The 55,761-nt window shown below is 71.4% G+C and carries 55 protein-coding genes (2 of these 55 cut by a window edge); 33 read left to right on the top strand and 22 right to left on the bottom strand.

What is annotated here, in order from left to right; genetic code table 11:
- The 3 genes from ACGF8B_RS08885 to ACGF8B_RS08875 form a co-directional block, all read right to left on the bottom strand.
- Positions 1–1,866: the 5' portion of a dipeptide/oligopeptide/nickel ABC transporter permease/ATP-binding protein gene (locus ACGF8B_RS08885; protein WP_392736105.1), read on the bottom strand. 102 nt of this gene lie to the left of the window's left edge; the window shows 1,866 of its 1,968 coding nt (coding positions 1–1,866); its start codon is at positions 1,864–1,866; its stop codon lies beyond the left edge, outside the window.
- A 1-nt stretch (position 1,867) separates the two neighbouring features.
- Positions 1,868–2,818: an ABC transporter permease gene (locus tag ACGF8B_RS08880; RefSeq protein ID WP_124721262.1), complete on the bottom strand. Its 951-nt coding sequence runs from the start codon at positions 2,816–2,818 to the stop codon at positions 1,868–1,870.
- A gap of 362 nt (positions 2,819–3,180) precedes the next feature.
- Positions 3,181–4,776 (bottom strand): ABC transporter substrate-binding protein, encoded by a 1,596-nt coding sequence (locus tag ACGF8B_RS08875; RefSeq protein WP_392736102.1) that lies wholly within the window; start codon positions 4,774–4,776, stop codon positions 3,181–3,183.
- Positions 4,777–4,956: 180 nt separating this feature from the next.
- On the opposite strand from ACGF8B_RS08875, the gene ACGF8B_RS08870 reads away from it, so the two are divergent.
- The 5 genes from ACGF8B_RS08870 (at position 4,957) to ACGF8B_RS08850 (ending at position 11,065) form a co-directional block, all read left to right on the top strand.
- Entirely contained in the window at positions 4,957–5,688 is a 732-nt protein-coding gene (locus ACGF8B_RS08870; protein ID WP_392736099.1) for a FadR/GntR family transcriptional regulator, read from the top strand.
- Positions 5,689–5,849: 161 nt separating this feature from the next.
- Complete coding sequence (locus ACGF8B_RS08865; protein WP_392736098.1) at positions 5,850–6,854, top strand: acetylxylan esterase; 1,005 nt, start codon at positions 5,850–5,852, stop codon at positions 6,852–6,854.
- Positions 6,855–6,869: 15 nt separating this feature from the next.
- Positions 6,870–8,168, top strand: a complete 1,299-nt coding sequence (locus ACGF8B_RS08860) for a GDSL-type esterase/lipase family protein (protein WP_392736096.1) — start codon at positions 6,870–6,872, stop codon at positions 8,166–8,168.
- A 156-nt stretch (positions 8,169–8,324) separates the two neighbouring features.
- Entirely contained in the window at positions 8,325–9,764 is a 1,440-nt protein-coding gene (locus ACGF8B_RS08855; RefSeq protein WP_392736094.1) for an exo-alpha-sialidase, read from the top strand.
- Between the two features lie 113 nt (positions 9,765–9,877).
- Complete coding sequence (locus ACGF8B_RS08850) at positions 9,878–11,065, top strand: FAD-dependent monooxygenase (RefSeq protein ID WP_392736092.1); 1,188 nt, start codon at positions 9,878–9,880, stop codon at positions 11,063–11,065.
- A 51-nt stretch (positions 11,066–11,116) separates the two neighbouring features.
- Here ACGF8B_RS08850 and ACGF8B_RS08845 read toward each other — a convergent pair whose 3' ends face one another.
- Positions 11,117–11,809 (bottom strand): ABC transporter ATP-binding protein, encoded by a 693-nt coding sequence (locus tag ACGF8B_RS08845; RefSeq protein ID WP_392736089.1) that lies wholly within the window; start codon positions 11,807–11,809, stop codon positions 11,117–11,119.
- The gene (locus ACGF8B_RS08840) at positions 11,806–12,930 is read right to left on the bottom strand and encodes an ABC transporter permease (protein WP_392736086.1); all 1,125 of its coding nucleotides are present in this window, start codon (positions 12,928–12,930) and stop codon (positions 11,806–11,808) included. Before ACGF8B_RS08840 ends, ACGF8B_RS08845 begins: the two co-directional genes overlap by 4 nt.
- 115 nt (positions 12,931–13,045) lie before the next feature.
- On the opposite strand from ACGF8B_RS08840, the gene ACGF8B_RS08835 reads away from it, so the two are divergent.
- Positions 13,046–13,636: a TetR/AcrR family transcriptional regulator gene (locus tag ACGF8B_RS08835; RefSeq protein ID WP_392736084.1), complete on the top strand. Its 591-nt coding sequence runs from the start codon at positions 13,046–13,048 to the stop codon at positions 13,634–13,636.
- A gap of 71 nt (positions 13,637–13,707) precedes the next feature.
- Here ACGF8B_RS08835 and ACGF8B_RS08830 read toward each other — a convergent pair whose 3' ends face one another.
- Positions 13,708–14,406: a FadR/GntR family transcriptional regulator gene (locus ACGF8B_RS08830; protein ID WP_392736082.1), complete on the bottom strand. Its 699-nt coding sequence runs from the start codon at positions 14,404–14,406 to the stop codon at positions 13,708–13,710.
- Positions 14,407–14,593: 187 nt separating this feature from the next.
- Here ACGF8B_RS08830 and ACGF8B_RS08825 point away from each other — a divergent pair, with 187 nt between their 5' ends.
- The 4 genes from ACGF8B_RS08825 (at position 14,594) to ACGF8B_RS08810 (ending at position 18,731) form a co-directional block, all read left to right on the top strand.
- Positions 14,594–15,553, top strand: coding sequence for a dihydrodipicolinate synthase family protein (locus ACGF8B_RS08825; RefSeq protein ID WP_392736080.1), 960 nt, complete (start codon positions 14,594–14,596; stop codon positions 15,551–15,553).
- Complete coding sequence (locus tag ACGF8B_RS08820; RefSeq protein WP_392736078.1) at positions 15,550–16,524, top strand: ROK family protein; 975 nt, start codon at positions 15,550–15,552, stop codon at positions 16,522–16,524. The genes ACGF8B_RS08825 and ACGF8B_RS08820 overlap by 4 nt, the downstream gene beginning before the upstream one ends.
- A complete protein-coding gene (locus ACGF8B_RS08815) occupies positions 16,521–17,201 on the top strand; it encodes an N-acetylmannosamine-6-phosphate 2-epimerase (RefSeq protein WP_392736076.1) in 681 nt (226 codons plus the stop codon). The genes ACGF8B_RS08820 and ACGF8B_RS08815 overlap by 4 nt, the downstream gene beginning before the upstream one ends.
- Positions 17,202–17,264: 63 nt before the next feature.
- Positions 17,265–18,731, top strand: a complete 1,467-nt coding sequence (locus tag ACGF8B_RS08810; RefSeq protein WP_392736074.1) for a sialate:H+ symport family MFS transporter — start codon at positions 17,265–17,267, stop codon at positions 18,729–18,731.
- A gap of 194 nt (positions 18,732–18,925) precedes the next feature.
- Here the strand turns inward: ACGF8B_RS08810 and ACGF8B_RS08805 are convergent, their stop codons facing one another.
- The 4 genes from ACGF8B_RS08805 to ACGF8B_RS08790 form a co-directional block, all read right to left on the bottom strand.
- On the bottom strand, positions 18,926–19,384 hold the full coding sequence (locus tag ACGF8B_RS08805; protein ID WP_392736073.1) for a MaoC family dehydratase: 459 nt from the start codon (positions 19,382–19,384) through the stop codon (positions 18,926–18,928).
- Positions 19,385–19,493: 109 nt separating this feature from the next.
- Positions 19,494–20,837, bottom strand: a complete 1,344-nt coding sequence (locus ACGF8B_RS08800; protein WP_392736071.1) for an MFS transporter — start codon at positions 20,835–20,837, stop codon at positions 19,494–19,496.
- Between the two features lie 397 nt (positions 20,838–21,234).
- Positions 21,235–22,464: an acetyl-CoA C-acetyltransferase gene (locus tag ACGF8B_RS08795; protein ID WP_392736069.1), complete on the bottom strand. Its 1,230-nt coding sequence runs from the start codon at positions 22,462–22,464 to the stop codon at positions 21,235–21,237.
- 128 nt (positions 22,465–22,592) lie between these two features.
- A complete protein-coding gene (locus tag ACGF8B_RS08790) occupies positions 22,593–23,501 on the bottom strand; it encodes a LysR family transcriptional regulator (protein ID WP_342281366.1) in 909 nt (302 codons plus the stop codon).
- 289 nt (positions 23,502–23,790) lie between these two features.
- Between ACGF8B_RS08790 and ACGF8B_RS08785 the strand changes: the two genes are divergently transcribed.
- The 4 genes from ACGF8B_RS08785 to ACGF8B_RS08770 all read left to right on the top strand — a co-directional run bounded on the left by ACGF8B_RS08785 (position 23,791) and on the right by ACGF8B_RS08770 (position 27,749).
- Complete coding sequence (locus tag ACGF8B_RS08785; protein WP_259931275.1) at positions 23,791–24,708, top strand: CoA transferase subunit A; 918 nt, start codon at positions 23,791–23,793, stop codon at positions 24,706–24,708.
- A gap of 50 nt (positions 24,709–24,758) precedes the next feature.
- Positions 24,759–25,592, top strand: a complete 834-nt coding sequence (locus ACGF8B_RS08780) for a CoA-transferase subunit beta (protein WP_392736067.1) — start codon at positions 24,759–24,761, stop codon at positions 25,590–25,592.
- A 100-nt stretch (positions 25,593–25,692) separates the two neighbouring features.
- Complete coding sequence (locus ACGF8B_RS08775; RefSeq protein WP_392736065.1) at positions 25,693–27,246, top strand: 3-hydroxyacyl-CoA dehydrogenase; 1,554 nt, start codon at positions 25,693–25,695, stop codon at positions 27,244–27,246.
- Positions 27,247–27,356: 110 nt separating this feature from the next.
- On the top strand, positions 27,357–27,749 hold the full coding sequence (locus tag ACGF8B_RS08770) for a VOC family protein (RefSeq protein ID WP_392736063.1): 393 nt from the start codon (positions 27,357–27,359) through the stop codon (positions 27,747–27,749).
- Between the two features lie 67 nt (positions 27,750–27,816).
- Here the strand turns inward: ACGF8B_RS08770 and ACGF8B_RS08765 are convergent, their stop codons facing one another.
- Positions 27,817–28,512, bottom strand: coding sequence for a DUF6597 domain-containing transcriptional factor (locus ACGF8B_RS08765; RefSeq protein WP_392736062.1), 696 nt, complete (start codon positions 28,510–28,512; stop codon positions 27,817–27,819).
- Between the two features lie 52 nt (positions 28,513–28,564).
- Between ACGF8B_RS08765 and ACGF8B_RS08760 the strand changes: the two genes are divergently transcribed.
- Complete coding sequence (locus ACGF8B_RS08760) at positions 28,565–28,990, top strand: CU044_2847 family protein (RefSeq protein ID WP_392736481.1); 426 nt, start codon at positions 28,565–28,567, stop codon at positions 28,988–28,990.
- Positions 28,991–28,997: 7 nt separating this feature from the next.
- Here ACGF8B_RS08760 and ACGF8B_RS08755 read toward each other — a convergent pair whose 3' ends face one another.
- Positions 28,998–30,227, bottom strand: a complete 1,230-nt coding sequence (locus ACGF8B_RS08755; protein ID WP_392736060.1) for a YihY/virulence factor BrkB family protein — start codon at positions 30,225–30,227, stop codon at positions 28,998–29,000.
- Positions 30,228–30,244: 17 nt separating this feature from the next.
- Between ACGF8B_RS08755 and ACGF8B_RS08750 the strand changes: the two genes are divergently transcribed.
- The 14 genes from ACGF8B_RS08750 to ACGF8B_RS08685 all read left to right on the top strand — a co-directional run bounded on the left by ACGF8B_RS08750 (position 30,245) and on the right by ACGF8B_RS08685 (position 43,776).
- Complete coding sequence (locus ACGF8B_RS08750; RefSeq protein ID WP_392736058.1) at positions 30,245–31,882, top strand: acyl-CoA dehydrogenase family protein; 1,638 nt, start codon at positions 30,245–30,247, stop codon at positions 31,880–31,882.
- A 235-nt stretch (positions 31,883–32,117) separates the two neighbouring features.
- On the top strand, positions 32,118–33,416 hold the full coding sequence (locus ACGF8B_RS08745) for a GAF domain-containing protein (RefSeq protein WP_392736479.1): 1,299 nt from the start codon (positions 32,118–32,120) through the stop codon (positions 33,414–33,416).
- 101 nt (positions 33,417–33,517) lie between these two features.
- On the top strand, positions 33,518–34,111 hold the full coding sequence (locus tag ACGF8B_RS08740; protein WP_392736056.1) for a GNAT family N-acetyltransferase: 594 nt from the start codon (positions 33,518–33,520) through the stop codon (positions 34,109–34,111).
- 193 nt (positions 34,112–34,304) lie between these two features.
- A complete protein-coding gene (locus tag ACGF8B_RS08735; RefSeq protein WP_311203059.1) occupies positions 34,305–34,388 on the top strand; it encodes a putative leader peptide in 84 nt (27 codons plus the stop codon).
- A gap of 115 nt (positions 34,389–34,503) precedes the next feature.
- Complete coding sequence (locus ACGF8B_RS08730) at positions 34,504–36,201, top strand: nitrite/sulfite reductase (RefSeq protein WP_392736054.1); 1,698 nt, start codon at positions 34,504–34,506, stop codon at positions 36,199–36,201.
- Positions 36,198–36,377, top strand: a complete 180-nt coding sequence (locus ACGF8B_RS08725; protein WP_392736052.1) for a hypothetical protein — start codon at positions 36,198–36,200, stop codon at positions 36,375–36,377. Before ACGF8B_RS08730 ends, ACGF8B_RS08725 begins: the two co-directional genes overlap by 4 nt.
- Positions 36,374–37,075: a phosphoadenylyl-sulfate reductase gene (locus ACGF8B_RS08720; RefSeq protein WP_392736050.1), complete on the top strand. Its 702-nt coding sequence runs from the start codon at positions 36,374–36,376 to the stop codon at positions 37,073–37,075. Before ACGF8B_RS08725 ends, ACGF8B_RS08720 begins: the two co-directional genes overlap by 4 nt.
- Entirely contained in the window at positions 37,075–37,644 is a 570-nt protein-coding gene (gene cysC / locus ACGF8B_RS08715) for an adenylyl-sulfate kinase (protein ID WP_266728985.1), read from the top strand. The genes ACGF8B_RS08720 and cysC overlap by 1 nt, the downstream gene beginning before the upstream one ends.
- Positions 37,641–38,576, top strand: a complete 936-nt coding sequence (gene cysD / locus ACGF8B_RS08710) for a sulfate adenylyltransferase subunit CysD (RefSeq protein ID WP_392736048.1) — start codon at positions 37,641–37,643, stop codon at positions 38,574–38,576. Before cysC ends, cysD begins: the two co-directional genes overlap by 4 nt.
- Positions 38,577–39,926 (top strand): sulfate adenylyltransferase subunit 1, encoded by a 1,350-nt coding sequence (locus ACGF8B_RS08705; protein ID WP_392736046.1) that lies wholly within the window; start codon positions 38,577–38,579, stop codon positions 39,924–39,926.
- 235 nt (positions 39,927–40,161) lie between these two features.
- Entirely contained in the window at positions 40,162–41,277 is a 1,116-nt protein-coding gene (locus ACGF8B_RS08700; RefSeq protein ID WP_392736044.1) for an ABC transporter substrate-binding protein, read from the top strand.
- A gap of 42 nt (positions 41,278–41,319) precedes the next feature.
- Positions 41,320–42,111: an ABC transporter ATP-binding protein gene (locus ACGF8B_RS08695; protein ID WP_124721231.1), complete on the top strand. Its 792-nt coding sequence runs from the start codon at positions 41,320–41,322 to the stop codon at positions 42,109–42,111.
- Positions 42,098–42,988 (top strand): ABC transporter permease, encoded by an 891-nt coding sequence (locus ACGF8B_RS08690; protein ID WP_392736042.1) that lies wholly within the window; start codon positions 42,098–42,100, stop codon positions 42,986–42,988. Before ACGF8B_RS08695 ends, ACGF8B_RS08690 begins: the two co-directional genes overlap by 14 nt.
- Before the next feature lie 8 nt (positions 42,989–42,996).
- Positions 42,997–43,776: a sirohydrochlorin chelatase gene (locus ACGF8B_RS08685; protein WP_392736040.1), complete on the top strand. Its 780-nt coding sequence runs from the start codon at positions 42,997–42,999 to the stop codon at positions 43,774–43,776.
- 12 nt (positions 43,777–43,788) lie between these two features.
- Here ACGF8B_RS08685 and ACGF8B_RS08680 read toward each other — a convergent pair whose 3' ends face one another.
- The 4 genes from ACGF8B_RS08680 to ACGF8B_RS08665 all read right to left on the bottom strand — a co-directional run bounded on the left by ACGF8B_RS08680 (position 43,789) and on the right by ACGF8B_RS08665 (position 47,269).
- The gene (locus tag ACGF8B_RS08680) at positions 43,789–44,394 is read right to left on the bottom strand and encodes a DsbA family protein (RefSeq protein WP_392736038.1); all 606 of its coding nucleotides are present in this window, start codon (positions 44,392–44,394) and stop codon (positions 43,789–43,791) included.
- A gap of 128 nt (positions 44,395–44,522) precedes the next feature.
- Entirely contained in the window at positions 44,523–45,113 is a 591-nt protein-coding gene (locus ACGF8B_RS08675) for a TIGR03086 family metal-binding protein (protein WP_392736036.1), read from the bottom strand.
- Positions 45,114–45,304: 191 nt separating this feature from the next.
- Entirely contained in the window at positions 45,305–45,520 is a 216-nt protein-coding gene (locus tag ACGF8B_RS08670) for a hypothetical protein (RefSeq protein WP_392736034.1), read from the bottom strand.
- A gap of 624 nt (positions 45,521–46,144) precedes the next feature.
- Positions 46,145–47,269 (bottom strand): FAD-dependent oxidoreductase, encoded by a 1,125-nt coding sequence (locus ACGF8B_RS08665; protein WP_392736032.1) that lies wholly within the window; start codon positions 47,267–47,269, stop codon positions 46,145–46,147.
- Between the two features lie 214 nt (positions 47,270–47,483).
- Between ACGF8B_RS08665 and ACGF8B_RS08660 the strand changes: the two genes are divergently transcribed.
- The 4 genes from ACGF8B_RS08660 (at position 47,484) to ACGF8B_RS08645 (ending at position 50,694) form a co-directional block, all read left to right on the top strand.
- Complete coding sequence (locus tag ACGF8B_RS08660) at positions 47,484–48,077, top strand: TetR/AcrR family transcriptional regulator (protein WP_392736031.1); 594 nt, start codon at positions 47,484–47,486, stop codon at positions 48,075–48,077.
- A gap of 357 nt (positions 48,078–48,434) precedes the next feature.
- A complete protein-coding gene (locus ACGF8B_RS08655) occupies positions 48,435–48,857 on the top strand; it encodes a fibronectin type III domain-containing protein (RefSeq protein ID WP_392736030.1) in 423 nt (140 codons plus the stop codon).
- A 50-nt stretch (positions 48,858–48,907) separates the two neighbouring features.
- The gene (locus ACGF8B_RS08650; RefSeq protein ID WP_392736028.1) at positions 48,908–49,777 is read left to right on the top strand and encodes an aldo/keto reductase; all 870 of its coding nucleotides are present in this window, start codon (positions 48,908–48,910) and stop codon (positions 49,775–49,777) included.
- A 131-nt stretch (positions 49,778–49,908) separates the two neighbouring features.
- Positions 49,909–50,694 (top strand): ABC transporter ATP-binding protein, encoded by a 786-nt coding sequence (locus ACGF8B_RS08645; protein ID WP_392736477.1) that lies wholly within the window; start codon positions 49,909–49,911, stop codon positions 50,692–50,694.
- A gap of 45 nt (positions 50,695–50,739) precedes the next feature.
- On the opposite strand, the gene ACGF8B_RS08640 is transcribed toward ACGF8B_RS08645, so the two are convergent.
- The 6 genes from ACGF8B_RS08640 to ACGF8B_RS08615 all read right to left on the bottom strand — a co-directional run.
- Positions 50,740–51,153, bottom strand: coding sequence for a DUF4440 domain-containing protein (locus ACGF8B_RS08640; protein WP_392736026.1), 414 nt, complete (start codon positions 51,151–51,153; stop codon positions 50,740–50,742).
- Positions 51,150–51,755, bottom strand: a complete 606-nt coding sequence (locus ACGF8B_RS08635) for a DUF1697 domain-containing protein (RefSeq protein WP_392736023.1) — start codon at positions 51,753–51,755, stop codon at positions 51,150–51,152. Before ACGF8B_RS08635 ends, ACGF8B_RS08640 begins: the two co-directional genes overlap by 4 nt.
- A gap of 121 nt (positions 51,756–51,876) precedes the next feature.
- Positions 51,877–53,079, bottom strand: a complete 1,203-nt coding sequence (locus ACGF8B_RS08630) for a S8 family serine peptidase (protein ID WP_392736022.1) — start codon at positions 53,077–53,079, stop codon at positions 51,877–51,879.
- A 443-nt stretch (positions 53,080–53,522) separates the two neighbouring features.
- The gene (locus ACGF8B_RS08625; RefSeq protein WP_392736019.1) at positions 53,523–54,566 is read right to left on the bottom strand and encodes a cytochrome P450; all 1,044 of its coding nucleotides are present in this window, start codon (positions 54,564–54,566) and stop codon (positions 53,523–53,525) included.
- A 114-nt stretch (positions 54,567–54,680) separates the two neighbouring features.
- On the bottom strand, positions 54,681–54,761 hold the full coding sequence (locus tag ACGF8B_RS08620) for a tryptorubin family RiPP precursor (protein ID WP_350985409.1): 81 nt from the start codon (positions 54,759–54,761) through the stop codon (positions 54,681–54,683).
- A 563-nt stretch (positions 54,762–55,324) separates the two neighbouring features.
- A protein-coding gene (locus ACGF8B_RS08615) for an ABC transporter substrate-binding protein (RefSeq protein ID WP_392736017.1) crosses the window boundary here: on the bottom strand, positions 55,325–55,761 show its 3' portion. Its footprint extends 862 nt past the window's final position; only the last 437 of its 1,299 coding nucleotides appear in the window; its start codon lies beyond the right edge, outside the window; the stop codon is at positions 55,325–55,327.

Raw genomic sequence — 55,761 nt, 5'->3', positions numbered from 1 at the left:
GCGGCACAGGTCGGTGGCGGCGTCGCAGCGCGAGGCGAAGCGGCAGCCGGTGCCGAAGCCCTGGGGCGCGGGGACGATGCCGCGGATCTGGTGCAGCCGGTCGGCGCCGGCCTCCAGGGAGACGACCGAGCCGAGCAGGCCGCGGCTGTAGTGGTGGGTGGGGCCGGTGAGTACGGAGCGGGTGGCGCCGATCTCGGCGAGGCGCCCCGCGTACATCACGGCCACGCGGTGCGAGAGGTCACCGACGAGCGCGAGGTCGTGCGAGACGAGGACCATGGCGAAGCCGAGTTCGTCGCGCAGCTCCACGAGCAGTTCGACGACCTGGGCCTGGACGGTGACGTCGAGGGCGGTGGTCGGTTCGTCGGCGATGAGCAGGCGGGGGTCGCGGGAGAGCGCCATGGCGATCAGGACGCGCTGGCGCTGGCCGCCGGAGAGCTCGTGGGGGTAGCTGCGCAGGGTGCGTTCGGGGGCGAGGCCGACCAGTTCCAGGAGTTCGGCCGGGGTCTTCGTACCGCCGCGCGAGGTGAGCTGCTTGAGCTGTGTGCCGACGAGGACGGAGGGGTTGAGGGAGGAGAGCGCGTCCTGGTAGACCATCGCGATCTCCGGGCCCATCAGTGCGCGGCGTTCCTTGGGAGACAGTTCCAGGAGGTTCCGGCCGCGGTACAGGATCTCGCCGCCGACCTCGGCGTTGCGGGCGAGCAGGCCCATGACGGCGAGGCTGGTGATGGACTTGCCGCAGCCGGACTCGCCGACCAGACCGAGGGTCTCGCCCTCGTGGACGGTGAAGTTCAGCGAGTCGACGACGGGGATCTGCCCGTAGCGGTCGGGGAAGCGGATCGACAGGTCACGCACGACGAGCAGTTCGGCGGCGTCGTCCGGTACCGGGGTGATGGCCGGCCCGGTGGCGTTGATGCGGTCGGCGAGCCGGGTGAGGGCGGCGTCGATGTCCGCGGTGGCGGCGGCCTCGACCGGGTCGGGGGCGGTGGCCGCGGTGGGGTCGGCGGCGGCCTTGGCGCGGCCGGGCGCGGCGGAGGCGTCGGTGAGGCCCTCGGAGAGGATGTTGAGGGCGAGGACGGTGATCAGCAGGGCGAGACCGGGGAAGAAGGTGGCCCACCAGCCGCCGGCGAGGAGGATCTGCCGACCGTAGGCGAGGACGCTGCCCCAGCTGGGGTCGGGGTCCTGCACTCCGGCGCCGATGAAGGAGAGACTGGCCTCGAAGATGATCGCCTCGGCGACCATGACGGTGGCGAACACCATGACCGGGGCCATGCAGTTGACGGCGACGTGGCGGAGCACGATGTAGCTGCGCCGGGCGCCGATGACCTTCTCGGCGGCGACGTAGTCCTCGCCGTACTGGGCGAGGACATTGGCGCGGACCACGCGGGCCAGCGACGGGGTGTAGACGAAGGCGATGGTGAAGATGATCACCGGGACGCTGGTGCCGAAGACCGCGACGAGGACGGCGGCCAGCGCGATCGGCGGGAACGACATGACGACGTCGAGGGTCCGCATCACGGACTCGTCGCCGAGCTTGCGGGAGGTCGCGGCGACCGAGCCGAGCAGCGAACCGGCGATCAGCGCCACGGCGGTCGCGCCGAGGCCGATGACCAGCGAGTAGCGGGAGCCGTGCACGACGCGGGCGAACACGTCGCGCCCGGCCCGGTCGGTGCCGAACCAGTGGGCGCCGTCGGGTGCCTGCACCGGGGTGCCGGTGGTCAGCGGGTCCTGGGTGAACAGTGGGGCCAGTACGGCGCCGAGTACGACGACGATCAGTACGCCGAGGGCGATGCGGGAGGTGACCGGGAGGGAGCGGAACGCGATGCCCGGTCGGGACAGTTTGTTGGCCAGACGGCCGGTGGCGAACATGTCACACCGTCCTGATGCGCGGGTTGACCAGCAGATAGAGCAGGTCGACGATGACGTTGACCACCAGGAACGCGATGGCGATGGTCAGTACGGTGCCCTGGACCAGGGCGACATCGCCGCCGGTGACACCTTCGAGGATGAGCTTGCCCATGCCGGGCAGGTCGAAGATCGCTTCGATGACCACCGCGCCGCTGAGCATGTAGCCGACCTTGATGCCGAGCACGGTCAGCGGGGTGACGAGCGCGTTGCGCAGCACCGAGCGGATCACCAGCAGCGGTGGGAGGCCGTTGCCCCGGGCGGTGCGTACGTAGTCGCGGTCGAGCTCGGCGACCATCGAGGTCCGTACGAGGCGGGCGAGGGACGCGGAGACCGGGAGCGCGAGCGAGATCGCGGGCAGGGCCATGGTGGTGAGCCAGCCGCTGAAGGAGTCGGCCGGATTGGTGTAGCCGCCGGTCGGGAAGATCCGGGTGTTCAGGGCGAACTGCTGGATGAGGAGCACCCCGAGCCAGAAGGAGGGGATGGCGACCCCGGCCATGGAGACCACCCGGAACAGCTGGTCGGGCCAGCGGTCCCGGTACATCGCGCCGACCACTCCGAACAGCACCGCCAGGACGACCGCGAGGAGCAGTCCGAGCAGGGTGAGTTGGAGGGTGAGCGGGAATGCGGCCGTGATGCGGTCGGCGACGGGCTGGCTGGGCGGGACGGTCATCCCGAGGTCGAGGTGGAGCAGTTGGCCGAGGAAGTGGAAGTACCTGACCGGGAGGGGGTCGTTGAGGCCGTTGGCCTCGGCGAAGGCCGCTCGGGCCTCGGGGGTGGCGCTCTCCCCGAGCGCGTTGAAGGCCGGGTCGACCGGCGAGAACTGCAGCACCACGAAGACGAGCAGCGCGATGCCGAGGATCATCACCGGCATCATCGCGACGCGACGCAGCGCGAGCCGGAGAAAAGCAACCATCGTCGGGTTCCTTGCGGTTGGGCGGTCTGGCGGTCCTGGCACGGGGCGGGCGCCGGGCGGGGCGGGCGCCGGGGCGTGCGGGGCGCGGGGTGTCGGACCGGTCTGTCGGCCACCTGTGACGTGTCACGGGAGCGGTGTCCGCAGTGCGGGGGCTCGGTGACATGGCACCGGTGGCCTGTCACAGCTGGCCTGTCACCGGTGACCTGCTACCAGTGGCCTGTCACCGGTGACCTGCTACAGCGATGACATGTCACTGGTGACCTGCCACAGCGATGACATGTCACTGGTGGCCTGCTACCGGTGGCCTGTCACTGATGACTTGCCACAGCAATGACATGTCACCGGTGACCTGTGCGCTTCGGTCAGGCGCGGCTGACGTCCAGGAAGGAGAGGCCCGTGGTGGGCAGCGGCTTGAAGCCGGGCAGGGCCTTCTCGTTCCATGCCGTGGGCAGCTTGCGGTGGAGGATCGGGTAGAGCGCGGCCTCGTCGGCGACCAGGTCGGTGACCTCGCCCCACAGTTCCTTGCGCTTGGCCTCGTCGGCGGCCTGGGCGGCCTTGTCGAGGGTCTGCCTGACCTTCTTGTACGCCGCGTCCTTGCCCCAGCCGTACCGGCTCTCGGGCCAGAAACCGTAGTAGAACCAGCGCAGCAGGAGGTCGGCGTCGTTACCGAAGACGGACGGGTCGCCGGGGGCGACCAGCACCTCGAAGGCGCCCTTGTCGACCTTGGCGTACTGGGCCGGGGACTGGGCGATGTCGAGGGTGACCTTGACGCCGGCCGCCTCCCAGCTCTCCTTCAGCAGCGGGGCGATGTCCTTGACCCAGCCGGTGTCGGTGGTGAGGACGGTGAAGGAGAGGTTCTCGGCGCCCGCGTCGGCGAGCAGCTTCTTGGCCTTCGCCACGTCGTGGCTGTAGACCGTGGCGGCCTTGTGGTAGTCGGGGTGGGTGGCGGGAACGTACCCGGTGGCGGCTGCGGCGTTGCCCACCATCGCCGTCGAGATGATCTTCTCGGTGTCCAGTGCGTAGTGCAGTGCCTGGCGCACCCGCTTGTCCGCGAATCGCTTGTCGGCGGTGTTGAACATCAGGAAGAGCAGACCGAAGGACTGCACGGACTCGGTCTTCGAGGCACCGGCGAGGCGCTTGACGTCGATGTAGGGAACGTCCTCGATGGCCTGGACCCGGCCGGACTCCATGGCGCTGACGCGGGCGGACTGGTCGGACATCAGCCGCCAGACCATCTTCTTCGCCCTGGCCGGGTGGGGGCCGTTGTACTTGTCGTACGCCTCGAAGACGATCTTGTCCTCGCGGGTCGCCTCGATGAACCGGTACGGTCCCGAGCCGACCGGCTTGGCGTCGAAGGCCTTCGGGTCCGGCGCGACGATCTCCTTCGGGACGATCCGGGCCACGGCGATGCGGGACGGGAAGAGCGCGAACGGGTACTTCAGCTTGAACTCGACCGTGCCGGCGTCGACGGCCTTCACCGTGTCGATGAAGGGCACGAACTGCGCCATGAGCGAGGCGTTCTTCGGGTCCAGGATGCGCTCGAAGCTGAACACCACGTCGTCGGCGGTGACCGGCGATCCGTCGTGGAAGGTCGCGCCCGTGCGGAGCGTGGCCCGGTAGGTGGTGGGGTTGATCTTCTTCGGCAGCTCGGTGGCAAGCGCGGGACGGGCCACGAGTGTTGCCGGATCGAGATCCACGAGGCCCTCGAAGATGTGCATATTGGCGGCGTACGGGGTGGCGCCCGAGGTGATCATCGGGTCGAAACCCGTCGACAGGGGGTACGAGAGACCGGCCTCGATCAGGCCGCTGCCGCTGCCCTTGTCCGCCGTGCCGTCGGCGGTCGACGACGGGCCGCCGCAGGCGGAAAGGCTCGCCGTGATGGCGGCGGCGGCACCGACGGCGCCGGTGTAACGCAGGAAGGTGCGGCGCTCGACACCGGCTGGTCTCAGCTCGGGCACGGGTCCTCCAGGGACGTCGAAGGTGGAACGTGAGGGGGATCTGGCGGGGAAACGGGGGGTGGGACGCAGGATCACGAGGGATCAGGAACCCCAGGCATCGGACGTCAGATGTCTGATGCCTTGATAGCGTGGGAACGTAGCTGGACAATCGAGAGGGGTCAAGAGGTGGGGAGTTCACATATGTCCGGTGCGAAGCCCGGCCGGCAGCTGCTCCGGCAGGAAGTGGTCGAGGGCATCAAGCGCTACATCCTCGAAGAGCGCCTTCGCCCCGGGGATCCGCTGCCCACCGAGCCGGCCCTGTGCGAGGCGCTCGGCGCCAGCCGGTCCAGCGTCCGCGAGGCGGTCAAGATCCTCGCCGCGCTGGACATCGTGGAGGTGCGGCACGGGCACGGCACGTACGTGGGCAGGCTGAGCCTGTCGGCCCTGGTGGAGAGCCTGACCTTCCGCGGACTGCTCTCCCCCGACGACGACTTCCAGGTGATGGCCGACCTCGTCGACGTACGCGAGCTCTTCGAGCGCGGGATGGCCGACCGGATCGTCTCGCTGCTCAGCGCGGAGCAGCTCGACAAGCTCGACGGCCTGGTCACCACGATGCGCAGGACCGGCGCCCAGGACGGGCACGGCTTCGTCGAGGCGGACCGGGCGTTCCACGCGTTGCTGGTGGCACCGCTCGGCAATGAGCTGATCGGCCAGCTCTCGATGGCCTTCTGGGACGTGTACACGATCGTCGCGCCGCACCTCGACGGATTCACGCACGCCGACGAGATGGCGACGATCGCGGCCCACCAGAACATCGTGGACGCCGCACGGGCCGGGGACATCACCGGTTTCATGAAGGCGCTGGGCGAGCACTACGCCCCGGTCAGGCGCCGGATCTCCGAGGCCCGCGCCCGCGACAGCGCCCTGGACTGAGCGGCGGACCGGCACCACCGGCCCCGGACCGTGATCCGCCGGCCGGGCCCTTGACGGCCATCACGATGACTGCCTAGGGTCCGTGTGCCGCCAGGACATCTGACGTCTTCTGTCTCGATGCCCGGCGTTCACACCCCGGCGCTTCCCAGGAGGGCACCTCCATGCCGTTGACGGACCTCTCGCTCGCGGACTGCCGCGACTACCGGCCCGAACTGCCGGTTCCGGACGGCTTCGACGCCTTCTGGTCGAGCACCCTGAGCGAGGCGCCCGCCGGCGGTCCGGTGCCGGGCCCGGTGTTCGCGCCCGTGGACACCGGGCTCACCCGGATCGATACGTACGATGTGACACTGCCCGGTTTCGCCGGGCACCCGGTCCACGGCTGGCTGCACCTGCCGGCCGGGGCCACCGAACCGCTGGGCTGCGTGGTCGAGTTCCTCGGGTACGGGCGTGGGCGCGGCCTCGCGCACGAGAACACGCTCTGGGCGTCCGCCGGTCACGCACACCTGATCATGGACACCCGCGGCCAGGGCTGGTCGGCCGCGGGCGGCTCCACCGCCGATACGGACGCGGGGGCGGCCGGCACCGTACCCGGCTTCCTCACCCGCGGCATCGAGAGCCCCGGAACGTACTACTACCGGCGGGTGTTCACCGACGCGGTGCGCTGTGTCGAGGCGGTGCGCGAGCACCCGGCGGTCGATCCGGACCGGATCGTCGTGACCGGGGTCAGCCAGGGCGGCGGGATCGCCCTGGCGGTGTCGGGGCTGGTGCCGGGGCTGGCCGGGGTGATGCCGGATGTGCCGTTCCTCTGCAACTTCCGGCGCGGCGCGGAGATCTCGGGCCGGCCGCCGTACACCGAGATCGCCGAGTACCTGAAGCTCCACCGCGACCGCACCGGGACGGCGTTCACCACCCTGTCGTTCTTCGACGCGGCGCTCCTCGCCACCCGTGCCACCGCTCCCGCGCTGTTCTCGATCGCGATGATGGACGAGATCTGTCCGCCCTCCACCTGCTTCACCGCGTACAACCACTACGCGGGGCCCAAGGACGTACGCGTCTACGAGTTCAACGGGCACGAGGGCGGCACGGCGTATCAGCAGCGGGAGCAACTGGCCTGGGTGCGTTCCCTGTTCGCAGGCCCGCCGTCGGGGCGGGCCGGCCACTCCTGACCGGAGGCACCTTCCGTGCGCAGACGATCCATGCTTCTCGCCGCCTGCGCGGCGACCCTGAGCGCCCCGTTCGGCGGCCGCGCCTTCGCCGCCGCTCCGGGCGGCGATCCGCTCCTGGACCACGACACCCCCGTGGACCTGGACGGCGGCGAGTACGTCGACCTGTCGAACCGGGTCGGCGGACTCGCCCCGCTCACCGCGGGGACCATCCTCGTCACCTTCCGCACCACCAGCCACAACGAGGCGATGACCCTGCTCAGCGCCTCCGACCCGACCGGGTCCTCCTCCAACATCACGCTGAATCTGAGCGGCGGCGCCCTTCAGTTCTCCGTGCGCGAGAAGGGCGCGGTGCTGGTCAATGTCATGACCAGGACACGCTATGACGACGGTCTGCTCCACACCGTCGCCGTCACCGTCGACTCCTCCGGCACCCGGCTCCACGCCGGCGGACGCACCGTGTTCGAGACGGCGCGGCATCCCTTCTTCGCCGATGTCTCCGGGCTGGGCGCACTCGCGCTCGGCCGCAATCTCGACAGCGACCACCCCGGCGGCGAATGGTTCTGCACCGGCACCATCGAGCGGGCCACGGTCTGGGACCGGGTGCTGGGCGAGGCCGAACTGGTCGCGCACAGTCCCCGTCCCGACCTCGCCGATCTGGGCAGGATCTCCACGATCCTGAACAGCGACACACCCGCCACCTGGGTCGTCACCGGTGACAGCATCACCCATGGCGCCCTGCACACCAACGGTTGGCGCAGCTACCCGGAGCACTGGACGGAACGGGTCCGCTGGGAGCTGGGCAAGCCGAAGAACCGCGACTTCGTGATCGATTCCGGTGTGAGCGGCGCCACGAGCGCCGAACTCGTCGCCAGGTTCGGGGAGCGGGTCACCGCCTTCTCGCCCCGAGTGGTCTCGATCATGATCGGTACGAACGACATCGCGACGTCCGGCCTCGGCCCGGAGGCCTACCGGGCCAATCTCGTCTCGCTCGTCGGCTCGGTGCGGGCGCTGCCCGGCTCGCCGGTGCCGGTGCTCCAGTCGCCCAACCCGGTCGATCCGGCGAAGTGGCCCGGCCGGGTGGGGCTTTCGCGGTACGCGCAGGTGATGGGCGAGGTCGCGGCGGCGCAGAACGTGGTGTTCGTGGACCACTACGACGACTGGCTGAACGGCAACGGCGGCCAGGTCCCGCTGTCGCTGCTCAATGACGGGCTCCACCCCGACGAGCGGGGCCACCACCGCCTCGCACTGAAGATGATCAAGGACTTGCGGGTCTTCGACCCCGGCAGCCGGGTCTGCTCGCTGCGCGTCCCGTAGCGGCGCGCATCCGTAGCGGCGCGCATCCGTACCGGCCGGCACCGCGTCCCCGCTCCGCACCGCGTCCCCGGCCCGCACCACGTCCCCGCTCCGCCCTCGCGAGAAGCACCTTCCCTTCCAAGAAGCACATCCCCCTTCCGAGAAGAGAGATCGTCCATGCAGCGAAAAGTCTCCGTCGCCCTGCTCAGCGCCGCCATGCTGGTGGCCACCGCGACCGGCACCGCCCGGGCCGCCTCCCCCGCCCCCGGTCAGCTGACCTCGCAGGACCTGACCGTCGACGGGGTGGGCTCGCCCCACTACCGCATCCCGGCGCTCACCACCTCGGTCAAGGGCACGGTGCTCGCGGCCTACGACGCCCGCCCCACCCTCGGCGACCTGCCGGGCAACATCTCCGTCGTGCTGCGCCGCAGCACGGACAACGGTGTGACATGGCAGCCGCAGCAGGTGGTCCGCGCGGACGCCGCACCCAAGGGCTACGGCGACCCGAGCCTGCTCGTGGACCGCACCACCGGCCGGATCTTCCTGTTCTACGCGGCCTCGGTGAACCAGGGCTTCTTCGGCTCGGGCACCGGCAACGACGAGAGCGACCCCGATGTCCTCCAGGCCGACTACAGCTACTCCGACGACGACGGAGTGACCTGGACCCACCGTCGTATCACCAAGCAGATCAAGAACCCCGCCTGGGCGGGCATGTTCGCGGCCTCCGGCGAGGGAATCCAGCTGCGCCGGGGGCCGTACAAGGGCCGGCTGATCCAGCAGTACGCCGTCCGCATCAACGGCGCCAACCACGCGGCCAGCGCCTACAGCGACGACCACGGCGAGACGTGGAAGATGGGCAATCCGGTCGGGCCCGGCGGCGACGAGAACAAGACCGTCGAACTGTCCGACGGCAGGGTCATGCTCAACAACCGTTCGAAGCCGTACCGGACGATCGCGTACTCCACCGACGGCGGGGTCAACTACACCCCGTTCACCCAGGACACCGGGCTCACCGACCCGGCGAACAACGCCTCGGTGATGCGGTACGCCCCCGATGCCGCGCCGTCGGACCCGCAGTCGTCGTGGCTGCTGTTCAGCAACACGGAGGACGCCTCCGCGCGGCGCAACCTCACGGTGAAGATGTCCTGCGACAACGGGAGGACCTGGCCGATCCGGAAGGTCGTCGACCCCGGCGCCGCGGCCTACTCGACGCTCACCCGGCTCGCGGACGGCCGCCTCGGACTCCTTTACGAACGGGCCGACTACCAGCACATCACCTACGCGTCCTTCGACCTGAAGTGGCTCGGCGGCACCTGCGCCGACATCACGATCACCCCGCCCGCGACGCTCAAGGCAGGCGCGTCCGCCGAGGTGACGGTGCGGGTGGTCAACCGGATGGACGTGCGCCGTGACCGGGGCACCATGGATCTCACGGTGCCCGGCGGATGGACCACGAGCCAGGTCGTCGTCCCGGCGCTCAACCCGGGCCAGGGGGCCAATGTGAAGGTCCCGGTGACGGTCGCCGCGGGCGCCTCGGGCGGTGTCCCGCTCACCGCCACGTACCGGGCGAGCGGCAAGCAGGCGTCCGGCAGCGCGACGGTGACCGTGACCCCGTAGGGCGCCGGGCCTCCGGGAGGTGCCGCGTGTCCCCGTCCCGCGCCGGACCGGGTGCGACGATGAGGGCGTTCAGCACCTCCCGGAGCGTCAGAACAGGTGGTAGCGCGGTGGCAGTGACAGGCTTACGCATCGGGGTGGTCGGCGGCAGCATCGCCGGCTGCGCGATGGCGATCGCGGGGGCACGGGCGGGGGCGGAGGTCACCGTCCACGAGCGCAGCGACGGCGAGTTGCAGGACCGGGGGTTCGGCATCGTCATCCCGCCACCGCTCCACCGGGAACTGGTCGCGGGCGGGTATCTGGGCGCGGACATGCCCACGACCCCGGTCGCCACCCGGGTCTGGCTGGCACGGGCACCGGGGCGGCGGTCGGCGCGCGAACTGGCCCGGCAGCAGGCCCCGGTGGCACCGTGCAACTGGGGGCTGCTGTGGCGGGCGTTGCGCGCCGGCGCCGGGAGCGGCGCCTACCACCGCGGGCGGCCCGTCGCCTCCGTCGGGCGTACGGCCTCCGGCGGCGCCGTGATCCGTACCGCGGACGGCGAGCGGGAGTACGACCTCGTCGTCGGGGCGGACGGGCACCGGTCCGTCACCCGCGAGCTGGTCGCGCCCGAGGTGCGGCCGGTTCCCGCCGGGTATCTGGTCTGGCGGGGCACGATCCCGGCCGCCGCCCTCCGGGACCATCCGGCGCAGCTGGAGCTGCTGGAGAGCTCCTGGGTCACCCTGGGCTTCCCCGGCGGGCACGGTGTCTTCTATCTGATCCCGGGGGCGGCCACGGGTTCCCGGCTGCTGGCCTACGCCGTCTACGCCCCTCCCCCGCACGCCGGACCGGAGCCGTGCGCCCCGGTCTCCGCCGCGTACGTGCGGGACATCGCCGAGGAGCACTTCCCCGCCGAGTGGGCCGACATCGTCGCCCGGGGCGAGCACACCTCCCAGGCGCTCCACCCGGTGGCCGACTTCGTGGTGCCCCGGGCGGCGGAACCTCCCTTCCTGCTGGCCGGCGACGCGGCGAGCGTGACCCGGCCGCACACCGCGAGCGGCGCGGTCAAGGCGCTCCAGGACGCGCTGTGTCTGGAGCGGTCGCTGCGTGCCTCCGCCACGGCGGCCGAGGCCCTGCGACGGTACGCGGACGAGCGCTCCGCCGAGGGGGCCCGTCTGGTCGGCCTCGGCCGCAGGCTGGGGCGCGCGCTGGTCGAGAACGCGCCCGACTGGCCGGCGATGGGGCCCGCCGAGGTGGCGGCGCTGGGCCGAGCCGCGCTGGACGGCGACGACAGCTATCTGTTCGGCAGCGTCCAGCGGCAGCGGTAGGGGCGGGTCCAGCGGCAGCGGTAGGGGCGGGTCCAGCGGCAGCGGAAGGGGTCAGCGGCCGGGCGGTGCGGACCGGGTCGCGTCGGCGGTGAGCACGGCCATGTCCACGACCCGGTCGGCGGCCTCGGCCACGGCCGGGTCGTGTGTGGCGACGACCGTGACGCAGTCGTCCTGGCGGGTGCGTCCGGCGAGGAGCGCGGCCAGTTCACCGGCCTGCGAGCGGTCGACCGCCGCCGTCGGTTCGTCGATCAGCAGCAGCTTCGGGGAGAGGAAGAGCGCGCGGGCCAGGGCGACCCGCTGGCGTTCGCCGCCGGAGAGCTGTTCGGGGCGGTGGCGCAGGCGGTGGCCGAGGCCCACCCGGGTCAGGGCCTCCTCGGCGCGGGTCCGGTGCGCGCGGGGGCGTCGGCCGGCGATGTACACGGCGGCGAGCAGCTGGTCGACGGCGGTCAGTCCGGAGAGCAGGTTGCCGCTCTGGAACATGTAGCCGATCCGTTCCCGGCGGGCCCTGGCGCGCTGTGCGTCGCTGAGGCCGGCGAGGTTCTCGCCGTCCAGCAGGACCTGGCCGGCGGTGGGCCGCAGCAGCGCGCCCGCGACGGCGAGCAGCGTCGACTTGCCGGAGCCCGACGGGCCGACGAGGGCCGTCATGCGGCCCGGTCCGAAGGTGACGTCCAGGCCGTCCAGGACGGTGGTACGGGCGTCGGCGTTGCCGAACTCCACGGTGACACCGGTCAGTTCGAGGCTCATCGGTTGGCTCCCAGCATGGTCAGCGGGTCGGCTCGGGTGACCCGGCGCAGAGTCAGGACGGTGCCCGCGAGACCGACGGCCACGACGGTGCACATGGTGCCGGCGAGGGTGGCGGCGGGCAGGCTGAACGGCACCTGTTCGCCGACCAGCAGCCCGACCGCTCCGGCGAGCACGGCACCCGCCACGGTGCCGAGGACGACGACCAGGGCCGCCTGGAGCACGGTGTGGGCGAGGAGCCGGCGGCGGGAGGCGCCCAGTGCGCGCAGCAGGGCGAGTTCGGGCTGCCGCTGCACGGTCCACACGGCGAAGAATGCGCCGACCACGAGCGGGGCGATCAGGTAGAGGAAGACCTGGATCGAGGTCATGGTGACGCGCTCCCCGGTGTAGCCGGGGGCCGCCTCGTACGCCTTCTCCTTGGTGAGGGTGGTGGTGGAGTGCCGTGCGTCGAGGGTGGCGGCCGAGGTCTTGGCGGGCGGGGTGCGCAGGGCCAGGGCGCTGAACTGGTCGGGGATCGTGGCGGTGGCGGACGCCGGGGCGCCGGGGGTGGCGAAGCGGATGCGCTGCCAGGTCTTCAGCGGGACGTAGGCGACGGGCACATGGCCGTAGGCGGAGCGCTCGGTCAGCCCGACGACGCGCAGTTCGATGCCGAGCCGGTCGATGATCAGGGTGTCGCCGACGCGTACGCCCTCGTCGGCGAGTTCGGCGGACATCACGATGCTGTCCGGCTTCCCGTCCGTGAGGCCGTCGCCGTCGGTGGCCGAGGGGTTGAGGAAGGAGCCGGGCTCGACGCCGAAGGCGGCGAGGTCGACCTCGGCGCCGCGGTTCGTCGTGCCGCGGGTGATGGTGACGCCCAGCGGGGTCGTGTCGGTGTCCGCGTCCGCGCGCCAGGCGGCGGCGGTCTTCTCGTCGACGAGGCTGCGGGCGAACTGGTCGGACCGGGCGTCCGAGGAGAAGACCAGCTGCGAGGCCGGGAGGCGGCGCAGGGCGGAGATGGTGTCGTCGCCCAGGCCGGTGGTGAAGCCGGAGACGATGCCGACGAGTGCGGCGACGAGCACCACGACGGACCCCATGAGCAGGAAGCGCCCTCGGGCGGCGCGCAGCTCCAGCAGAGCGAGGAACACGGGTGGTTCCCTTCGATGGATCGATGTTAGGGACGGTGTGTCGCCAACATAGATGATGGGGACGCGGCGTCGCCAAGTGGGGTGGGAGATGTGCCGGGGCTTCTAGACTGGGCCGGTGCCCAGGATCAGAGCCGCCACCGTCGCCGAGCACCACGCCCAGCAGCGGCTGGCCCTGGTGCGGGCGGCGCGCGAACTGCTGGAGGGCGGCGACGCCGAGGCCGTGACCTTCACCGCGGTCGCCAGGGCGACGGGTCTCGCCCGCAACAGCCTGTACAAGTACTTCCCCGGCCGTCCCGAGCTGCTCGCCGCGGTCGTCGAGGACGCGATGCCCCGCTGGACGGACGCCATCCGCGCGGGCATGTCGGCGGCCGGCACTCCCGAGGAGAAGATCGCCGCCTATGTGTCGTCCCAGCTGGAGCTGGTGCGCGGCGGTGAGCACCGGATCGCCCGGGCACTGGCCGGCGTCCGGGACGCGGCAGTGGTGCGGGAGAGCGCGGTGCGGGCGCACCGCGAGCTGCTCACCCCGCTGATCGGCGCGCTGGGCGAGCTGGGCGAGGAGGACCCGCACCGCACGGCACTGCTCCTCCAGGGAATCGTCAACGCGGCGACAACGGCGATCGAGAACGGCGACGACGCCGCGGCGGTGACGGACCGGGCGGTACGGATGGCCGTCACGGCGATCACCGGGGCGATGCCGGGGCGGTAGGAGGGCGGGTGCCGCCCCGGGACCGGAAACGGTGGCGGATCCGGCGGCGGCTCCCGGGCGGGCGCGCCCGGCTACCGGACCGTGGACGGTTCCAGGCGGGTGCGGATGCCGTCGAAGTGGGTGCGCATGGCGCGGGCCGCTCGTTCACCGTCGGCCGCGGCGACCGCCTCGACGATCTCGCGGTGCTGGACGCAGGTGGCCACCGGGTCCTGATGGCCGTCGTCGAGGTCCTCGCGCACCCGGTCCATGGCCGCCCAGAACGCGTCGAGCACCTCGCTGAGCAGGTGGTTGTCGAGCGAGGCGTAGAGCGCGAGGTGGAAGGCGCGGTCGGTGGAGCGCGCGACCCGGCCGCCGCCGCGGGCCTCGGCCTCCATCCTCGCGACAAGTCCGCGCAGCACGTCGAGGTCCTCGTCGGGGATGCCGGCCGTGACGGCGCCGACCAGACCGGCCTCCAGCGCCTCCCGGACCTTCATCAGCTCGAAGAGGCCCGGTTCGCCCTGCCGGTGACGGACCGCGGCGCGGAAGGCGAGCCCCTCGGCGAAGGGGGACAGCGAGAGCGAGCCGACGAAGGTCCCGAAGCCCCGGCGGATCTCCACGACGTTGACGGCCTGGAGCGCCTTGAGGGCCTCGCGCACCGAGACCCGGCCGGCCCCGAAGAGCTCCATCAGCTCGGCCTCGGTGGGCAGCGCGTCGCCGGGGGCGAGCCTCCGCTCCAGGATCAGCTCCTTGACCCGGCGCTCTATGTCCTGAGCCATGGTGGGGCGCGCCACAACAACCTCCCGAGGTGCGATTGCCCCTTGACCGTTCGCAGGAGCATCTGTTTAAGGTGAGCCGGACATAGGACATCTTACGTCTCACGTCTCGGTCGGTGCAGCCTTTGCGGGCACGGACCGGCGCGTCGACCGAGCCTTCGCGCGAACCCCCGACCGAGCATCGACCCCACTGGAGCCCGTCACCATGTCCCTGACCTCACCGCTGCACGGCGTCGTCCCGCCGGTCTGCACCCCGCTCGACCCCCGGGGGGAGGTCGACACCGCGTCCCTCGCCCGCCTCGTCGGGCACCTCATCGACGGCGGTGTGCACGGGCTGTTCGCGCTCGGGTCCACCAGCGAGGTCGCCTACCTCACCGACGAGCAGCGCGCCACGGCGCTGGCGACCGTGGTCGAGGCGGCCGACGGCAGGGTTCCGGTGCTGGCCGGCGTCATCGACACCACCACCGCCCGGGTCGTCGAGCACGCCAGGTCCGCCGCCGGGCTGGGCGCCGACGCCCTGGTCGCGACCGCGCCCTTCTACACCCGCACCCACGGCAAGGAGATCGCCCAGCACTTCAGGCGGCTGCGCGCGGCGGTCGACCTTCCGCTGTTCGCGTACGACATCCCGGTCGCCGTGCACAGCAAGCTCTCCCCCGCGCTGGTGCGCGAGCTCGCCGAGGACGGCACGCTGGCCGGCCTCAAGGACAGCAGCGGCGACGAGGGCGGACTGCGCCGTCTGATCGTCGAGCTGGGTGGCCGCAACGGCCGCGCGGACGGCCCGGCGCCCCGGTTCAGCATCCTCACCGGATCCGAACTCACCGTGGACGCCGTCCTGCTGGCCGGGGCCGACGGCGTGGTGCCCGGCATCGGCAATGTCGACCCGGCCGGATACGTACGGCTCTACGACGCCGCGCGGGCCGGGAACTGGGAGCTGGCCGCCGAGGAGCAGGAGCGGCTGGTGGAGCTGTTCGCCATGGTCGACGTCGGCCCGGAGGCGGACATGGGCCGCAGCTCCTCGGCGCTCGGCTCGTTCAAGGCGGCGCTCCACCTGCTCGGCGTCATCGACTGCGGCGACACGGCGTTCCCCCAGATCCAGCTCGGCGCCGAGTCCGTCGCCCGGGTCGCCGAGCGCCTGCGCGCCGCCGGTCTGCCGCCGGTCCGATGAGCGACGACCGTTCCCGGCCGCCCGCCGGTGGCACCGGTGCCACGGTGATCGGGCTCGACCTCGGCGGTACGAAGATCGCCGCCGCGCTGTTCGGCCCGGACGGCACGGTACTGGCCCGGCACGCCCGGCCCACCCCGGCCCGGGACGGCGCGGCGGCCGTGCTGGACGCGCTCGCCGGGGCGGCCGCGGCCGTCGATCCCGGACGGCTGGCCACGGCGCTCGGCGTCGCGGCGGCCGGGGTCGTCGACCCGCGTACCGGCATGGTCACCAGCGCCACCGACTCCATCCTCGGCTGGGCCGGCACCGCACTGGGCGCCGGCCTGGCGGACCGGACCGGATACCCGGTGGCCTGCGACAACGACGTACGTGCCACGGCCGGACCGGAACTCGCGGCGCTGACCGCGCGGCACCCGGGGCGCGGCTCGCTGCTCTTCGTGGCCGTCGGTACGGGGGTGGGCGGCGCGGTCGCCGTGGACGGGCGGATGCTGCACGGCGCCTCCGGGCTCGCCGGGCACCTGGGCCACCTGTCCAGCCCCGAGGCCGCCGGACTGGCCTGCACCTGCGGCGCGACCGGGCATCTGGAGGTCATCGCCTCCGGGCCCGGTATCGCCGCCCACTACGAGCGGCTGACCGGTGCCCGCGCGGACCGGCTCGAAACCGTCGCCGTCCGCGCCGGGCAGGGCGACGCGGCGGCCGTCCGCGCCATCACCACCGGCGCCTCCGCCACCGGCAGGGCGCTCGGCGGGCTCGCCAACGCGCTGGGGCCCGACCGGGTCGTCGTCGGCGGCGGTGTGCCGCGGATCGGCCCGCTGTACGGGGACGCCCTGACCGCCGCCTTCACCGCGGAACTGATGCCGCCGCTGCGCGGGCTCCTGCCCCGGGCACCCCGGTACGGCGCCGACGCGGCGGTGCTCGGCGCCGCCGCCCTGACCACCACACTTCCCCTCCACCACCCGGGAGTCCTTCGATGACCGCTCAGGAACTGGCCGCCTCCCTCCGGGGCAAGCTGATCGTGTCCTGCCAGGCACCCCCCGGCGACCCGATGCGGGAGACCGGCACCCTCGTCCGGCTCGCCCGGTCGGCCGTCGCCGGCGGCGGCGCCGCGATCCGTGCCAATGAGCCGGAGGTCGTCGCCGCGATCGTCGAGGCCGTGGATCTGCCGGTCATCGGCCTGTGGAAGGACGGTGACGTCGGCGTCTACATCACCCCGACCGTCCGGCACGCCCTGGCACTGGTCGAGGCCGGCGCCGACGTCGTCGCCGCCGACGCCACCGACCGGCCCCGCCCGGACGGCTCCACCTTCGCCGAGCTGGTCACGGCGGTGCACGGCGCCGGTGCGCTGGTGATGGCCGATGTCGCCACGCTCGCCGAGGGCATCACCGCGGCCGGGCAGGGCGCCGACTTCGTCTCCACCACCCTCTCCGGCTACGTACCGGGCACGCCGGAGCAGTCCGGTCCCGATCTCGGCCTGGTCGCCGCGCTCGCCGCCGCGATCGACGTACCCGTGGTCGCCGAAGGCCGTATCAACACCCCCGAGGACGCCGCCCAGGCCCTGGTACGCGGCGCGCACAGCGTCGTCGTCGGCACCGCCATCACCGCACCCACCGCCCTGACCGCCCGCTTCGTGGCGGGCATCGCCCGGCCCTGACCCGCCCCCACCACGCGGACCGGCCGCCCGACGACGAGCGCCGTCCCGCATCCTGGAGTCACCGTGCAGACCACACCACCCGCCAAGCTCCGCTGGTACCGAGAAGTGAGCGGCACCCAGTGGAAGTCGTTCCTCGCCGCCTGGATCGGCTATGTCCTCGACGGCTTCGACTTCGTGCTGATCACTCTCGTGCTCACCGAGATCGGTGACGACTTCGGGCTGAGCACGGTGCAGGCCGCCAGCCTGATCTCCGGCGCGTTCATCACCCGCTGGCTGGGTGGTGCGGTGCTCGGCGCCATCGGCGACCGGTACGGCCGCAAGCTCTCCATGGTCCTGAGCATCCTGCTCTATTCGCTCGGCACCTTCGCCTGCGGATTCGCCTGGAACTACCAGAGCCTGTTCGCCGCCCGGCTGGCCATCGGCATGGGCATGGCCGGTGAGTACAGCGCCAGCGCCACGTACGTCATGGAGAGCTGGCCGGCCAGGCTCCGCAGCCGGGCCAGCGGCTTCCTGATCTCCGGTTTCTCGGTCGGTTCGGTGCTCGCCGCGCAGGTCTACAACTGGGTGGTGCCCTCGCTCGGCTGGCGGTGGATGTTCTACCTCGGCCTGATCCCGATCGCCATCGCGCTGTGGATGCGGCGGGCGCTGCCGGAGGCCGAGGAGTGGACGGAGAGCGTCGCGGACAAGGGTGCCAAGCCCAATCCGTTCCGGCCGCTGTTCTCGACCCGGGGCCGGGCCGTGGTCAATGCGGTCCTGGTGGTCGTCGCCACCGTCTCGCTCTTCCTGGTCTTCACCCCGGGCGGGGCCGGGACGGTTCCGGTGCTCTCGGTGGTCGCCGGGCTGACGCTCGCCGCGTTCGCCGTGCAGCTGGGCGGGAAGCGCGGCTGGGTGCTCTATCTGTCGATGATCGTGACGCTGTTCTTCGCGTTCCTGTACTCGTGGCCGATCCAGGCGCTGCTGCCCACGTATCTGAAGACCGAACTCGGCTACTCCACCGACCAGGTCACCGACGTCCTGTACTTCGCGGGCTTCGGGACCATGGTCGGCTGCTGGACCGCGGGCTTCCTCGGCGACCGGATCGGGGCGAAGAAGGCGTACGCGCTGACCCTGCTCGCGTCGCTGGCGTTCGTGTACCCGGTCTTCGCCGTGCACGACAACCTGCTGCTGCTCGGCATCCTGCTCTTCCTGCTCCAGGCGACCAGCTTCGGCATCTCCGGGCTGCTGCCCCGCTACATCGGCGGGCACTTCCCGACCGCGAGCAGGGGCGCGGCGCTCGGCTTCACGTACAACGTGGGGGCACTGGGCGGCGCGGTGGCTCCGGTGCTGGGGGCGCATCTGGCGTCCGGCATGGATCTGGGGCAGGCGCTGGCCGTGCTGACCTTCGCGGGCACGGTGATCGTGGTGCTGCTGGTCGGGTTCGACGTACCGGCCCGGCTGAACCGGCTCACCGACCCGGACGCCGAGCGGGACCATCTCGCGGTGACGGCCACGGAGCGGGACACGGCGCCGCGTACGACGGCCACCGGCTGAGACCGGGGCCGCACGGGCGGGGCGAGACCGTGGGGGAAGCGCGGCGTGGGGCGGGGGATGCGGGGCCGGGCGGGCAGTGACCCGGGGATGCGGGGCCGCGCGGCGCTCGGGGCGGTGTGAGGCGGGGCGGTGTGAGGCGGGGCAGCGCTCGGGGCGGTGTGGAGGACACTGTCCCGCCCCGGGCGTCGCCCGTCCTACGGGTAGAAATGAGTCAATGACCGGGCCACGCAGGCCGGCTTCGCGGACCCTTCGAGCTCGAAGGTGAACGCCCGCGCCATCTCCACACCGCCCCGCGCGACCTCCTTCACCCCGGCGACCGCGGCATGCAGCCGGACCCGGCTGCCGACCGGTACCGGCGCCGGGTGGCGAACCCGGTCGAGCCCGTAGTTGAGCGCGCGGCCCACCCCCTCGACCCGGAGCAGCTCGGCGAACATCGGGATGCCCCAGCTGAGCACCATGTACCCGTGGGCGATGGTGCGCCCGTACGGGCCGGACGCGGCGCGTCCGACGTCGGTGTGGATCCACTGGTGGTCCCCGGAGACGTCCGCGTAGGCGTCGATGAGTTCCTGGGTGACCTCCTTCCAGTCGGAGTGCCCGAGGTCGCGCCCGTTCAGCGCGAGGAGCTCCGGGATGCCTTCAACGGTCAGCGGCACGGCGGCCGTCCTCTCGTCTCTTCTCGTGGGGCGGGGCAGATCTTCTCGTGGGGCGGGAAGCAGATCCTTTTCGTGTGGCGTGGGTCGGATCCCTCTCGCGGGGCGGCGGTCAGACGGCAGCAGCCGCGGTGCGTGCCGCGACGACGGGCTCGGCGGCCTGCTCGTCGTGGTTGGGGCGCTTGAGCAGCAGGAGCATGCAGCCCAGCGTCAGCGCCACCTGGAAGATGGCATAGGCGATGACGGCGGTGATCGAGCCGGTGCGGTTGAGCAGGAACTGGCCGATGATCGGGGTCGTGCCGCCGAGCAGCGTCCCGCAGAGCTGGTAGCACAGCGAGATTCCGGTGTAGCGCAGGTGCGCCGGGAAACGGCTGGCGAGCATGCCGGCCAGGGCCGCGTAGTACAGGCAGTGCGGGATGGTGGCGACGGCGACGCCGAGCATCGCGAGGCCGTAGTTCTCGGTGCGGATCAGCAGGAACATCACCGGCATCAGGATCAGCTCGGGCACCAGCATCACGGTCACCGCGCGGGACCAGCTCTTCATGCGGGTGGCGATGAGGGCGCCGAAGGGCTGGACGATGATCTGGGTGATGTTGGCGACGAGGATGATCGTCAGGAACGAGCTGCGGTCGAAGCTGAGTGCCGAGGTGGCCCAGGACAGGGCGAACGTCGACTTGAAGTAGGTGGCCGACAGACCGATCGTGCAGGCACCGATCCCGAGGACGATCAGCATGGGCTGGGTGCGCAGGACCTCGGTCAGCGGAAGCTTGACGACCTCCTTCTTCTCGATGAGCTTCGCCATCGCCGGGGATTCGGCGACCTTCAGCCGGACGAAGAGCCCGACGATGACGAGGGCGGCCGAGAAGAGGAACGGCACCCGCCAGCCCCAGGAGACGAACGCGGAGTCGGGCAGCTGGCTGATGGCGAGGAAGCTCAGGGTGGAGAGGGTGTTGCCGACCGGCGAGCCCTGCTGGGCGAACGCCCCGTACAGCACCGACTTGCCCTTCGGAGCGTGCTCGGAGGCGATCAGTACGGAACCGCCCCACTCACCTCCCAGGCCGATGCCCTGCACCATGCGGATGGCGACCAGCAGGATCGGGGCGGCTATGCCGATGGAGGCGTAGCTCGGCAGCAGACCGATCGCGGTGGTCGAGATGCCCATCATCAGCAGGGTGATGACCAGGGTCTTCTTCCGGCCCAGGCGGTCGCCGTAGTGGCCGAAGATGATCCCGCCGATGGGCCGGGCGAGGAAGCCGACCCAGAAGGTCGCGAAGGCGACCAGGGTTCCCACCGGGCCGTCCAGCTCGGGGAAGAACACCTTGTCGAAGACGAGCGCGGCCGCCGTCCCGTAGATGTAGAAGTCGAACCATTCGATGGTCGAACCGATGAAAGCACCGAATCTGGCACGGTTCGCGGCTCTTGTGCGCTCTCGTGCGCTGGCGGTGGACGCACTCATGGTGGCTCCCGTGAACGTCATTGATCGAACGGATGGCAGGGGACGAGATGGCAGGGGACGGGATGGCACGGGCCGGGACGGCACAGGCCGGAAAGGGCGTCGCCCGAGACGCCCGTCGCCGCGCGGGACTGCGAGGCACTGCGAGGCACTGTGTGCCGCTGAGTGGCAGCGCGTGGGAATGCCTGATGGTGCTCGGGACACGTGGGGACGCATCGGTGAACCGGGGAGGGGCCGCGGCGTTGGGGGGTGATGGCGTTACGGTGCCAGCCGGGACCTAGAACGGTCCAATACCGAATTACTGGTGCAGTGAGACGTCATGCGTCTCACTGCACCTGTGACACCTCAGCGGCACCCAAGACACCTCAGCGGCACCTGTGACATTTCAGCGGCCGGATCCTCAGGCCGCGATCCGCTCGAAGATCGCGGCAAGGCCCTGCCCGCCGCCGATGCACATGGTCTCCAGGCCGTACCGCGCCTCGCGGCGGTGCAGCTCACGGGTGAGCGTGGCGAGGATGCGGGCGCCGGTGGCGCCGACCGGGTGGCCGAGGGAGACGCCGGAGCCGTTGACGTTGATCCGCTGCTCGTGGTCCTTCTCGCCGAGGCCCAGTTCGCGGGTGCAGGCCAGCACCTGGGCGGCGAAGGCCTCGTTGAGCTCGATCAGGTCGACATCGGCGAGGGAGAGTCCGGCACGGGCGAGGGCGGCCCGGGTCGCCGGGACGGGGCCGATGCCCATCGTGGCGGCGGGCACCCCGGCACGGGCGAAGGAGACCAGCCGGACCAGCGGGGTGAGGCCGAGCCGTTCGGCGGTGGCCGCGCTCGTGACCAGGCAGGCGGCGGCCGCGTCGTTCTGGCCGCTGGCGTTGCCCGCGGTGACGGTCGCCTCCGGGTCGGACTTCGCCATGATCGGGCGCAGCGCGGCGAGTTGTTCGGCGGTGGTGTCGGGGCGGGGGTGCTCGTCGGCGGTGACGACCGTCTCGCCCTTGCGAGTGCGTACGGTGACGGGGACGGTCTCGGCGTCGTACCGTCCCTCGGCCGCCGCCCGGCCGGCCCGCTGCTGGGAGCGCAGGGCGAGGGCGTCCTGGTCGGCGCGGCTGATGCCGTATGCGCGCCGGAGGTTCTCGGCGGTCTCGATCATGCCGCCCGGCACGGGGTGGTTGATGCCGCCCGCGGTGACCCTGCCCCGGGCCAGCGAGTCGTGGAGCTGCAGGCCGGGGCCTTTGATGCCCCAGCGGCCGTCGTGGGTGTAGTACGGGGCGGCGCTCATCACGTCGACTCCGCCGGCGATCACGACCTCACTGAAGCCGGCCCGGATCTGCATCGCCGCGTCGAGCACGGCCTGGAGGCCCGAGCCGCAGCGGCGGTCGACCTGGGAACCGGTGACGGTCTCGGGCAGCCCGGCGTCGAGAGCGGCGACCCGGCCGATGGCGGGGGCCTCGGCGGACGGGTAGGAGTGGCCGAGGATCACCTCGTCCACGGCACCGGGGTCGATACCGGTACGGGCCACGACCTCGGCGATGACACGTGCGGCGAGTACGGCCGGCGTCTGCTGTGCGAACACCCCGCCGAACCGGCCGATGGGGGTGCGCAGTGGTTCACAGATGACGACATCGAGCTGCTGGTCGGGCACGGCGTGACCTTTCGGTGGCAAGGGCGTTTGCCGCCGACCCTTGCACCCGGCGACTGAGTCGGTCCAATATCCAGTTCGCCCTGGTTCAAGACGTGGCGCGTCTCAATGCGGCGTCGGCTCCCGGCGGTTCACGCCCCCGCCGGCCCCGTCGGCGTGGGCAGGGCGTCCTCCGCCACGGCGAGGACCGCCCGCAGTGCGGCGGAAGGATTGTCGGCCCGCCAGGCCAGCGCCGCCTGGAGCCGGATCGGCGGGCCGGACAGCGGCCGGTAGACCAGTCCGTTCTGCTGGATGTGCTGGACGGAGGTGACGGTGAGCGTGACGCCGACACCTGCGGCGACCAGCGCCAGGATGGTGTACGAGTCGGGCGCTTCCTGGACGACCCGGGGGTTGAATCCGGCGGCCTCGCAGGCCCCGACCATCGCGTCGCGCACCGTGGAGCCGGTGTTGGCGGGGAAGGAGACGAAGGGCTCCTCGGCCAGGACGTCGATGGGAACGCTCTCCAGCCGGGCGAGCCGGTGATCGAAGGGCAGCGCACAGACCAGCTCCTCCTCGTCGATCACCCGGTACGCCACTCCCGGCTGGCTCACCGGCAGCCGGACGAAGCCCAGGTCGAGCGAGCCGTCGGCGACCCGGTCCAGGGCGACATTGGCGTAGGTCTGGCCCCGCATGACCAGTTCGAGGGCGGGGTGGGCGGCGCGCACGGCCCTGGTGAGGTGCGGCAGCGTCTCGTGGCTGGAGGCGCCCGCGAAGCCGATGGTGACCCGGCCGTACTCGCCGCGGCCCGCCGCCTTCGCGGCGCGCACCGCGGTGTCCAGGTCGTCCAGAACGGTGCGGACCGGCTGGAGGAAGGACTCCCCCGCGCTGGTGAGCCGCACCGACCGGGTGTTGCGTTCGAAGAGCTGGACGCCCAGCTCCTTCTCCAGCTGACGGATCTGCTGGCTCAGCGGGGGCTGGGCCATCTGCAGCCGCTTCGCGGCCCGTCCGAAATGCAGTTCCTCGGCCACGGCGACGAACGCGGACAGATGACGCAGCTCCATGCGCGCTCCCCTTCGGTTTCGATCACCGGTCGCCGCCGGCCGGATTCATCAGCTGGACGCGCCGGCCGGATGCATCGATCCGACACACCGACCCGGCTCGTCGGCACTCGCCGACACTCGTCGACCGGACCCACTGATCCGATTCATTAGTCAGGCGTCTTGATACGACCTTAATTTGGTATTGGACAGCAATCAATAGCCGCTGTCACGGTGGAGCGACGCGCATACCAGGACGCGCGAGCAGAGCCGGAGGAGCACCGTGGCCACGACGGACCGGAAAGACAAGACGATGTCGATGAAGGCGGCGATAGCCGCCTTCGTCCACGACGGCGGCACCGTCTGTCTCGAAGGGTTCACCCATCTCGTCCCGACCGCCGCGGGTCACGAGATCATCCGCCAGGGCCGCCGGGACCTCACCGTGGTCCGGATGACCGCGGACATCGTGGTGGACCAGATGATCGCCGCGGGCTGCGTCTCGCGGCTGGTCTCCTCCTTCGTCGGCAACTCCTCCGCCGGATCGCTCGGCGAGCTGCGCCGCCGCATCGAGACCGGAGAGCCCGCGCCGCTCGCCTTCGAGGAGTACAGCCACTACGGGATGATCTGCCGCTACCTGGCCGGTGCGCAGCGACTGCCGTTCCATCCGTTGCGCAGCTACGGCGGAAGCGATCTGCCGTCCGTCAACAGCGGTCTGCGCAAGGTCACTTCGCCCTATCCCGGTCCGGACGGCGAGCCCGAGCAGATCTACGTCGTACCGCCGGTCAACCCGGACGTGACGATCATCCACGCCCAGCGCGCCGACCGCAGCGGCAACACCCAGATGTGGGGCCTGACCGGCATCCAGGCCGAGGCGGTGTACGCGGCCGAGAAGGCGATCGTCGTCGTGGAGGAGATCGTCGACGACGAGGTGGTCCGCTCGGACCCGAACCGTACGCTCGTCCCCGCCCACGCGGTCGACGCGGTCGTCGTCTGCCCGCGCGGCGCCCACCCCTCCTTCGCGCAGGGGTACTACGACCGGGACAACGCCTTCTACCGCGCCTGGTCGCACATCAGCAAGGATCCGCAGCGGCTCCAGGACTGGCTGGCGGAATGGGTGCTGGGGACGGCCGACCACGCGGAGTACGTCGACAGGCTCGGCGAGGAGTTCTGGGCGGGCCTGGCGGTCGGCGAGGCGCTGAGCCTGCCCGTGAACTACGGGCGGCGGCTGTGAGCGGGCGGACCGCACGGCCCGCGGAACCGGAACAGGAGAGGGAACACGCCATGACGGCGCCCAATACGACCACAATTGCCACAACGGCCACGACCGCCACGACCGCCACGACCGCCACCGCACCGGACACCGTCACCTCCTCGGAGCTGCTCTCCGTCGTCGCCTCCCGCGAACTGGCCGCGCGCCGCACCGTGTTCGCCGGCATCGGCCTGCCGACGCTCGCCACCGAGCTGGCCCATCTGACGGTCGCCCCGGAGATCGAGGTCGTGTACGAGTCCGGGGTCTGCGGCGCGCACCCCTCGCACCTGCCGGAGACCATCGCCGACGCGGTCCTGATCACCGGTGCGGAAGCGGTGCTCGCGATGCCCACGCTCTTCGGCTGCGTCCTCCAGGGCGGCCATATCGACGTGGGGTTCCTGGGCGCCGCGCAGATCGACCGGTGGGGCAACCTCAACACCTCCGTGATCGGTGACTGGGACAGCCCCTCGGTCCGGCTGCCCGGCTCCGGCGGCGGCATCGAGGTGATGGCCAACTCCCGCGAGGTCTTCGTGGTGATGCGCCGCCACAACCCACGCTCCTTCACCGCAAACCTGGACTTCTGCACCACGCCCGGACCGGACCGGGCACTGGCCGAGGGCATCCGGCCGCTGGGCGCCGGAGTCACCCGGGTCATCACCGAACTGGGCATCCTGTCCCGCGCGGGCGTCGGCGAGGAGCTCCGTCTGGTCGCCGTCCACCCCGGCGTCACCGTCGAACAGGTGCGGGCTGCCACGGGCTGGGAGCTGAAGGTGGCCGACACGGTCGGCACTGTCCCGCCGCCGACCGCGGCCGAACTCCGGCTGCTGCGTGAGGACGTGGACCCGGGCCGCGTCTATCTTCGCTGAGACGGATCACATGTCACACCCGTTCGCTTGGACGGGTCGCATGTCACACCCGCCGACCCGGACGGATCACATGTCACACAGCGAGAGGAACGCAACCGCCATGCGTATCAGGATCGTCGGCGCCGGGGCCATGGGCCGCGGCATCGCCCAGTGGGCGGCGACCGCCGGACACACCGTCGAGCTGTGCGACGTACGTACGGAGGCCGTGACGGCCGCCGTGGACTTCGTACGGTCCATGCTGGAACGGGCAGTCCAGAAGGGCCGGATGTCCGCCGGGGAAGCCGCCGCCGCCCTGGACCGGCTGATCCCGCTCGACGACCCGTGGGCGCAGGGCCCGGGCGTGGAGCTGGTCGTAGAGGCCGTGCGGGAGGACCTCGACACCAAGACGGAGGTGTTCGGGCGGCTGGAGAAGGCGCTGCCCGCGACGACCGTCTTCGCGACCAACACCTCGTCCCTGTCGGTCACCCGGATCGCCTCGGCGCTGGAGGACCCGACACGCCTGGCCGGGCTGCACTTCTTCAACCCGGTGCCGCTGATGAAGATCGTCGAGATCGTGCCCGGCGCCGCCACCCGCCCGGAGATCCCGCCGGCCCTGACCGCACTCGTCGAGAGCTGCGGCCATCGCGCGGTCACCGTCGCCGACACGCCCGGCTTCCTCGTCAATCATGCCGGGCGCGGGCTGGTGACCGAGGCGCTCGCCCTGCTGGAGGAGACGGCCGGCGATCCGGCGGACATCGACCGGATCGCCCGTGACGTACTGGGCCTGCGGATGGGCCCGTTCGAGCTGATGGACCTCACCGGCCTGGATGTGACGGCCGCGGTGATCGACTCGGTCTGGCAGGGCTTCCGCCACGCGGACCGGCTCCGCCCCTCCTATCTCACCCCGAACCGGGTGGCGGCCGGGCTGCACGGCCGCAAGACCGGGCGCGGCTGGTACGCGTACGGCCCCGAGGCGCCCGCCCCCGCTCCGGAGCCGCCGGTCACCGGCGACGCGGACCGCCCGGTGTTCGTCCACGGCACCGAGGGCCAGGACCGGGACGCGGCCGCGCTGCGTACCGCGCTGGCCGCCGCGGGGGCCGTGGTCGAGACCGGCGACGGGCCGTCCGCCGACGCCCTGGTGCTGGTTCCGGTCTGGGGCACCACGGTGGCCGCCGCGGTCGCCGGACACGGGCTGCCCGCGGGGCGCACCTTCGGCGTGGACCCGCTGCCCGCGGCCGGCCGGCGGCGGGTGCTGGCAGTGACCCCGGCGGCGGATCCGGCCGCCGCACGCGACGCCCGCGCGGTGCTGGCCCGTGCGGCACAGGGCGAGGAGCCGTGGGCGGTCTCGGTGGTGCGGGACACCGCGGGCTCGGTCGCCCAGCGGCTGCTCGCCTCGATCGTGTCGGTCGCGGCGGGAATCGCGGAGCGCTCCATCGCCGCTCCCGCCGACATCGACCTGGCCGTCACCGCCGGGCTCGGGTACCCCGTCGGCCCGCTGGCCTGGGGCGACCGGATCGGCGCGGTCCGGATGCTGGAGCTGCACCTGGCCCTGCACCGCACGACGGGCGATCCGCGCCATCGTCCGAGCCGCTGGGTCACCGAACGCGCCCAGCTGGGTCTCGCGCTGACGGACCCGGGCACGTCGCCCGCCGACTGCACGGCCGACGCCTCGTAGGCGCGGTGGCGAACGGGTGCTGCCGGGTTCCCCCGGCGGCACCCGCCCCGTGTACCGGCCATGTCCGTTTCGTACAAGACCCGTGCCGGGGTCCGGCATACGGTCGGAGCATGACTCCACGCATGGACGCGATCGGCATCGTCACGGCGGATCTGGCCGCATCGCTCACCTTCTACCGCCGGCTCGGCCTCGACATCCCGGCCGGAGCGGAATCCGCACCCCATGTCGAAGTGACGCTCCCGGGCGGGCAGCGGCTGCTGTGGGACACCGAGGACGTCATCCGCTCGTTCGACCCCGGATGGACCGCGCCGACCGGCGGGGACCGTCTCTCACTGGCCTTCGTGTGCGACAGCCCGGCGGAGGTGGACGCGGTGTACGACGACCTGACGGGTGCGGGGTACCGGGGGCACCTGAAGCCGTGGGACGCGGTGTGGGGGCAGCGTTACGCGACGGTCCTCGACCCGGACGGCTGCTCGGTGTCGTTGTTCGCCGCCAACGGCTGAGGCGACGGACTCCGCTCCCCGACCCGGCCCGCCCCGGCCCGATCCGGCCCGATCCGGACGAAAGGCCCTACCGGGCCAGGTGGGCGGTCAGGGTGGTGCCGGCCAGGTCCCGCATCTCGCGGGCGAGATGGGCCTGGTCGGTGCAGCCCGCCTCGGCCGCCGCCTCGGCGTACGGCATCCCGGACCGGACGAGGGCCAGCGCGCGCTGCAGGCGCAGGATCCGGGCGAGCGTCTTCGGCCCGTAGCCGAAGGACGCGAGCGAACGGCGGTGCAGCTGGCGGGCGCCCAGACCGACCCGGTGTGCGGTGTCCGCGACGGACCATCCGGCGTCGAGCCGGCCGGCGACGTACCGCATCAGCGGGTCCGGCGGCGCCGTCCCGGCCGCCCGGCGCAGCGCGATGTCCTCCAGCGCGGCAGCCGGGTCGCGGGCCTCGGCGAGCTGCTCGGTGAGTACCCGCACCCGCTCTCCCGGCCACAGGTCCGAGAGTTCGACGCGGCGGTCGCGCAGCTCGTCCGCCGCCACCCCGAGCAGCGCGGGGGCCGTGCCGGGCGCGAACCGGATGCCGGCGCACCGTCCGCCGGCCGGGGCGGACGGCGTCGCGGCGCGGGTGTCGGGGCCCGCCACGAGCAGCCGTCCACCGATCCAGAGCAGGTCCATGCAGCCGTCGGGCAGCACCGGATGGGCGGATCCCTCCGGCACGCTCAGCGTCCAGACGATCGCACCCTCGAACCGCGACATCCGCTCTTCGTACCTGTCGCCCATGGCTCACACGCTAATCTCGTCGGCGAACGGAATCAGCTTCCCGGGGACGGTCATGACGGCACTGATGGAGTTCACCACCGAGAGCGGCGCGACGGTCACGGTCGAGGTCGACCGCCACACGCAGGGCGCGCAGCTGGTCGCACTGGGCGACGACAACACCCTGGCCAGAGCCGGGCGTACGTTCGACAGTGCGCTGACGGGAATCCGGTCGGCGGCCGAGTCCGCCCTGGCGGTGTTCCGGGACGGCGCCCTGAAGCCGGACGGGGTGGAGCTGGAATTCGGGGTGAAGATCACGGCGGAGGCAGGCGCGGTGATCGCCAAGAGCGCGGTCGAGGGGCATCTGACGGTCAAGCTGTCCTGGTCCCCCGGCGCGACGCCGACGGCGCCTGCGACCCCGCCGGTACCCGCAGCTCCTGCGGAGCCGGCCGTTCCGGCTCCCGCGCCCGCTCCGGTGCCCGCACCCGCGCCCGCGCCGTAGGAGCCACTCAGTCGCCGGACTCCTCGTCCCGCTTCCCCTCGTCCCGCTTCTCCGGGTCCTGTTTCTCCGGATCCGGTTTCTCCGGCTCCTTGTCGCGGCTCGGTTGCAGCCTGGACTTCACGTCGTCCGGCGGCAGGAACTTCGACCAGCGCTCCGGGAACTCGGAGGGCATGTAGGGGCTGTCGCCGACATCGCTCCCGTCGTCGTCATCGTCGTCATCGTCGTCGTCCCAGTCCTCCTGGTTCCCCGCCTGCGCCCGGGCGACCAGCTCCGCCGCCTGGGCCGCCCGTACCCGGTCGTTCGCCGCGCGGGCGGCGGCGGTCGCCAGTGAGGGCCAGACCCGGTCGATGGCCGCGTTCACCGCCGCGCCGACCAGGACCGCGAACGCGGAGATGCCGATCCACAGCAGTACGGCGATCGGGGCCGCCAACGAGCCGTAGATCGTGGGCCCCTCGACCGTACTGGTGAGGTAGATCCGGAGCAGGAAGCTGCCGAGCACCCACATCGCCAGTGCGACCAGCGCGCCCGGCATGTCCTCGATCCACGGCGAACGGACCGGCACCGACACGTGGTAGAGCGTCGTCAGGAACGCGATCGACAGAAGGATCACCAGCGGCCAGTACAGGACGCTTATGAGCTCGGTGCCCCAGGGGACGAACTCCACGACCCGGTCGGGGCCGACGACCAGCAGCGGGAGCACGACGGCGCCGAGCAGCAGCGCGACGACGTACAGCAGGAAGGCGAGCAGCCGCGTCTTGACGATGCCGCGCTGGCCGTCGAGGCCGTACATCACGGTGATCGTGTCGATGAAGACATTGACCGCGCGGGAGCCCGACCAGAGCGCGATCGCGAAGCCGAGCGAGATGACATCGGGCCGGGCGCCGGTGGAGACGTCCGCGAGCAGCGGTTTGGCGAAGTCGTTGACGCCGCGCTCGCTGAGCACGGTCTGCGCCGCGTTGAGGATGTTGCGCTCGATGGAGGCGACCGTGGTGGTGCTGGTCCACTCGTCGACGTATCCGAGCAGTCCGATCAGGCCGAGGAGCAGGGGCGGCAGGGACAGCAGGGTGAAGAACGCCGCCTCGGCGGCGAGCCCGAGAATGCGGTACTCCATGCACGAGTTGACGGTGTCCTTGAGCAACCGCCAGGCCATCTGCCGCTTGGATACGTTGCGGTAGAGGACTCGGGCCCGGTGGAGCCGGCCCGGTGGCCTGTCGGGTGTTTTGTTTGCTGCCTGCACGTCCTTACCGTATCGGCATGGCAGCCACCACCCACACCGTGTCCAACCAGGTACCGCCGCTGACCGGCTACGACGTCTTCGGCACCGACCGGGCACTGGCCGAGGCCGTACAACGTCACACCCCGCCCGAACTACTGGCCGAAGTCCGGGACGAACTCGGTGAGCTGGGCCGTGCCGCGGGCTCCGCCCAGGTACAGGAGTGGGGTGCGCAGGCGAACGCCAATCCGCCGGTGCTGCGTTCGCACGACCGGTACGGGCATCGGATCGACGAGGTCGAGTTCCATCCGGCCTGGCACCGGCTGCTCGGCCACGCGGTCGGCGCGGGCCTGACCGGTGCCTGGGGCCGGCCCGCCGGCCATCTGCGGCGGGCGGCCGGTTTCCTGGTGTGGACGCAGCCCGAGGCCGGACACGGCTGCCCGCTGTCGATGACGCACGCGGCGGTGCCCGCGCTGCGCACCGATCCGGAGCTGGCCGCCGAGTGGGAGCCGCTGCTCACCTCGTCGGTGTACGAGCAGGGGCTGCGGCCCGCCGCACGGAAGGCCGGTGCGCTGCTCGGGATGGGGATGACGGAGAAGCAGGGCGGCACGGACGTGCGGGCGAACACGACCCGGGCCGAGCCGCTGGCCGCGGCGGGCGAGTACCTGCTCACCGGGCACAAGTGGTTCTGTTCGGCGCCCATGTCCGACGGCTTCCTGGTGCTGGCGCGGGCGCCCGGCGGCCTGACGTGTTTCCTGCTGCCCCGGGTGCTGCCCGACGGCACCCGCAACCCGTTCGCGATCCAGCGGCTCAAGGACAAGCTGGGCAACCGGTCGAACGCCTCGGCCGAGGTCGAGTTCGACGGCAGCTGGGCGCGCCGGGTCGGGGAGGAGGGGCGCGGGGTGCCCACCATCATCGAGATGGTGGCGGCGACCCGGCTGGACTGTGTGGCCGGTTCGGCGGCGCTGATGCGGCAGGCGGTGGCGCAGGCGATCCACCACTGCACGTACCGCAGCGCGTTCGGCGGGGTGCTGATCGAGAAGCCGCTGATGCGCAATGTGCTGGCCGATCTGGCGCTGGAGTCGGAGGCCGCGACGGTGCTGGCGATGCGGCTGGCGGCGGCCTGCGACGACGGATCGGAGAGCGAACGGGCCTTTCTGCGGATCGCGGTGCCCGCGGCGAAGTACTGGGTGACCAAGCAGTGCGCGCCGGTGGTGGGCGAGGCGCTGGAGTGTCTGGGAGGCAACGGTTACGTCGAGGAGTCCGGGTTGCCCCGGCTGCTGCGCGAGGCGCCGCTCAACTCCATCTGGGAGGGCGCCGGGAACGTACAGGCACTGGATGTGCTCCGGGTGCTGCAGCGTGAGCCGGTGGCGCTGAACGCGTTCCTCCAGGAGGTCGGCAGGGCGCGCGGGGCCGATCACCGGCTGGACCGGGCGATCAGGGACATGCTGACGGAGCTGGCCGATCTGGACGGGATCGAGGCGCGGGCCCGTCGGCTGGCGGAGCGGATGGCGCTGGTGCTCCAGGGTTCGCTGCTGGTGCGGTGGGCACCGCCGGAGGTGGCCGACGCGTTCTGCGCGTCGCGGCTGGGCGGGGATCGGGGCGCGGCCTTCGGGACGCTGCCGCACACCCTCGATCTGGCGTCGGTCGTCGAACGGGCGAGGCCCGTCGCACACTGAGAGCCGCCCGTGGACGGCATCGGAGGGTGGTGCTGCGCCGACACGGCACCACCCTCCATGCTGTGCACACCGGACGATGGAACACGGGCTCCGCCGCGCGGTGTTCCACCACTCTCGTACGGACCCGCACCCTCTCGCCAGAGTTGCAAAGGGTTGCAACCATTGTGCGGAGTGGGCGGTACCGGGCCCCTCGCGGCGGCAGGATGGGGCCGTGGATCGTCGAGCCGGCCCTGGCATGTGGGGGGAAACGAGAGTGGAGACCAGCGCCTTTGGGGTGTCCCGGCCTGCTGTCCCGCAGACTGCGGCGGCCACCCGTGCGATCCACCGGGCCAGGGAGACCGCGCTGGCCGGTGGCCGCCCGGCGGTCGCCCCGCGGGCCGAGATCGGGGCTTCGTGGGACCGGGTGCTGCGCAGCGGCATCGACCCGGACCAGTCGACGGAGAGCCCGCTGCTCGATGTGGACGAGATCGAGCACCGGCGCCGGATCTCGACGCTGGGCGAGGTGATGCCGCTGCTGGACGACGGTCTGGTCGCCCTGGCGGACGCCGCCCAGCAGATCATGGTGGTCACCGACGTGGAGTGCCGGGTGCTGTGGCGCCGGGGCAACGCGGGGGTGCTGCGCCGGGCGGACGAGGTCTGTCTGGCGGAGGGCGCGGCCTGGGCGGAGGAGAGTACGGGGACGAACGCGATCGGTACGGCGCTGGTCTCCCGCGTCCCGGTCCAGGTCCATTCCTCGGAGCATTTCGTCCGCACGCTGCACAACTGGACGTGTGCGGCGGCCCCGGTCCGTGACCCGCGTGACGGGAAGATGATGGGCATCGTCGACATGAGCGGTCCCGCGTCCACGTTCCATCCGACGACGCTCGCCCTGGTCAGTTCGGTCGCCAGGCTGGCGGAGAGCGAGATCAGGAACCGGCATCTGCAGGCGATCGACCGGCTGCGCTCGGTGGCGGCCCCGCTGGTGTGCCGGCTGGGCGGCAGGGCCCTGGCGGTGGACACCCACGGCTGGCTGGCGGCGGTGACCGGGATGCCGCCGGTCGACCGGCTGCCGCTGCCCAAGTCGTTACGTCCGGGCCGGGTGTGGCTGCCGTCGCTCGGCATGTGCCGGGTCGAGCCGCTGCCGGGCGGCTGGCTGATCCAGGTCTCGGAGGGGCCTTCGGACGGGGCGCCGCAGCGGGTGGTGCTGGATCTGAGCCGGCCCCGCGGTCTCACGGTCAATGTGGTGGGTGTGGTGGGCACCTGGACGCAGCGGCTGTCGCCGCGCCACGCGGAGCTGCTGTACGCCCTGGCGCTGCACCCGGAGGGGCGTACGGCGTCCGAGCTGGCGCAGGACATCTTCGGTGACGCGACCCGGACGGTGACGGTGCGGGCGGAGATCTCCCGGATGCGCCGCCATCTCGCCCAGGTGCTCGCGCACCGCCCGTACCGTTTCGGTGAGGACGTCGAGGTGGAGGTGATCCACCCGGACCAGCCGGCCGATCTGCTGCCGCACTCGACGGCTCCGGTGGTGGTCAGGGCGCGTACGGCCGACTGAGGGGTGTCGCGCACCGGGTCCGGCCCGGTCCGCCGGTGATCCGTGTCCGCGCTTCGGGACCGGCTTTGGCGCAGGCGGCGGGGCGTGGTTCCCTGGCAGCCATGAGCAACCCCGCACACAGCCCCGCCGCCACCTCCGAAGTGACCATCTGGTCCCTGGAACAGACCTCCCCCGACGATCTGCGGCCCACCGCGGTCCCGGAGGGCGATGTGCGGATCGTGCGGTCCGAGGTGCCGCTTCCCGAGTTCAGCCGGTTCCTCTACACGGCGGTCGGCGGCGACATCCGGTGGACCGACCGGCTCGGCATGACGTACGCGCGGTGGCAGGAGACCCTGGACCGGCCGGGGGTCGAGACGTGGGTGGCGTACGCGAACGGCACCCCGGCGGGCTACCTGGAGCTGGACCCGCAGGACGAGGGCGCGGTCGAGATCATGTACTTCGGGCTGATCCCGGCTTTCCGGGGGCGCCGGATCGGCGGCCATCTCCTCTCGTACGGAGTGGCCCGTGCCTGGGACCTGGCGGAGCGCTGGCCGGAGCGGACGCCGACGAAGCGGGTGTGGCTGCACACCTGCTCCAAGGACGGCCCGCACGCCATGGACAACTATCTGCGGCGCGGCTTCCGGCTCTTCGACACGAAGGTGGAGCTGGAGCCGGAGGTGGAGACGCCGGGTCCGTGGCCCGGGTCCGGGCGGTAGGTACGACAGGAGGGCGGTCCTCCGGCTGCGCTGCCGCGTTCCGGTGACAGACCGGGGGATTGCGGCCATTACGGATGGTACGGATCGGAAACCTTCCGTGACGAGCGCCACAGCGTCTCGGATAGCGGGACACTCTCGTCCACATCTTGGATAGTGGTGGACTGGCCCGAGATTCGCGTGCCACGCTTCCGTCATGTCTGGAACTGGAATTGCCTTGGTGAGTCGACGCCACGTCGACCTCGGCCGCGTGTCCAGCGCCATCTGTCCGGCGAGCTGAGAGTCCCAGCACCGCCGCGATCCCCTTTGCTCCGCAATCCCCTGCGCACCGCCGCGCCTCAGCGCGAGTGTGCAGTTCAGAGCCGCCCTCCTGCAGTCCCGAAGGACGTACCGTCATGGCCGCTACCCCGGAACAGCCTGCGACCACCACGCCCCGCCGCAAGGCCGGACGCCACCGTGGCGAAGGCCAGTGGGCCGTGGGGCACCACACCCCGCTCAACGGCAATGAGCAGTTCAAGAAGGACGACGACGGTCTCAATGTGCGGACACGCATTGAGACGATCTACTCCAAGCGCGGTTTCGACTCGATCGACCCCAACGACCTCCGCGGCCGGATGCGCTGGTGGGGTCTCTACACCCAGCGCAAGCCCGGCATCGACGGCGGCAAGACCGCGGTCCTGGAGCCGGAGGAGCTGGACGACAAGTACTTCATGCTGCGGGTCCGGATCGACGGCGGCCGGCTGACCACCGCACAGCTGCGGGTGATCGGGGAGATCTCTCAGGAGTACGCGCGCGGCACCGCGGACATCACCGACCGGCAGAACATCCAGCTGCACTGGATCCGCATCGAGGACGTCCCGGCGATCTGGGAGAAGCTGGAGGCCGTCGGGCTCTCCACCACCGAGGCGTGCGGCGACTGCCCCCGCGTGATCATCGGCTCCCCCGTGGCCGGCATCGCCGCCGACGAGATCGTCGACGGCACGCCCGCCGTCGACGAGATCCACGACCGGTACATCGGCAACAGGGAATTCTCCAACCTGCCGCGCAAGTTCAAGACCGCGATCTCCGGCTCGCCGGTGCAGGACGTGGTCCACGAGATCAACGACATCGCGTTCGTCGGTGTGGTCCACCCCGAGCACGGTCCGGGCTTCGACGTCTGGGTCGGCGGCGGGCTCTCCACCAACCCGCGGCTCGCCGAACGGCTGGGCGCGTGGGTGCCGCTGGACGAGGTTCCGGACGTCTGGGCCGGCGTCGTGGGCATCTTCCGCGACTACGGATACCGGCGGCTGCGCAACCGTGCCCGGCTGAAGTTCCTGATGGCCGACTGGGGCCCGGCGAAGTTCCGCCAGGTGCTGGAGGACGAGTACCTCAAGCGCCCGCTGACCGACGGCCCCGCGCCCGAGCAGCCCAGCAGCCGCTGGCGCGACCACGTGGGCGTGCACCAGCAGCAGGACGGCCGCTACTACGTCGGTTTCGCCCCGCGGGTCGGCCGGGTGGACGGCTCCACGCTCGCCAAGATCGCCGACCTCGCGGCGGCGCACGGCTCGGACCGGCTGCGTACCACCGTCGAGCAGAAGATGATCATCCTCGATGTGGCGCAGGACCAGGTGGACTCCCTGGTCTCCGGCCTGGAGGCGCTCGACTTCCAGGTGCGGCCCTCGCCGTTCCGGCGCGGCACGATGGCCTGCACCGGCATCGAGTTCTGCAAGCTGGCGATCGTCGAGACGAAGGCGCGCGGCGCCGCGCTGATCGACGAACTGGAGCGCCGCCTGCCGGAGTTCGACGAGCCGCTCACCATCAACATCAACGGCTGCCCCAACGCCTGCGCCCGGATCCAGACCGCCGACATCGGCCTCAAGGGCCAGCTGGTCCTGGACGACGACGGCAACCAGGTGGAGGGCTATCAGGTGCACCTGGGCGGCGCCCTGGGACTGGAGGCCGGGTTCGGCCGCAAGGTCCGCGGCCTGAAGGTCACTTCGGCCGAGCTGCCCGACTACGTGGAGCGGGTCCTGGGCCACTACCTGGCGGAGCGCGAGGACGGCGAGCGCTTCGCGACCTGGGCGGCGCGGGCCGGTGCGGAGTCGCTGTCATGAGCGAGCGCGCCGCACCGTTCCACTGCCCGTACTGCGGGGACGAGGACCTGCGCCCGCACGAGAGCGGCCACGGCGCCTGGGAATGTGCCTCCTGCAACCGCGCGTTCCAGCTCAGGTTCCTGGGTCTGCTGACCCGGGGACTGAAGCGCAACGACGTCGAAGGGGACGGGACATGACGGACACTCTGCGGACCGAGGACCTGGAGACCCTGGCCGCCCGGGCAGGCCGGGAGCTGGAGGAATCCTCCGCGACGGAGATCCTGAAGTGGGCCGCCGACACCTTCGGCGGGCGGTTCTGCGTCACGTCCTCCATGGAGGACGCCGTCGTCGCCCACCTCGCCTCGCGCGTCTTCCCCGGCGTGGACGTGGTCTTCCTCGACACCGGCTACCACTTCCCGGAGACGATCGGTACCCGTGACGCGGTCGAGGCGGTGATGGACGTCAACGTCATCACGCTGACGCCCCGCCGGACGGTGGCCGAACAGGACGCCGAGTACGGGCCGAAGCTGCACGACCGCGACCCCGACCTGTGCTGCGCGCTGCGCAAGGTCAAGCCGCTCCAGGAGGGCCTGACCGGGTACACGGCCTGGGCGACGGGGCTGCGCCGCGACGAGTCCCCCACCCGGGCGAACACCCCGGTCGTCGGCTGGGACGCGAAGCGGCAGAAGGTGAAGGTCTCGCCGATCGCCCGCTGGACGCAGGACGACGTCGACGCGTACGTCGCGGAGCACGGCGTGCTCACCAACCCCCTGCTGATGGACGGTTACGCCTCGGTGGGCTGCGCGCCCTGCACCCGCCGGGTGCTGGAGGGCGAGGACGCGCGGGCCGGGCGCTGGGCCGGCCGGGGCAAGACCGAGTGCGGGCTGCACGACTGATGACGACTGATCAGGAGACTTCGATGAGCGTGACGGAGACGGGAGCCACCATCTGGCTGACCGGTCTGCCGAGCGCGGGCAAGACCACCATCGCGTACGAACTGGCCGGGCGGCTGCGCGGCGAGGGCCACCGCGTGGAGGTGCTCGACGGCGACGAGATCCGGGAGTTCCTCTCCGCGGGGCTCGGCTTCTCCCGCGAGGACCGCCACACCAACGTCCAGCGGATCGGCTTCGTCGCCGAGCTGCTGGCGGCCAACGGTGTGAAGGTGCTGGTCCCGGTCATCGCCCCATACGCGGACAGCCGGGACGCGGTGCGCAAGCGGCACCAGACCGAGGGCACCGCGTATCTGGAGGTGCATGTCGCGACCCCGGTCGAGGTGTGCTCGGAACGCGATGTGAAGGGGCTCTACGCCAAGCAGGCGGCGGGCGAGATCAGCGGCCTCACCGGGGTCGACGACCCGTACGAGGCCCCGGAGTCGCCCGACCTGCGGATCGAGTCGCACCGGCAGACCGTGCAGGAGTCCGCGGCGGAGCTGTACGCGCTGCTGAGCGAGAGGGGTGCGGCATGACGACCGTGGCGACCGTGCCGGAGGGCACCGACAATCCGTACGCACTCAGCCACCTGGACTCCCTGGAGTCCGAGGCCGTGCACATCTTCCGCGAGGTGGCGGGCGAGTTCGAGCGGCCGGTGATCCTGTTCTCCGGTGGCAAGGACTCCATCGTGATGCTGCATCTGGCGCTCAAGGCGTTCGCGCCGGCGCCGGTGCCGTTCACCCTGCTGCACGTCGACACCGGGCACAACTTCCCCGAGGTGCTGGAGTACCGGGACCGCACGGTGGCCCGGCACGGGCTGCGGCTCCATGTCGCCTCCGTGCAGGAGTACATCGACGCCGGGAAGCTGCGCGAGCGCCCGGACGGCACCCGCAACCCGTTGCAGACCGTGCCGCTGACCGAGGCGATCCAGCAGCACCGCTTCGACGCCGTGTTCGGCGGCGGGCGCCGCGACGAGGAGAAGGCGCGCGCCAAGGAGCGGGTCTTCTCGCTGCGGGACGAGTTCTCCCAGTGGGATCCGCGCCGTCAGCGCCCCGAGCTGTGGCAGCTGTACAACGGCCGGCACGCCCCCGGTGAGCACGTCCGGGTGTTCCCGATCTCCAACTGGACCGAGCTGGACGTCTGGCAGTACATCGCCCGTGAGGGCATCGAGCTCCCGCAGATCTACTTCGCCCACGAGCGCGAGGTCTTCGACCGCAACGGCATGTGGCTCACCGCCGGCGACTGGGGCGGGCCCAGGGAACACGAGAGCGTCGAGACCCGGCAGGTGCGCTACCGCACGGTCGGCGACATGTCGTGCACCGGCGCCGTCGACTCGGAGGCGACGACGCTGGACGACGTGATCACCGAGATCGCCGCCTCCCGGCTCACCGAGCGGGGCGCGACGCGTGCCGACGACAAGATGTCCGAGGCCGCGATGGAAGACCGCAAGCGCGAGGGGTACTTCTAAATGACCACGCACATCCAGCACGCGGAGCAGTTGTCGACCACCACGCTGCTGCGGTTCGCCACCGCGGGGTCCGTCGACGACGGCAAGTCCACCCTCGTGGGACGTCTGCTGCACGACTCCAAGTCGGTCCTCACCGACCAGCTGGAGGCCGTCGAGCACGCCTCGCGCAGCCGGGGCCAGGAGGCGCCGGACCTGGCACTGCTGACCGATGGGCTGCGGGCCGAGCGTGAACAGGGCATCACCATCGATGTCGCCTACCGCTACTTCGCGACACCGCGCCGCCGGTTCATCCTGGCCGACACCCCGGGGCACGTCCAGTACACCCGGAACATGGTGACCGGCGCCTCGACGGCCGAGCTGGCCGTCGTCCTGGTCGACGCCCGCAACGGGGTCGTCGAGCAGACCCGCCGGCACGCCGCCGTCGCCGCGCTGCTGCGGGTGCCGCACGTGGTACTGGCCGTCAACAAGATGGACCTGGTCGACTACGTGGAGCCGGTGTTCGCCGCGATCGCCGAGGAGTTCACCGCGTACGCCGCGTCGCTGGGGGTACCGGAGATCACCGCCATCCCGATCTCCGCACTGGCCGGTGACAACGTCGTGGAGCCGTCCGCGCGCATGGACTGGTACGGCGGGCCGACGGTCCTGGAGCACCTGGAGACGGTGCCGGTCAGCCATGACCTCACCGCCTGCCACGCCCGTTTCCCGGTCCAGTACGTGATCCGGCCGCAGACCGCCGAGCACCCCGACTACCGGGGCTACGCGGGTCAGATCGCGGCCGGTGCGTTCCGGGTGGGCGAGGCCGTCACCGTACTGCCCTCCGGCCGTACATCGGCGATCGCCGGGATCGACGCGCTCGGCGAGAGCGTGGACATCGCCTGGGCGCCCCAGTCGGTGACCCTCCGGCTGGCCGACGACATCGACGTCTCGCGCGGCGACCTGATCGCACCGGCCGACGACGCGCCGGCGGTCACCCAGGACATCGAGGCGACCGTGTGCCACGTCGCCGACCAGCCGCTCTCCGTCGGCCAGCGGGTGCTGCTCAAGCACACCACCCGCACGGTCAAGGCGATCGTCAAGGACATCCCCTCGCGCCTCACGCTGGACGACCTCTCCCAGCACCCGGCGCCCGGACAGCTCGTCGCCAACGACATCGGCCGGGTCGTCGTCCGGACCGCGGAGCCGCTCGCGCTCGACGCGTACGCGGACTCCCGGCGCACCGGATCGTTCCTGCTGATCGACCCGGCGGACGGCACCACCCTGACGGCCGGGATGGCGGGCGCCTCGTTCACCGCCGCGGCCGGGGCCGGGCCCGGTGCGGCGGCCGCGGACGACGCGGAGTGGGACTTCTGATGAGCATCGACATCTTCTCCACGTTCGCGAAGGAGGGCGGCCGCATCGGCAGCGGCGCCCTCGGCAGCGGGCAGGGCGGGGTCGCGCGATGTGCGCGATGACGTACGCGCACCGCCTGCGCGCCCACTCGCACCACCCGCACCGCCAGTTCAGACGAAGACCTGCCGACCTCCCGGCCGCGTCCCCGTAAGCACCGAAGGACGCGAGCACCGGGCCAACGAGAGGAAAACCTCCCGTGCCTGCCCCCCGTACCACGATGCGCCGCGGTCTCGCCGCTGTCGCCGCCCTCCCGCTGCTCGCCGTAGCGCTCACCGCCTGCGGCTACGGCTCCGAGGCGAAGCAGGACGACACCGGGGCGAACACCGCCGCCGCCGGCGGCAAGAAGCTCTCCGCGGACACCGTGAAGATCGGCTACTTCCCGAACCTCACCCACGCCACGGCCCTGGTCGGCATCCAGGAGGGCATCATCGCCAAGGAGCTCGGCGCCACCTCGGTGAAGCCGTCGACGTTCAACGCCGGTCCGTCCGAGATCGAGGCGCTCAACGCGGGCTCGATCGACATCGGCTTCATCGGCCCCTCCCCCGCCATCAACGGCTTCACCAAGTCCAAGGGCAAGAGCCTGCGGATCATCGGCGGTTCGGCGTCCGGCGGGGTGAAGCTGGTCGTCAACCCGAAGAAGATCAAGACCCTGGACGACCTCAGGGGCAAGAAGATCGCCACCCCGCAGCTCGGCAACACCCAGGACGTGGCCTTCCTCAACTGGATCTCCGAGAAGGGCTGGAAGGTCGACGCCAGCAGCGGCAAGGGCGACGTCTCGGTGGTCCGTACGGACAACAAGGTGACGCCGGACGCCTACCGTTCGGGTTCCATCGACGGTGCCTGGGTGCCCGAGCCGACGGCGTCCAAGCTGGTCGCCCAGGGCGCGAAGGAACTCCTCGACGAGTCGACGCTGTGGCCGGACGACAAGTTCGTGATCACCAACATCATCGTGTCGCAGAAGTTCCTCGCCGAGCACCGGGACGTCGTCGAGGCGGTGCTGCGCGGCACGGTCGCCACCAACGCGTGGATCAACGCCAACCCGGACAAGGCGAAGGCCTCCGCGAACACCGCGCTCAAGGAGCTCAGCGGCAAGGCGCTGCCGGCCGAGATCCTCGACCCGGCGTGGAAGTCCGTCCAGTTCATCGACGACCCGCTGGCCGCCACGCTCGACACCGAGGCCAAGCACGCGGTGAAGGCCGGCCTGCTGGAGCAGACGGACCTGACGGGCATCTACGACCTGAAGCCGCTGAACACGATCCTCGGGGCCGCGGGCAGGCCCGAGGTCGCCGACGCCGGTCTCGGCGTCAAGTAGCAGCGTCCGGCACCCGAACAGGATTCCCAGGAGGTGACGACCATGGCGACCACCACGCTCACCAAGGCCGAGGACCGTACGGCGGTCGGGCACGCCGCCCGCATCGCCCATGTCTCGAAGTCCTTCGGCGGACCGGAGGGACAGCAGCTCGTACTGGACGACATCACACTCGATGTCGCTCCCGGCGAGTTCGTCACCCTTCTGGGTGCCTCCGGGTGCGGCAAGTCGACCCTGCTCAACCTGGTGGCCGGACTCGACCGCCCGACCGCGGGGTCCATCGAGACCCCCGGCGGGCGGCCGGCCCTGATGTTCCAGGAGCACGCCCTCTTCCCGTGGCTGACCGCGGGCAAGAACATCGAACTCGCGCTGCGGCTGCGCGGCGTGCCCAAGTCCGACCGCCGTACCGAGGCGGAACGCCTGCTCGAACTCGTACGACTCGGCGGGGCGTACGGGAAGCGGGTGCACGAGCTCTCGGGCGGCATGCGGCAGCGGGTGGCGATGGCCCGCGCGCTCGCCCAGGACAGTCAACTGCTGCTGATGGACGAGCCGTTCGCCGCTCTCGACGCCATCACCCGGGACGTGCTGCACGACGAGCTGACCCGGATCTGGCGCGAGACGAACGTCTCGGTCCTCTTCGTCACGCACAACGTGCGCGAGGCGGTCCGGCTCGCCGAGCGGGTCGTCCTGCTCTCGTCGCGGCCGGGCCGGGTCGCCCGGGAGTGGACGGTCGACATCGACCAGCCGCGCCGCATCGAGGACACCGCGGTGGCCGAGCTGTCCGTGGAGATCACCGAAGAACTGCGTGGGGAGATCCGCCGACATGGCCAGCACTGAGACCGCCGCCAAGGACACCGCCCGGAACCTGGCGGGCCTGGAGGCGGGACTGGACGCACTCGACGCGGTGCGGGTGAGCCGGACCCCGGTCCGCGAGGTGCTGGTGCGCAAGGTGCTGCCGCCGGCCGTGGCCGTGGTCCTGGTGCTCGTCGTCTGGCAGATCCTGATCTGGGCGAAGGTCACCGACGACTACAAGCTGCCGTCGCCGTCCCTGGTCTGGGGCGAGGTGACCGACGCCTGGGCGCAGGGCACCCTGCTCGGCTTCATCTGGACCAGTGTCTCGCGCGGTCTGCTGGGATTCCTGCTGGCGCTGGTCATCGGCACCCCGCTCGGGCTGCTGGTGTCGCGCGTCAAGCTGGTGCGCGCCGCGATCGGGCCGGTGCTCTCCGGACTCCAGTCGCTGCCCTCGGTGGCATGGGTGCCCCCGGCGGTGATCTGGCTGGGCCTCAACGACCGGATGATGTTCGCGGTGATCCTGCTGGGCGCGGTCCCGTCGATCGCCAACGGTCTGGTATCGGGCGTCGACCAGATCCCGCCGCTGCATCTGCGGGCCGGCCGGACGCTGGGCGCCACCGGGCTGCGCGGCACCTGGCACATCGTGCTGCCGGCCTCGCTGCCCGGCTATCTGGCGGGTCTGAAGCAGGGCTGGGCGTTCTCCTGGCGTTCGCTGATGGCCGCCGAGATCATCGCCTCCTCGCCCGATCTGGGCGTGGGCCTGGGCCAGTTGCTGGAACAGGGCCGGGAGACCAGCAGCATGTCGATGGTGTTCCTCGCCATCATCCTGATCCTGACCGTCGGCATCGCGATCGACCTGCTGATCTTCAGTCCGCTGGAGCGGTGGGTGCTGCGCAGCCGCGGCCTCCTCGTCAAGAGCTGAGTGCGACCATGACCGCTCCGGTGCTCCTCGTCATCGCCCACGGCAGCCGCGATCCACGGCACGCGGCGACCGTGCACGCGCTCACCGCGCGGGTACGGTCGCTGCGTCCGGGGCTCCGTGTGGAGACGGGGTTCCTGGACTTCAACGCACCGTCGGTGCCCAGGGTCCTGGAACGCCTGGCCGCGGGGGCCGCGGAGGACGTGATCGCGCTCCCCCTCCTGCTCACCCGGGCCTTCCACGCCAAGTCCGACATCCCGACGGTGCTGCGCGGGGCCCGGACCGGGCTGCCCCGGCTGCGGGTCCGGCAGGCCGAGGTGCTCGGTCCGTCGCCGTTGCTGAACTCGGCGCTGGAACGGCGCCTGCGAGAGGCCGGGATCCGTCCCGGTGACCGAAGCTCGACCGGGCTCGTCCTGGCCTCGGCGGGCTCCACAGACCCGGAGGCGATCGCAGTGATCGCTGAAATCGCGCGGGAGCTGCGGCACACCGGTTGGTGTTCCGTGCGGCCTGCGTTCGCCTCCGCCACATCCCCCGCGGGCTTCCCCCGTACCGAGGACGCGGTACGGGCCCTGCGGGCCGAAGGCGTGCGCCGGGTGGCGGTGGCGCCGTACGTCATCGCTCCCGGCCGGCTCCCGGACCGGATCGCCGAAGGGGCGGCGGGCGCGGACGTGCTGGCCGATGTGCTGGGCCCCGCACCGGAGTTGGCGCGGCTGCTGCTGACCCGTTACGACGAGGCCCGCAGCGACGGGGCCCGCGGTGCGGCAGCCCGGCCGGCGGCGCTCACCGCCTGACCCGGCTCCCGCTCACCCCACGTCCAGACTGCCCGTGCGGGTCCGCTTGATCTCGAAGAGGTCCGGACTCCCGGCGAGCACCCGGAAGCTGTCGAAGAGCCGCCCGGCCTCCTCGCCGCGCGGTGCCGCCCGCAGGACGGGCCCGAACCACACCGCCCCGTCGACGTGGATCGTGGGCGTACCGACGTACGCGTCCGCCTCCGGGTCCTTGCCCGCGTCATGGCTGCGCCGGAGCGCCTCGTCGTACGCCTCCGAGTGCGCGGCGCCGGCGAGCGAGGCGGGCAGCCCGAGCTCCGCGAGGGACTCGGCGATCACCTCGTCGAAGTCCTCGTTCTTCTGCCGGTGGATCCGGACGCCCATCGCGGTGTAGAGATCGCGCAGGACACCGTCGCCGTGGGCGTCCGCCGCGGCGACCGCGACGCGCACCGGGCCGATCGACCTGTCGACCAGGTCCCGGTACCAGTCGGGGAGTTCGTTGCCGGTGTTGTGCAGGTAGAGGCTCATGACGCGGAACCGGAGATCGATGTCGCGCTGCTGCTCGACCTCCAGCATCCAGCGGGAGGTGATCCAGGCGAACGGGCAGGCCGGGTCGAAGTAGAAGTCGACGGTTGTGTTCATGCCTCGACTGTAGCCACGCATTGGCACCGCCTTCCGGGCCATTGGCCACCCGGTCGACTGGGCCATTTCGCAGGGCGCACCCGGCTCGCGGGTACCACGACCGGCGATGTCCGCCCCGCAAGGGGCTCTCAGCCGGCGGTTCCCGTCCAGTGCGGGTCTCGTCCGCTGTGGGCCAGCGCCCGTTCGAACACCGACGCCGATGCGGGCACCGTCACCTCGTCGGCGAAGCCGTCGTACTGCCGGTAGAGCGCGGCGGTGCTGTCGACGACGCCGAGCACATAGGCGGACGCCTCGTCGGAGAGCCGGAACTCCTCCCCCACGGCCCGGGCCACGTCCCACCCGTGCAGGGCCGTCTCCTCGATGAGCATCGCGGCGATCTCGGCGGCCGGCGAGGCCGATCCCCCGAGGTCGATCTCACCGTCCCAGACGACCGGGTCCGCCCAGGCGGCGACGGCGCGGTCCAGCTGCTCGGCGTACCGCCGCGCCCAGTCGGTGTCGGCGGTGAAGTCGCGTGTGGTGAGCTCCTCCGGGAGGTCCTTGCGCAGGGCCCGGTGCTCCAGGCCGTGGGAGGTGTACAGCACCCAGTGGTTGACGAGCCCGCGCACGTCCCAGTCACCACAGGGCGTGTCCGGCGCGTCGAGCTGCTCGGCGCTGATGGAGCGGGCGATACGGGCCGCCTCGGCGGCGACTTCGGTCATGTGCGCGTGCTCGTTCTTCATGCCGCCCAGACTATGACCGCCCCCGACCCCCGGGATTGAAGAAAAGCGACACGCCCCGCACACCGTTCCGTCCCGCCCCGCCCGTCCGCCCCCGGCGGTCACCACCCGGCCGACGGCCCGGGGTGCGGGCGGGGGCAGGACCCGCCCGCACGCGGGTGGGCGTGGTCAGCGGCTGCGGGCGGGGGCCGTGTTCAGTGGGTTCGTTGCCATGCCGGCACCAGCGACCGCAGGTGCTCGGTGCGCTGCCGCACACGCTCGAAGAACGCCTTCTCGTCGGCCTCCAGCTCGGCGACCAGCTCCTGGTGGAACGTCCACGCGTCGGCCCCGATCTCGTACGAGCAGGCGGTGCACCGGCACCGGCCTGCCCGTGGCGGGCCCAACCGCCGCTCGCACCGGGGGCAGTTCATCGACATCCGTGTATCCCGGTGGTTGGGTGTTTCCGCAGCCCCAGCAGGTCCACCAACCGCCGACGTTCTGACTCATCTGGTTGCCGCATTTGGCACACTTCATGGTGCCGTCCTCTCTCGCGGGTGGGTGTGGCAGAGACAGACGCAGTGCAGACGTTCCGTCATGCTGTCGGCCGTGGATATCGCCTGACTGCCGGGACGGAGGCGGCGCGCGCCGGCCCGGGGGAGGTTCGCGGCCGGGCGGCGCTCATGTCCGGTTCCCGGTCGGACGATGCGCGCCCGCCGGCCCGGGCCGGCCTCGTACACCTTGGTCGTCGTCTTCGCCATCGCGGGTACGCCCCTGTCGCAACCAGTGAGTCGGGTACGGACGACCGTAGGGATGGCGTGTGCGTGCACACCAGCCAACTGCGGTTATGCGCGCACACTTCCCCCGTTAGGGATGCTCGGCACGCGTGGTCTTGACGGACGGCGTCCACCGCTCGGTGGCGTCGTGACGCACGGTGGTACGTGGAGCCGAGCGGCCGGCCCCGGCCGTGGAAGCGGTCGACGCGCGGGCCGACCGGCCGGGAGCAGGGACGTCCGGCGGATCACGGAGGCGGCTTCGGGCCCCAACTCCCTCTTGCGTCAGGACGATTCGGGCGCCTCCATGGCCAGCAGCTGTTCGGCGCCGCCCTCAAGGATCTGTGCCGTCCCGGTCGACCTGGGCAGCATGGCCTTCTCGTAGATGTGGACGGCGTCGCCGACGGTGGCCGCGTCGGCCAGGGCCAGGGCCAGGTCCGCGGCGTCGAGCATGGCGAGGTTGACGCCGACGCCGAGCGGCGGCATCAGATGGGCGGCGTCACCGAGCAGGGTCACCGTGGGGTTGTGCTCCCAGGTGTGCGGGACGGGCAGGGCGAGGATCGGGCGGCCGACGTAGGGGCCGTCGTTGTCGGTGATCATCCGGCGCATGAGCGGCGACCAGTGGGCGAAGCGTTCCAGGAGCAGGGAGCGGATGCCGTCGGTGTCCTGGGGCGTCAGGCCGCTCGCCCGGATCCAGTCGGCCGGGGCGCGCTGGATGAGGTAGACGCGAATGTGGTTGCCGCCGTTGCGCTGGGCGAACATGGCGCGATCGCCGTCGGCGGCGTGGGCGCCGCCCTGGCCGACCAGCTCCGCGATCTCGGGGTGCCGGTTGTCGACGTCGTCGAACCACGCCTCCTGGAAGCTCACCCCGCTGTATTCGGGGGTGGCCGGGGAAACCGCCGGGCGGACCCGGGAGAACGCGCCGTCGGCCCCCACCACCAGATCGGTTTCGACGACGGTGCCGTCGGCGAAGTGCAGCCGGCGCGGGCCCTCGGCGGGCCCGCTGACGCGTTCCAGTGCTCGGCCCCACCGGACGGTGCCGGGCGCGAGGGAGTCGAGCAGCATCCCGCGCAGCAGTCCGCGGTCGATCTCCGGCTTGAACAGCTCGTCGGGCGCCGGGACTTGGCGGGACACGACCGTGCCCGTCGGGTCGATGCGGCGCATCTCCTGGCCTTCGGGGCGGGCCAGCGCGAAGAACTCGTCCAGCAGACCGGCCGCGCGCAGGGCGATCTGCCCGTTGTCGGCGTGCAGGTCCAACGTGCCGCCCTGGTCACGGGAGTCGGGGCCGGCGTCGCGGTCGTGGACGGTGACCGTGAGGCCGTGCCGCTGGAGGACGCGGGCGCAGGTCAGCCCACCCGGACCGGCCCCGATGACGCTGATCCGGGCACGGGAGGGATTCGGAGAGGACATGGGAGTTCCTTTCACCGGTGCAGTGGACGAGGAGTGCGGGAGAGCCCGCCGGCCGGGGCGCCGCCCAAAGGCGGTCGACGAGGTGCCGGCCGGGGTACGTGGCGCCCGCCGCTTCACAGTAACAGAAAGTTGACTGCGTAAAAAAGTGTAATTTGAAAACTTAGCTTTGAAAGCAACTAGGTGGACGAATACGTGATCGGCTAGGCTCGCCCCCATGACCGAGCCCCCGATCGGCCGCCGCGAACGCAAGAAGGCGGCCACCCGGCAAGCGATCGCCGATGCCGCGCTCCGCCTCTTCCTGGAGCGCGGCTACGACGCCGTGAGCATCCGGGACATCGCCGAGGCGGCCGATGTGTCGACCACCACGGTGTTCAAGCACTTCACCGGCAAGGAAGCCCTCGTCTTCGACCAGGAGGAGAGCATGGACGCACAACTGGTCGCCGCGGTACGCCGACGCGATGCCGGCCACAGCGTTCTCGACGCGCTGCGCCGACATGTGCTGGACACCTGGCTGCCGATCGCGGCGCATCCGCAGCGGGAGGAGTTCAACCACCTGGTGGACTCCACTCCGGCACTGCGCGCGTACGCCGAGCGCATGTGGACCCGGCACACCGACACCCTCGGCGCGGCCATCGCCGACGAACTCGGGGTGGAACCCGGCAACCTCGCCTGCGCCACACTCGCCCGATTCGCTCTTGAGGTTCCCGTGCTGGTCCAGGGGCAGAGGGACCACCGGGCGGCGATCGAGGAGGTCTTCGACATTCTGGCCAACGGCTGGCGACCGCCCGGCGGGCCGACCGCCGCCTAAGGGCTGTCCCGCAATTCCTGGTGGAACAGCGTGCGGCGTCGGACGCGGTGCATCGCAGGGCGGAGGGATGTCCACATACCGGATGTATGTGGACGTTCCGACAACGCGGCGAGGTGCCGTAGCTGTCGTCGCACGCCCGCCAGGAATTGCGGGACAGCCCTTGGGTTCTTTCGTCTGGATCAGGCCGGATCAGGGACCGGGGGCGCTCCCGTCGCCCGGCTGCGGCGCTCCGCGTCCCAGTCCGTTGGGGCAAGGCTTCAGCTGTTCGCCATCACACCGTCCGTCCACCGCCATCCGGGCTCCCGCCCGCGCTCGTACCGTTCCACCGGTCCGACCGATCGGGATCCTGGAGGGAACGTGCGAGACCGCATACGAATCGCCCGCCGCGCAGCGGCGGTTCTCGTCGCGCTGGTGGCGGCGGGGGGAGCCACCACCGTTCCGGCGGTGGCCGCGCCGTCCGGGATCACCCGGGCCGCGGCGGCTCCGGCGCCGGCGCCGACCGGGTTGGCGTACAGCTATGACGCGGCCACCGAGCTGGTGACCGTGCGGTGGGATCCGAAGGACCCGGCCGACACGGTGACGACCGGGTATCGCGAGGGGGGCTGCAGCGGGCCCTCGACTGCCGACGGGCCCTGCTTCGTCCGCGCCTCGGGGCCGCTGCTGGACGGCAACTCGTTCACGTTCCGCCTGGCGGCCGGCCGGACGTTCCACTTCCGGGTGTACGCCGAGAACGCGGCCCACCGGACGACCGGCTCGGCAATCCTCACCGTCACCACCTGAGCCCGACGGGGCGCGCTCCCGGTGACGGGGCACGCTCCTACCATGGGGGGATGTCCTCCCTCTCACAGCCACTCGACGATACGTTCCTGCTCGGCGGCGAGGTGCCCGTACGCCGGCTCGGCTACGGCACCGCGCAGCTGACCGGCCCCGGATACTGGGGGCCGCGCGGCGGGCGGGAGGATGCCGTGGCCGTGCTCCGGGCCGCCGTCGAGCAGGGCGTCACACTCATCGACACCGCCGACAACTACGGGCCGGAGCTGGCCGAGGAGCTCGTCGCCGAGGCGCTCCATCCGTACCGCGACGATCTGGTGATCGCGACCAAGGGCGGGGTGGTGCGTACGAGCGACACCGCCTGGCACATCGCGGGGCGGCCGGAGCGGTTGCGGGCGATGTGCGAGGCCAGTCTGCGGCGGCTGCGGACGGACCGGATCGACCTCTACCAACTGCACCGGCTGGACCCGGAAGTGCCCATGGCCGACCAGTTGGGCACGCTGGACGCGCTGCGGCAGGAGGGTAAGATCCGGCACATCGGTCTGGACACCCTTACCGCCGACCAGCTGGAGCAGGCTCTCTCCCTGACCGGGATCGCCTCGGTGCAGAACCGGTTCAATCTCCTCGACCGTTCCTCGGACGCCGTACTGAAGGTGCGCGAGGCCCACGGCCTGGCTTTTCTGCCCTGGTTCCCGCTGGCCAACGGCGCTCTGACCGGCGATGCCGCAGCGGCTCTCGCCAAGATCGCCGATCGGCACGGTGCCACCCGCGGGCAGATCGCCCTCGCCTGGCTGCTGCACCGGTCCCCCGTGCTGTGCCCGACCCCGGGCACCGGTTCGGCCGTCCATCTGGCGGAGAACCTGGGGGCCCGGGAGATCCGGCTGTCCGCCGAGGACCTGAGCGGCCTGGAGGCGCTCGCACCCGCATGAAGAGGAGTACCCCGCACGTGACCACCGTTCCTGTCACCTCCACCACCCCTGCCACCTCCGCCGTCCCCGTCCCGGCCGCCGTTCCCGCGCCGGGGCCGGGTACGGACGGTGCCGACGGAGCCGCCGTCCCGGTGATCCTGGCCGACGGCGTCTCACTCGTACGGGAAGGCAATGTGCTGCTCGACTCGGTCTCGCTGACCGTACGGAGCGGTGAACACTGGGCGCTGCTCGGCGCCAACGGTGCCGGGAAGAGCACGTTGCTGGGACTGCTCGGCGCGGTGAGCCATCCCACCCGGGGGTCGGTGGAGGTGCTGGGACGCACCCTCGGCCGGGTCGATCTGCGGGAGCTGCGGTCGCTGCTCGGGCATGTCAATCCGCGTCATCCGCTGCGTTCCCCGCTGTCGGTGCACGAGGTGGTGCTGACCGGTCTGACCAACTCGGTCGAGCCGGTGCCGCGCCGTTCGGTGAGCGAGGAGCAGCGGGACCGGGCGGAGCGGTTGCTGAAGATGCTGGGCATGGGCGGCAAGTCGCAGTCGCGCTGGCCCGCGCTGTCGCAGGGTGAGCGGGGTCGTACGCTCATCGCCCGCGCCCTGATGCCGCAGCCCCGGCTGCTGCTGCTCGACGAGCCGGCCACCGGTCTGGACCTCGCGGCGCGCGAGCAGTTGCTCGACAGCCTGGACGTACTGCGCGAGGAACATCCGGAGCTGGCGACGGTCCTGGTCACCCATCATCTGGAGGAGCTGCCCGCCTCCACCACGCATGCGCTGCTGCTCCGGGGCGGCCGCTGTCTGGCCTCGGGTCCGGCGGACGAGGTGCTGACCACGGACCGGGTCAGCGACTGTTTCGGGCATCCGGTGAGGATCTCCCGCACGGACGGCCGGTGGGCGGCACGGGCGCAGCGCGTCACCCGGACCTGACCGCCGGCCGCCGAGCGTCGGGCGGCGGGCGGCGGGCGTCGGGCGCTATCCGCCGGTGCCGGTGTCCTGGCCGGTGTCCTGGCCGGCGTCCGCGCCGGAGCCGAACGGGGTCGCCTGGTGGTAGTACAGCTCCCAGCGCGATCCGGTCAGCCGCCACACCGAGCTGCGGTGGGCCAGGTGTCCCTTCGTCTCGGTGTCGTAGGTGAGGTGGACGAGGTGGTCGGCGAGCTGGATCCCGCTCATCCGGGACGCGGTCATCTGGCCGGCGCGGGGGGCGTCCGCCGAGGTGAGTGAGGCGATCATGGTGTCCCGGTCCCAGACCCGGCCGGACGAGTCGATCTCTCGGTAGTCGGGGTGCAGCACCTGGGAGAGGAGGTCGGCGGAGGCGCGCACGGCCGGGTCCAGGAGGCGCAGCTCGCCCTCGACCGCCGCTGCCACTCCGGGGGTCGGGTCGGTCATGCCGGGGCTCCGTCGCGCGCGGGTCTGCCGTGTGCCGGTCCGTCCGGTGCCGCCCCCGGGGGCGCTGTCATCCGCACCAGCTTCTCCACCGTGTTCCAGTTGCGCGAGGTGGCGACGAGCCCCTTGGTCACGGAGGTCCGGGACAGTGCCTCGGCGAGCTTCGAGCGGCCCAGTCCGTCGGGTGCGTAGAGGTAGAGCGCACGGTCGCCGAGGCCGAACGCCTCGGGGCGGAAGACCGCCGGGTCGATCCGGGCGAACCGGTCGGCGTCGACCGGCCGGTCGTAGTACGTGATGTGGAGCTGTCTGCCTTCGAGTTCGGCGGCCGGGAACGGGCAGGCCGCCGCAACTGCGGCCAGGTAGGCGCCGTCCCGGACCAGGCAGGGGACGGGGAACCCGAACCGCTTCTCGATCGCCTGCTCCAGCTCGGCGGCGAGTGCGTTCTCGTCGTCGGAAGTGGTGCTGAAGACGGCGTTGCCGCTCTGCAGATGGGTGCGGACGTCCCCGTGTCCCAGTTCGGTGAGCAGCAGACGCAGTTCGGCCATCGGAACCCTCTTGTGGCCGCTCACATTGATCCCGCGCAACAGCGCCGCGTACATCGTCATGGGCACACCATAGGACGATCTCTTCGCACGGAGCGGCCGCCGCGCCCCGTGGGGGAGAGCGCGGCGGCCGCCGATTCCGTTGTGCCGGTCTTCGTTCACCCGGTCACGGCTGCGGGGTCGGTTACTCGACGACCTTCAGCAGCTTGTTGGGGGTGCCCTCGGTCGCGTTGGAGATCGCGTCGGGGGTGGCACCGTCGGTCAGCGCGGTGGCGACCTCCTCCGGCGTGGCGTCCGGGTGGCCGGCGAGGTAGACGGCGGCGGCACCGACGACGTGCGGGGTCGCCATGGACGTGCCGGAGATGGTGTTGGAGGCGTCGTCGCTGTCGTTCCAGGACGAGGTGATGTCCGAGCCCGGAGCGTAGATGTCCACGATCGAGCCGTAGTTGGAGAAGTACGACTGCTCGTCGTCCACCGTGGACGAGGCGACCGTGATGGCCTCCGGGACGCGGGCCGGGGAGCTCTCGCTCGCGTCGGCGGAGTCGTTGCCGGCGGCCACCGCGAAGGTGACTCCGGAGGCGATGGCCTTCTGGACCGCGGCGTCGAGCGCCTCGTCCGCGCCGCCGCCGAGGCTCATGTTGGCGACGGAGGGGCCCTCGTGGTTCTCGGTGACCCAGTCGATACCGGCGACGACCTGCTCGGTGGTGCCCGAGCCGGAGTCGTCGAGCACCCGGACGGCGACGATCTTGGCCTTCTTGGCCACACCGTAGGTCGCACCGGCGATGGTGCCCGCCACATGGGTGCCGTGGCCGTTGCCGTCGTCGGCGCTGTCGTCGTTGTCCACGGCGTCGTAGCCCGAGCTGGCCCGGCCCTCGAACTCGTTGTGCGTGGTGCGCACGCCGGTGTCGATGACGTACGCGGTGACACCCTCGCCCGCGCTGTCCGGGTAGGTGTACGCGTTGTCGCCGGCCGTCTCGGTCTGGTCGATCCGGTCCAGGCCCCACGACGGCGGGTTGTCCTGGGTCTCGTCGATGTGGAACTTCTTGTTCTGGACGACCTTGGACACGGCCGGGTCGGCCGCCAGGCGCTTGGCCTCGGTGAGCGAAAGGCCGCTGGCGGAGAAGCCGTTGATGGCGGAGCTGTAGTTGCGCTTCAGCTTGCCGCCGTACTCCTTGGCGAGCTCCGACTTGTCGGTCTTCTCGTTCAGCATGACGATGTAGCTGCCCGACACGGCGTTCGCCGCGTCGGCACCGTAGACGATGCCCATCGCGGGGGCGGGGGCGGCGCCGGCGATCGAGGTGTTGAGCAGGGTGACTCCGGCGGCCGCGGCCACCGCGGTTATCGCTGCGGTCAGCTTGATCCGGCGTGCGCGCTTGTGAATTGCCATGAAGAGGGATCTCCTCGTCATTCTTTGTGGGGGGATTGACCCCCGGCCGGAAGATCTCCGGGGGTTGGCTCGAAACCCTCGCCGATTGACGCGCCCAGATCAAGACCTTCATGCGGCTGTGACTTACTCAACAAAGTTTCGTAATAAGAATCCGGCCAGTGGCACCCAAGTCGGGCACGGTCGCCTCAACATCCGCCCCGCGGACCGGGGTTACGGCTCGACCGGCACACTTCGCACACGGGAAGACCAACCCCGCCCGACCGTACGGCCGGGCGGGGTGGCGGCTGGATTCCACCCTCGTGTTCACAGAGCCCTCACGAGGTCACCAAATTGAGTTCGGGATCGGGTACAGGGGGTGGTTCGGGGGTTCGGCACGGGGGTTGGGCCCGGCGCGCGCGGGGTTGGGTACGGCGCACGCGGGGGTACGGGGCCGTCCGGGTTCGTCAGGGGCGGACGACCCGGACGTCGGAGACCCCCATCAGGCCGGCGAGCGGCACCTTCGCCGCGGTCTGCTCCGGACTCACCGTCAGACCGTCGCCGCGCAGCATGTCGAGCAGCATCTCGGCGAGCGGCATCACCATGTGCCGGCCCCAACAGCGCTCGGAGGCGTGCCCGAAGGGGAGGTAGCCGGGCTGGTCGTCGGGGTCGAGGCTGTCCCAGCGCTCGGGGCGGAACTCGTCGGGGTCGTCCCAGAGCGCCGGGTCGCGGTGGCTCAGCAGCGGCAGGAGCAGGATGTCGTCGGCCGCGCCGATCCGGGAGTCGAGGGCCGGGTACTCGGGTGACGCCCTGCGCAGAATGTTCCAGGAGGGCGGCAGCAGCCGCATCGCCTCGTAGAGGATGTTCCGGTTCGAGGTGTCGTCGTCGAAGGGCGACCCGAGCCAGAGCGCGTTGGCGACGAGCGTCGAGACGGTGAAGCAGACCGGGGCCGCGGCCCGCCGGTACAGCCCCATCGCGTAGCGGCGGTCGCTGTAGCTCCCGGCCTCGGCGGTCAGGCCCGCGATGGCGGAGACGGGTGCGCCCGGGCGGAGCCTGCCGGGCAGCGCCGCCCCCGCGGCGATGACCGTCCAGGTGAGTTTGGGCGTCAGCTCCAGCGCGCGGTCCATGAGGATGCGCAGCCGGTACGGGTCACCCTCCAGCACCAGGTCGCGCAGGAACACATGGCCCACGTGCGGCCATTCACCGGACAGGTCGACCCTCCCGACGGGCTTCTTCAGCGCCGTCCGGACGTCCTTGCCGATGGCCTGCATGACCGTGGACGCCTCGGTGCGCGGGATGGACCGCCCGTGCAGGGGCTTGAACGTGGGCCGCTCGACCTCGGTGGCCGGCCTGGCGGCGAGGATCCGGTCGGTCAGTTCGGCCCCGGCCACACCGACGGTGCCGGGATCGAGGCGGAAGACCTCCTCGCCGCGGTGATCTCTCAGGAGCGCCTGGAGTCTCGGCGCGAAGACGACGTCCCGGGCGCGGCTGCCGGTACCGGACATGTACATCGGTGGTCTCCAAGAAGCGGGAAGGGCCCGCGCCCGGCGGGCCGATGAGGCCTGGCCGGACACGGGCCCGAATCGACTGACCGTGTCCCTCGGGACGAAGGACCGCCTGTCGGCCTAGTACCAGTGGTACCAGGCGTACGCCTTCAGGCTCTTCTCCGGCGTCATCTTGTCCTTGAGCAAGAAAAGGAACTTCATAACAGCACCTCCATCTTTTACTCTGAATTTGCATTCCGACGGGCATGACTTGAGCCGCTCACGACACCAACACCCCGCCTCGGACAGGGAATTCAGTGCCGGTCACCGCCGAAAGGAGTGAAGCTCAGTGCGAAACGAATTGTCAATGACCTCTTTCCCTCGGAAAGCGGCAGGGCGTTCAGTTTTCGGCAACCTCCCGTCGGCACGCGGGCTCCTGACGGAACACCAGGTCACGAGGCGGTCAGCACGCTCCATACTCGCTCGGGGCGCGCGGACACAAGAGCCTGAAGAGACTGATTCAGGCCGTTGAATGTCTGAATCGCCGACGCCCGGGAATGCGAGGAATCCGGGCCGGCACCTGCGAGCGATTTCCCGGACACTTTCGGTTACCCGTCGAAAGAAACGTACCGGTCGGTAATCATTGGTCTGACCCGCCCGCGTACCGCGTGGCCCATGAAACCGAATCGGCGGGAAGCCCGAAGCACTCCCCGCCGACGACGGCGGGGAGTGCTTCGGGCCGGGGAAACGCCCGGGGAGGCGGCCGTGGTCCGCGGCGTGGTGCCTCAGCGCTGGTAGCGGGCCAGGACCCGGTTCCCGTCGTCGACCAGACGCTTCCTCAGCTCGGCACCCCCGATGGCCCCGCTGTAGTACTCCTGGAGGGCGGGCGTGGCCACCTTGTCCTTCCACTCCGGGTAGCCGCGCACCGACTGGGCCGGCGCCGGACGGAGCGCCTTCGCGACAGCCACACCGGTCGCCCAGCCGTTCTCGGCGGTGTGCAGGGACGGGTCGGCGAGCGCCGCGGTGCCCGTCGGGAGCATCCAGTCCCCCTTGGCCAGCCGCACCATGTTCGGCGGCCGCAGCAGGAAGTCGATGAACTGCGCGGCTTCCTTCTTGTGCGGGCTGGCCTCCGAGACGGACAGGGTCTGCGGGCTGACCCCCTGGGCGAGGCCCGCGCTGCCCGCGGGGGCAGGCAGGACCGTCCACTCGAAGCCCTCGGGGG

The sequence above is a fragment of the Streptomyces sp. NPDC047917 genome, from assembly GCF_043204345.1.
Taxonomy (GTDB): Bacteria; Actinomycetota; Actinomycetes; order Streptomycetales; family Streptomycetaceae; genus Streptomyces; species Streptomyces sanglieri.
This window is presented reverse-complemented; position numbering and strand designations above follow the sequence as displayed.

Excerpts from the sequence above, each read along its gene's own strand:
- ACGF8B_RS08880 (WP_124721262.1), bottom strand. The coding sequence starts at position 2,818 with ATGGTTGCTTTTCTCCGGCTCGCGCTGCGTCGCGTCGCGATGATGCCG.
- ACGF8B_RS08870 (WP_392736099.1), top strand. The coding sequence starts at position 4,957 with ATGTCCGGTGCGAAGCCCGGCCGGCAGCTGCTCCGGCAGGAAGTGGTC.
- ACGF8B_RS08865 (WP_392736098.1), top strand. The coding sequence starts at position 5,850 with ATGCCGTTGACGGACCTCTCGCTCGCGGACTGCCGCGACTACCGGCCC.
- ACGF8B_RS08855 (WP_392736094.1), top strand. The coding sequence starts at position 8,325 with ATGCAGCGAAAAGTCTCCGTCGCCCTGCTCAGCGCCGCCATGCTGGTG.
- ACGF8B_RS08845 (WP_392736089.1), bottom strand. The coding sequence starts at position 11,809 with ATGAGCCTCGAACTGACCGGTGTCACCGTGGAGTTCGGCAACGCCGAC.
- ACGF8B_RS08825 (WP_392736080.1), top strand. The coding sequence starts at position 14,594 with ATGTCCCTGACCTCACCGCTGCACGGCGTCGTCCCGCCGGTCTGCACC.
- ACGF8B_RS08820 (WP_392736078.1), top strand. The coding sequence starts at position 15,550 with ATGAGCGACGACCGTTCCCGGCCGCCCGCCGGTGGCACCGGTGCCACG.
- ACGF8B_RS08815 (WP_392736076.1), top strand. The coding sequence starts at position 16,521 with ATGACCGCTCAGGAACTGGCCGCCTCCCTCCGGGGCAAGCTGATCGTG.
- ACGF8B_RS08800 (WP_392736071.1), bottom strand. The coding sequence starts at position 20,837 with ATGAGTGCGTCCACCGCCAGCGCACGAGAGCGCACAAGAGCCGCGAAC.
- ACGF8B_RS08790 (WP_342281366.1), bottom strand. The coding sequence starts at position 23,501 with ATGGAGCTGCGTCATCTGTCCGCGTTCGTCGCCGTGGCCGAGGAACTG.
- ACGF8B_RS08785 (WP_259931275.1), top strand. The coding sequence starts at position 23,791 with ATGTCGATGAAGGCGGCGATAGCCGCCTTCGTCCACGACGGCGGCACC.
- ACGF8B_RS08780 (WP_392736067.1), top strand. The coding sequence starts at position 24,759 with ATGACGGCGCCCAATACGACCACAATTGCCACAACGGCCACGACCGCC.
- ACGF8B_RS08775 (WP_392736065.1), top strand. The coding sequence starts at position 25,693 with ATGCGTATCAGGATCGTCGGCGCCGGGGCCATGGGCCGCGGCATCGCC.
- ACGF8B_RS08770 (WP_392736063.1), top strand. The coding sequence starts at position 27,357 with ATGACTCCACGCATGGACGCGATCGGCATCGTCACGGCGGATCTGGCC.
- ACGF8B_RS08765 (WP_392736062.1), bottom strand. The coding sequence starts at position 28,512 with ATGGGCGACAGGTACGAAGAGCGGATGTCGCGGTTCGAGGGTGCGATC.
- ACGF8B_RS08760 (WP_392736481.1), top strand. The coding sequence starts at position 28,565 with ATGACGGCACTGATGGAGTTCACCACCGAGAGCGGCGCGACGGTCACG.
- ACGF8B_RS08750 (WP_392736058.1), top strand. The coding sequence starts at position 30,245 with ATGGCAGCCACCACCCACACCGTGTCCAACCAGGTACCGCCGCTGACC.
- ACGF8B_RS08745 (WP_392736479.1), top strand. The coding sequence starts at position 32,118 with ATGTGGGGGGAAACGAGAGTGGAGACCAGCGCCTTTGGGGTGTCCCGG.
- ACGF8B_RS08740 (WP_392736056.1), top strand. The coding sequence starts at position 33,518 with ATGAGCAACCCCGCACACAGCCCCGCCGCCACCTCCGAAGTGACCATC.
- ACGF8B_RS08735 (WP_311203059.1), top strand. The coding sequence starts at position 34,305 with ATGTCTGGAACTGGAATTGCCTTGGTGAGTCGACGCCACGTCGACCTC.
- ACGF8B_RS08730 (WP_392736054.1), top strand. The coding sequence starts at position 34,504 with ATGGCCGCTACCCCGGAACAGCCTGCGACCACCACGCCCCGCCGCAAG.
- ACGF8B_RS08725 (WP_392736052.1), top strand. The coding sequence starts at position 36,198 with ATGAGCGAGCGCGCCGCACCGTTCCACTGCCCGTACTGCGGGGACGAG.
- ACGF8B_RS08720 (WP_392736050.1), top strand. The coding sequence starts at position 36,374 with ATGACGGACACTCTGCGGACCGAGGACCTGGAGACCCTGGCCGCCCGG.
- cysC (WP_266728985.1), top strand. The coding sequence starts at position 37,075 with ATGACGACTGATCAGGAGACTTCGATGAGCGTGACGGAGACGGGAGCC.
- cysD (WP_392736048.1), top strand. The coding sequence starts at position 37,641 with ATGACGACCGTGGCGACCGTGCCGGAGGGCACCGACAATCCGTACGCA.
- ACGF8B_RS08705 (WP_392736046.1), top strand. The coding sequence starts at position 38,577 with ATGACCACGCACATCCAGCACGCGGAGCAGTTGTCGACCACCACGCTG.
- ACGF8B_RS08695 (WP_124721231.1), top strand. The coding sequence starts at position 41,320 with ATGGCGACCACCACGCTCACCAAGGCCGAGGACCGTACGGCGGTCGGG.
- ACGF8B_RS08690 (WP_392736042.1), top strand. The coding sequence starts at position 42,098 with ATGGCCAGCACTGAGACCGCCGCCAAGGACACCGCCCGGAACCTGGCG.
- ACGF8B_RS08685 (WP_392736040.1), top strand. The coding sequence starts at position 42,997 with ATGACCGCTCCGGTGCTCCTCGTCATCGCCCACGGCAGCCGCGATCCA.
- ACGF8B_RS08680 (WP_392736038.1), bottom strand. The coding sequence starts at position 44,394 with ATGAACACAACCGTCGACTTCTACTTCGACCCGGCCTGCCCGTTCGCC.
- ACGF8B_RS08675 (WP_392736036.1), bottom strand. The coding sequence starts at position 45,113 with ATGAAGAACGAGCACGCGCACATGACCGAAGTCGCCGCCGAGGCGGCC.
- ACGF8B_RS08670 (WP_392736034.1), bottom strand. The coding sequence starts at position 45,520 with ATGAACTGCCCCCGGTGCGAGCGGCGGTTGGGCCCGCCACGGGCAGGC.
- ACGF8B_RS08665 (WP_392736032.1), bottom strand. The coding sequence starts at position 47,269 with ATGTCCTCTCCGAATCCCTCCCGTGCCCGGATCAGCGTCATCGGGGCC.
- ACGF8B_RS08660 (WP_392736031.1), top strand. The coding sequence starts at position 47,484 with ATGACCGAGCCCCCGATCGGCCGCCGCGAACGCAAGAAGGCGGCCACC.
- ACGF8B_RS08650 (WP_392736028.1), top strand. The coding sequence starts at position 48,908 with ATGTCCTCCCTCTCACAGCCACTCGACGATACGTTCCTGCTCGGCGGC.
- ACGF8B_RS08640 (WP_392736026.1), bottom strand. The coding sequence starts at position 51,153 with ATGACCGACCCGACCCCCGGAGTGGCAGCGGCGGTCGAGGGCGAGCTG.
- ACGF8B_RS08635 (WP_392736023.1), bottom strand. The coding sequence starts at position 51,755 with ATGACGATGTACGCGGCGCTGTTGCGCGGGATCAATGTGAGCGGCCAC.
- ACGF8B_RS08630 (WP_392736022.1), bottom strand. The coding sequence starts at position 53,079 with ATGGCAATTCACAAGCGCGCACGCCGGATCAAGCTGACCGCAGCGATA.
- ACGF8B_RS08625 (WP_392736019.1), bottom strand. The coding sequence starts at position 54,566 with ATGTACATGTCCGGTACCGGCAGCCGCGCCCGGGACGTCGTCTTCGCG.
- ACGF8B_RS08620 (WP_350985409.1), bottom strand. The coding sequence starts at position 54,761 with ATGAAGTTCCTTTTCTTGCTCAAGGACAAGATGACGCCGGAGAAGAGC.